The organism is Shewanella sp. 1180_01, from assembly GCF_052850535.1.
Map to the genome: position 1 here is coordinate 1 of NZ_VXCT01000041.1, position 44,504 is coordinate 44,504.

The window sequence follows — 44,504 nt, forward strand, 5'->3', positions numbered from 1 at the left end:
CTCATTCAAAAAAAGGCACTCCGAGGAATGCCTTTAAAATGAACTGTTTTGTTAATTTTGTGTGAGTGTTAACGTGTCCATATCCAATTTTCAATTTCTATTGGGTCGACACCATTCGCTTTAATGTAGTTGCGGTGGTCAACTAGTCTTTGCAGCATGTCAGTGGTTATAGAAACGTGCATAGTTTCATCAATAACGCCCTGTTGGAACAGTTTGTAAGCCATATCAATCACTAGGTGATAACGTGATGTGCCGTTACGAACGCCCATATCGAATGGAGTGGTTGTTGAACCTTCTTCTTCATAGCCTTTAATTCTGAAGCGACGGCTGCCTTTGTAATCAAATATTAACTTTTTAATCGTATTTGGGTAACCATGGTAGTTGAATACCACGCCTTTATCTTGGGTAAATATTTCGTCCATTAACCAAGGTTTTTCTTTAAATTTGCGGCTTCCTAAGCCATCACTGCTTAATTCGGTGACGCTAACGAAGCGAATTTTGACTCTTGGAAGGAGTTCTCTGATCAATACTAATGAGGCCATGCACTCTTGAGTGACGTAATCACCACAACCTGCCAGCACAATATCTGGATTCTCATCAGAGGCGAAATCCCACACCATCACGCCATCTTTTGCTTGTTTACGCGCTTCTTCCAAGCTCAACCATTGTGGTAATTCTTTCTTACCAGCAACAAGAATATTGAGTTTGTCGCGGTCGGCGTAAGCCCGTTCGGTATAAACCAAGGTGCTGTTAGCATCTGCTGGTAAATAAGCAGAGATAATTTTTGGATGCTTCTCTAGCATAGCCCCAAGGAAAGACGGGTTTTGATGCGAGTAGCCATTATGGTCTTGGCGTTCAAGCAGCGAAGATAATACGACGTTACATGAAGGCAGCGGCTTACGGAAATGCACACCTTGGCTTGCATAAACGTATTTACAGTATTGGTCAGCCATCGATGAGATCACTTGTGAGAATGATTCATACGTTGGGAACATGCCGTGGCGGCCTGTTACTGTGTAGCCGTGCAACATACCAAAGAGCAAGTTTTCAGAGAGGAGCTCAATCACTCGTCCTTCGCGGGACATGTCTTCATCCCAGCTCTCAATTGGCCATTGCCATGCACGATCGGTTTCTTCAAATACGGCTTGTAGTTGATTTGAATAGGTTTCGTCAGGGCTGAAAATACGTAGATTGCGTTGATCGCGGTTTAGCTTGAATGCATCACGCATCCATTCACCCATTTTCAACATTGAATAACCACGGTGACCACGTGGTACTTCTGGGCCGTAGCTGAGTTTTTCGAGATCAGGGTTCGTTAACGCTCTAACCACTTCACCACCATAGGTGAGATGTTGACGACCACAGGCAAGTTGCTTAGGTGGAATTAATGAGCAAATGTCGGCATCAAAAATCAGCTCGCCTTTATCATTCATTTGGTAAAGTTCTTGGAAGTGGTAACTGGCAAGCCAATTGTCAAGTGCATCCAGATGACCTTTATCTGTGGCACATTTATTGACGATCACTTGGTGTGATTCGCAGTTACCTTCTAATTTCTTACCTTTATACTCACTGACACCCGTCCAACCTTTGGCGGTGCGCATTAAAATCACTGGCCATTTAGGCTTAACCACATCTTCGCCGCTACGGGCACGACGTTGGATATCATTGATCATGGCATAAGCGGTATCCATGGCATTCGTCATTTGCACATAGATATCTTCTTCTAATTCGTTATCAACGATAATAGGGAAGTAGCCAAGACCACGGAATTCAAGATCCAATTCTTCATGGCTCATGCGTCCCATACGGGTAGGGCCTGAAATTTTATAGCCATTGATATGCACAATCGGTAATACTGCACCACTTGTCGCAGGAGAGACTAGACGGTTTGCGTACCAAGATGCTGCTAATGGTCCGGTTTCTGCTTCACCGTCACCAATTAAGACAGTGGCGATCAGATCTGGATTATCGAGTACTGCACCCCAGCCAACAGAAAGTGAGTAGCCTAGTTCGCCACCTTCAAGAATTTGTCCTGGAGCTTCTGGGTTTGCATGTGAAGGATAGCCATAAGCGGCGGAAAACTTCTTACAAATATCTTCGATACCCGTTTCATTGTAGGGGATCGTTTCTGGATAGAAATGACTTAATGAACCTTCCATGAATAAGTTAGCTTGTACTGCAGGGAAACCGTGACCTGGACCAACTAAATAGATGAACGAGCGGTTATGTTTCACTATCAATCGGTTAATGTTGGCATAAACAAAGTTAATGCCGGGGCAGGTACCCCAGTGGCCAAGTAAACGTGGTTTGATATCAGTATGGGCAAGTGGACGTTTATGTAAGACGTTTTGTTTGAGATAAATCTGCGAGGTCGCAAGAAAGTTAGTCGCTCTGACATATTTTTTCAGAGCATTGATTTCATGTATTTGTGTCATATAAAGCCTCACTAAAACAAACAAGAGATGATTGAAGTTTCTATGCGGATACTATATTTGTAGTTTTATTACAAAAATGTGCCCTACATCCAAATTTTAAAAGTTGTTTTTGCTGTTAAAAGCAATGGGGCAACTTATCTATTTTGTTAATGTAGCTTTAACAGTGGCTTAGCTTATGTTGTGAGACGTGATGTTGATGGCGTTTAACTGTGCAAACGCGAGCTTGATCACATGAGCAATTTCGAATACTGTGCTATTTTGCTGCGTTGAATTCGGTAGCCGTGATGTTGTAAATTCACGGAAGGATAATTTGAAAAAATAAATCTACCGAAATTCTTACCTTTAACTTGGAAGGATTCATTCACCACAGATGTTGTACTTCTAATTGCCATTCAATTAGAGGAGCATTTGCTACGGGAAGAAGTAAAATAATATGTTAGAAACCATAGTTAATTTTTTGAATGCGCTACTTTGGGGTAAGTTGTTAGTATATGGACTGGTAGGAGCTGGTCTTTATTTCACCATAAGACTTGCCTTTATCCAGTTAACCCACTTTAAACATTCCATCAAAGTCATGACCATGAGTCGCCAAGGTTGCGATAGCGGACTTTCATCATTTCAAGTCTTTTGTACCAGTATGGCGGCCCGTGTCGGTGCCGGTAATATGGCCGGTGTTGCAGTCGCTATTGGTGCTGCAGGTCCTGGTGCGGTATTTTGGATGTGGCTTATCGCTATCTTAGGTATGGCTACCGCTATGGTTGAATCAACCTTAGCGCAGGTTTACAAAGTGCGAGATCATAACGGTCAGTTCCGCGGCGGTCCTTCCTATTATATGGAAAAAGGCTTGGGTCAGCGATGGATGGGCATTTTGTTTGCTGTCTTTCTGATCATTGCCTTTGGTCTGGTATTCAACGCGGTACAAGCGAATACTATTACCGGAGCGATGGAGCGAGTATTTGGGTTTAATCCTACTTATGTCGGGATTGGACTCGTGATTGCCAGTGGATTTGTGATTGTCGGTGGTCTGCGTAAAGTCGCACGAGTCTCTGAATTTATCGTCCCTATCATGGCATTAGCCTATATTCTCGTTGCCTTCATTATCGTTATTTTCAACCTAGATCAACTGCCTGCAATTATTAGCTTAATTGTGAAGAGTGCTTTTGGTTGGCAAGAGGCAGCTGCCGGTGGTGTCGCTTATACTGTCGCGCAAGCTATGCAAGCGGGTATTGCACGCGGACTCTTTTCGAACGAAGCGGGTATGGGGAGCGCGGCGAATGTTGCGGCAAGTGCATCGCCTAATCCGAACCATCCGGCATCCCAAGGTTTTGTCCAGATGATGGGGGTATTTGCGGATACTATCGTTATCTGTACTGCAACGGCTGCAATTATCCTGCTATCAGGGGATGTGGGTTCGAGTGACGATGGTATTCGTTTAACCATCAATGCCATGTCATCCCATGTCGGAGACTGGGGCGGTGCGTTTATTGCAGTGGCGATTTTTTTGTTCTGCTTTACATCCATCATAGCCAATTACTCTTACGCTGAAACAAACGTAATGTTTTTAATGGGTAATAGCACCAAAGCACTGCCTTTATTCCGTTTGTGTGTATTGGGCATGGTAATGTTTGGTGCCGTGGCTAAGATAAGTCTAGTGTGGAACTTAGCCGACGTTTCTATGGGATTGATGGCGACAGTGAACATTATTGCGCTCTTACTGTTGTCAGGTTTGGCCATTCGCGTCATCAATGATTATCGCGAACAGGTTAAAGAGGGTAAGACACCAGAGTTTGACCGCAGTAAGTTCCCTGAATTAATGGATCAACTCGATGATGACATTTGGCAAGATGCCAGTCTCAAGCCAGTTAAAAAGCCTTAGTTAACCCAAATTATCGACGACAAGTATTACTGATTGTCGTAATCGAAAAGACCACGCCGTTAAAGCGTGGTTTTTTTATGTTCGTTCAGTATCATAGCCATGTCTTTTTGTTTCTGTTGGGAGTTTTTGATGTTGATATTGGTTTCGCCGGCGAAGACCTTAGATTTTGAACAGCCGCCACTGACGCAGGTGTATTCACAGCCTGATTTCTTAACTCATAGTCAGGAGTTGATCCAAGTTTGTCGGCAATTAACTCCTTCAGATATCGCGACTTTGATGAAGGTGAGCGATAAAATTGCGGGCTTAAATGCGGCGCGTTTCGGCCAGTGGCAGCCAGACTTTAGTTTAGATGATGCTAAACAGGCCATTTTTGCCTTCAGAGGGGATGTGTACACAGGTTTTGATGCTGATTCCTTATCTGAGGATGAAATCACCCAGACTCAGTCGCAACTGCGTATTCTATCGGGTCTTTATGGTTTGCTCAGGCCGCTTGATTTAATCATGCCTTACCGTTTAGAAATGGGAACGGCGCTTTCGAATCCCAAAGGTAAGAATTTATATGAATTTTGGGGTGATACCTTAACGCAAGCGGTAAATGAAGCGCTTGCAGAAAGTGGTAGCGATATTATTATCAATCTTGCTTCTAATGAGTATTTCAAAGCGATAAATCCTAAAAAACTGCAAGGGCAATTAATTTCACCCGTATTTAAAGATTGTAAAAATGGTCAATATAAAGTGATCAGTTTTTTTGCTAAGCGTGCTAGGGGCATGATGGCGAGATATATCATCACCAATAAAGTGAATACGTTAGCTGAGTTAAGAGCATTTAATCTCGCGGGTTATTACTATAGTGAAGAGCAAAGTTCACCGACAAATCCAACATTTTTACGTGCAGAGCAATAGCGAAATATCGATAAGATGTTAATTGATAGAGAACAGCTTATGCTGTTCTCTCTATTATTTTGTCGATTATCTATTTTTCAGACTGAATGACTAAAGGTGTTAATGTCGCGGTTGAATTTGCCATGATATAAGCAAATTGTGCGTAGGCGGCGACGTTTTGAGCCAATGCGGCGGGGTCAATTTTATCTAAGGTATCATTCGGTGTGTGATGGTAATCGAAGTAATCGTGACCATCTTGCCTTAATGATGCAACTGGTACGCCTAGGGCTGGCAGCATAGACACGTCAGGCCCGCCAGAAGCTTGGTTGCTGCCGAGTGCGACACCATTGAATGACATAGGGCTGAGTGCTTGCTGTACCTCTGCAAATGCGCTCTCATTAACCTTAGTATCGATTTGATAAATTCGGCCCGCCCCAAAATCGGATTCCGCAGCTATGTAGTGCAATGGTAATTCCGCCTTGTGAGCTTCAGCATAGGCTTTACCGCCCACAAGCCCTATTTCTTCAGCGGCATATAGCACCACTCTGACAGTACGAGCGGGTTTTACTGGAAGATCTTGAATGTGCTTGGCTGCAGCCGTCACTATCGCGACACCCGCCCCATCATCAATTGCACCTGTACCTTCATCCCAAGAATCTAAATGAGCGCCAATGAGCACGATTTCATTGGACTTACTGCTGCCAGTTACTTCGGCAATGACATTGTAAGATGTATTAAAGCCGGCGTTTTTTGGTGACATCTGCAACTCAAGTAGAGCATCAGGATTGCGTTTTAGTAATGCATCGACCAAATCGGCATCAGGGTTTGACATGGCTGCCGCAGGGATCTTAGGCACGTCATCTTGGTAGCGCATAACACCTGTATGGGCCATGCGGTCATGATCTGTGCCAATAGAGCGGATCACGATAGCAACTGCGCCTTTTTGCGCTGCTGCGACGGCACCTTTTGAGCGGCCGCCAACGCTTTTGCCATAGCCTTCACCAGTAATGTGGCGCTCGGTTTTTTGGTCAATAAACGCAATCTTACCTTGCACGTCTTCAGGCTTGGCTTGTTGTAGTGCCTCTAGGCTATCAAAACGTTCGATTTTAGCTTGTATACCGCCTGCTGGTGTCGCAATGCTGCCACCAAGCGCAGTAATGACCAGCGGCTGCTCGACAGGGAAGGTTATTTTAGCTTTGGCTTCACCGCGTTCCCAAATGGGTACTTGTACTGGTTCTTTATAAACGCGGTCAAATCCAAGGCTGGTCAGTTTATTTATCGCCCAGTTAACGGCGATGATATCTTTTGGGCTTCCAGCTAGTCTTGGACCTACTTCAACCGTGAGAGATTCGACTATGTCATAACCTAATTGTGAAGCTAATGCTGTCTGTTGTAATTTAATGACTTCACTTGTCGGAGCTGTTTCTACTTGAGTTTGGCACGCACTTAAACTCCCGATTAAAAGACTCGAGAGAAGTGTTGTTTGATAGGGCTTCATTAGATTTCCTTTATTTTTATTAAGCATGTCCCATTTTTAAAAACAATCTAGCAAAAAGTGTGCTTTATGTCCCGACTATATCCGTAAGGCGACGCTATATTAGCGCAGGGGTTAGTTTTAGGAGAGAAAGTGCGTAATGAATATTGAATTAATGCAGGAGCGAGCCGATCATGCGGTAGTGCTATTAAAGGCACTTGCGAACGAACGCCGTTTATTTATTCTTTGTTATTTATTGAATGAAGGAGAAATGTGCGTTGGCGAAATGAATAAAAAATTAGGCTTAAGTCAATCGGCACTATCACAACATCTTGCTTGGTTACGCAAAGATAATTTAGTAACCACACGCAAAGAAGCGCAAACGGTATTTTATTCACTCAAGAGTGATGAAGTTCGGGAGATGATCCACTTATTGAATAACATTTATTGTCATTAATAGTGTTTTTCAGATATAAAAAAACCGGCAATTGCCGGTTTTTTTCATTTGCTATTTTGTAGATTAAGCAGCGATTGCTTTGATCTTAGCGTTCAAACGTGCCTTTTGACGAGCGGCTTTATTCTTGTGAATAAGACCTTTAGTCGCCATACGGTCAACGATTGGTTGTGCAACAGCAAAAGCTTCTGCTGCTGTTTTGTGATCGCCTGCTTTAATTGCAGCGATTACTTTTTTAACGTATGTACGTAACATTGAGCGACGGCTGGCGTTATGCTGACGACGCTTTTCAGATTGAAGCGCGCGCTTCTTTGCAGACTTGCTATTAGCCAAGGTGCAACTCCTAAAAACTGGATTTGATACTTTTAAAGGCCGAGGAATATGCCTGCATTTAGTCACTTTGTCAATGACTATGATTGAATATTCATCATAAAGATAAATTAATCCAACCTGCCTTGGCTATCTTCGACCCAACTCGTGTAATATGTGGCGCAATTCTAGCAGCTATTACCGCAGTGTGACAGAGCCTGAATCGATTTTTTGAGATGTATCACCTAATCAATTCGATATGGGTCTGGGGGACGTTTGAGTAGAAAATTATTAAAATCTGGTCTGATTGTTAGTGCTATGACATTGATATCCCGTGTGTTAGGTCTTGTTCGGGACGTCGTCGTTGCTAACTTGATGGGGGCCGGGACAAGTGCCGATGTGTTTTTCTTCGCCAATAAAATTCCTAACTTTTTACGTCGTTTGTTTGCAGAAGGGGCTTTTGCACAAGCCTTTGTGCCTGTTTTAACTGAGTATCAAGAGAAACACACCGCGGAAGAAACCCGTGACCTGTTGAGTAAAGTCGCAGGCACATTAGGTTTGTTAGTGACGATTGTGACGCTTGTGGGCGTGGTAGCTTCGCCCGTGTTATCAGCCTTATTTGGCGGTGGTTGGTTTATTGCTTGGCTCAATAATGAGCCCGATGGCGCTAAATTTGAACTCGCTACCGTTGTGCTTAAGATTACTTTCCCTTACCTGTGGTTTATTACCTTTACCGCACTGGCTGGATCGATTTTAAACACCCGAGGCCGATTTGCGGTTTCGGCGTTTACCCCTGTATTCCTCAATGTGGCGATTATTACCGCGGCCATATTTTATGCGCCAACATCGACTCAACCCGAAATCACCCTTGCTTGGGGCGTTTTTTGTGGCGGATTAATCCAGTTCTTATTTCAAATTCCTTTTTTGTTGCGTGAAAAAGCGCTCGTTAAACCCTCGTGGGGTTGGCATCACCCTGGAGTAGTGAAAATCAGAACCTTGATGATCCCGGCGCTATTTGGCGTATCGGTTTCACAGATTAACCTGTTATTTGATACCTTTATCGCCAGTTTTTTGATGACGGGCTCGATAAGCTGGCTCTACTATGCCGACCGTTTATTGGAGTTTCCCCTAGGATTGTTTGGGATCGCGATTGGTACTGTGATTTTACCTGCGTTGTCACGAAACCATGTCAATGCTGAAGGTGCGGGGTTTGGCTTGACGATGGATTGGGGGGTTAAAGCGATTCTGCTGCTAGGTCTTCCTGCCATGATGGGTTTGATCGTGCTCGCCAAACCTATGCTGATGGTGTTATTTATGCGCGGCGCTTTTTCGATGCATGATGTTGAAATGGCTTCTTATAGTTTGATGGCTTACGGTAGCGGTTTACTCAGTTTTATGCTGATTAAAGTACTCGCTCCAGGTTATTACTCCCGCCAAGATACCAAAACTCCTGTGCGTTATGGCATTATCGCCATGATCACCAACATGGGCTTTAACTTATTGTTTGCTATTCCTTTTGGGTATGTTGGATTAGCGATTGCGACTTCAATGTCAGCATTGCTCAACGCCACTTTACTTTATCGAGGATTGCATTTAGCCGGCGTTTATCGCGTTTCTAGGCCGACTATGGTGTTTTTTGCTAAAGCCGTGGTCTCTACCGCCTTGATGGTGGTAGTCTTGTATTACTTTTTACCTTCGCAACAAATTTGGTTAGATTGGCATTTGTTCGAGCGTGCAAAAGCCTTGATAGGCTTGATTTTAGCGGGGGCAGTCAGTTACTTGTTGGGACTGCTTTTGCTCGGAATTCGTCCTTGGTCAATTAAACGGGGAGTTTGATTGCTGATTCTCATCGCTAGCTGTTATATAATCAGCCGATTTGCGCTTGGCAGTTGTCTAAAGTTATGGAATTAATCCGCGGTATACATAACATTTTGTCATCCCACCACGGGTGTGTATTGACTATAGGTAATTTTGACGGCGTCCATCGTGGTCATGCACAAGTGATTGCGAACTTAGTGCAGAAGGCTAAGCAGTTATCGCTGCCATCTACGTTGATGACGTTTGAACCTCAGCCGCAGGAATTATTTAGCGGCGACAATGCGCCGGCTCGTTTAAGTTTATTACGTGATAAAGTCATGTTGCTCGATGAACTTGGGGTTGAACGGTTAGTGTGTGTTAACTTTAATCGCACTTTTGCCAATCAACCTGCTGAGCATTTTATTGAAGAATTGTTGGTCCGCAAACTCGGTGTTAAATACCTAGTGGTCGGCGATGATTTTTGTTTTGGTCAGGGCCGTAAAGGCAATTTTGAGATGCTTGTGCAGGCAGGTATTCAATATGGCTTTACTGTGGTCAGCACCCAAAGTTTTATGCTGGGTTCGCAAAGAGTGAGCTCAACCGCCGTGCGTGAACAATTGGCTAAGGGTAATCTTGAGCAAGCAAGACGCTTGCTCGGTCATCCTTTTACCTTGAGTGGTCGTGTCGCGCATGGGCAAAAAATTGGCCGCACCATTGGTTTTCCCACAGCCAATATCGCCTTAAAGCGCAATGTTGTACCTGTACGCGGTGTGTTTGCGGTCAAATGTTATTGGGATAACAGCGATATTTATGAGGGCGTAGCCAATATTGGGTTCCGTCCGACAGTGAACGGTCAAGTGTGTCAGCTTGAGGTGCATCTTTTTGATTTTGAAGGTGACATTTACGGCAAACATGTTGAGGTCGAGTTGGTGGCTAAACTCCGTGATGAGCAACCTTTTGACTCATTGGATGCGCTTAAGCAACAGATTTTAAATGATGCAAATGAAGCCAGAGCTTTATTTGGTAATGATGCAGGCTGAAATTTATCAGTTTAATTAACGGTATAGGATCAATGAGCGACTATAAATTTACTTTGAATTTGCCGGAAACAGAGTTTCCGATGCGTGGTAATTTGGCAAATCGCGAGCCAGAGATGTTAGAGCGCTGGACAAAAGACGGTTTGTATCAGCAGATCCGTGATAGCCGAATTGGCCGTACTCCCTTCATTTTGCATGACGGCCCACCGTATGCAAATGGCAGTATTCATATTGGTCACTCAGTTAATAAAATCCTCAAGGACATTATTATTAAGTCAAAAACCATGTCTGGTTTTGACGCACCGTATGTGCCAGGTTGGGATTGCCACGGTTTGCCTATCGAGCTGAAAGTTGAGCAAAAAGTGGGTAAACCAGGTCAAAAAATCTCTGCGGCAGAATTCCGCGAAGAATGCCGTAAATACGCCGCCGAGCAAGTTAACGGTCAACGTGAAGACTTTATTCGTTTAGGCGTATTGGGCGACTGGCAAAATCCGTACCTGACGATGGATTTTTCAACCGAAGCTAATATCGTGCGTTCTTTATCGAAAGTGATTGAGAGTGGTCACTTACATAAAGGCGTTAAGCCAGTGCATTGGTGTACTGATTGCGGTTCTGCCTTAGCTGAAGCTGAAGTGGAATACGAAGACAAAACATCACCTGCTATTGATGTAGCATTTGTGGCCGCCGATAGTAAAGCCGTTGCGGCTAAGTTTGGGGTAAGCGATTACTCACATCCTGTTTCTATGGTGATTTGGACTACCACGCCATGGACTCTGCCTGCGAACCGTGCCTTGTCTTTAAGCCCTGAGTTAGATTACAGCTTAGTTGAATTCGAAAAAGACGGTGTTACGCAAGCGCTTATTTTAGCAGAAGTATTAGTCGAGTCTTGCCTGACTCGCTATAACGTAGAAAGCCATACAGTGCTTGGCTCTGCCAAAGGCGCAGCGTTTGAGCTTGTCCGCTTTAATCACCCGTTCTTAGATTTTGATGTTCCGGCAATTTTAGGCGATCACGTCACGACTGATGCAGGTACCGGTATCGTTCATACTGCCCCTGGTCACGGTCAAGACGACTTTGTGGTTGGTCAAAAGTACGGTTTAGAAGTGGCAAACCCTGTTGGCGATAACGGTGTATACAAGCCAGATACTGAGTATTTTGCTGGCCAACATGTCTTTAAAGCCAACGATAACGTTGTTGCTTTACTGAGAGAAAAGAGCGCCTTGCTGAATCACGTGGCTTACCGTCATAGCTATCCACATTGCTGGCGCCACAAAACACCGATTATCTTCCGTGCGACGCCGCAGTGGTTTATCTCTATGGATAACCATGGCCTGCGTACGCAAGCATTGAAAGAAATCGAACAGACTCAGTGGATCCCTGATTGGGGCCAAAGTCGTATTGAAAAAATGGTTGAAAACCGCCCTGACTGGTGTATCTCACGCCAACGTACTTGGGGTGTGCCTATCACGCTGTTTGTGAATCGTGAAACTGAAGAGTTGCACCCTGATAGCGTGTCGCTAATGGAACGTGTAGCCAGCCGTATTGAACAACAAGGCATTCAAGCTTGGTGGGATCTCGATGCCGCTGAATTATTGGGTGACGAAGCTGAGCAATACCGCAAAGTAACCGATACCTTAGACGTTTGGTTTGACTCAGGTTCAACCTTCTCGTCAGTGGTAGCGGCTCGTCCTGAATTCCACGGACACGGCGTTGATTTATATCTTGAAGGTAGCGACCAACATCGCGGCTGGTTTATGTCATCTTTGATGATTTCAACCGCTATGAATGGCAAAGCACCCTATAAGCAAGTACTGACTCACGGTTTTACCGTCGATGGTAAAGGCCGCAAGATGTCAAAATCTATCGGTAACGTGATTGCGCCACAAACGGTAACCAACAAATTAGGCGCCGATATTCTGCGTTTATGGGTTGCGGCAACAGATTACAGTGGTGAGATGACGGTTTCTGACGAAATCTTAAATCGCAGCGCCGATGCCTATCGTCGTATTCGTAACACAGCCCGTTTCCTATTAGCCAACTTAAACGGTTTCGAGCCTGCTAAGGATTTAGTCGCTGTTGAAGATATGGTCGCGTTAGATCGTTGGGTTGTGCGCCGCGCTGCTGCATTGCAACAGGAAATTATTGAAGCCTATGAGCAATATAACTTCCATATTGTGACTCAAAAACTAATGCAGTTCTGCTCGGTTGAGTTAGGCAGTTTCTATCTGGATATCATCAAAGATCGCCAATACACGGCTAAGCAAGAAGGTCATGCGCGTCGCAGCTGTCAATCGGCGCTGTATTTGATCTCTGAGGCCATGGTGCGTTGGATTGCGCCAATTCTAAGCTTCACAGCGGACGAAGTGTGGCAACTATTGCCTGGCGAGCGTGATGCCTATGTCTTTACTCAAGAATGGTACCAAGGCTTAAAATCAGTCACCTTAACGACGGATTTGAGCGACGACTATTGGCAGCAACTGCTAACTGTGCGTAACGAAGTCAATAAAGTGATTGAACAAGCTCGCCGTGATAAACGTATTGGTGGTTCATTAGAAGCGGAAGTGACCTTGTTTGCTGATGCAGCGTTGACTGAACAATTAACCCATATCGGCGATGAGCTAAGATTTGTGTTATTGACCTCTGAAGCCAAAGTCTTGCCTTTAGCGGATGCGACATCAGAAGCGGTTGAAACTGAGCTGGCGTCACTGAAATTACTGGTTGCTTCAAGTACTGCTGAGAAGTGTGAGCGTTGTTGGCACCACAGAGAAGAGGTTGGCACCATTGATGCCCATCCAACACTCTGTACTCGCTGCGTAACAAACATTGAAGGTGACGGCGAAGTTCGTCTGTTTGCGTAAAGGATCTGTATGCCATTAACTTGGAAAGACAGTGGCTTACGTTGGTATTGGGTAGCTGTATTGGTGTTTTTCGCCGATCAGCTATCTAAACAATGGGTCTTAGCCAATTTTGATTTGCATGAATCGCTGAATTTATTGCCTTTCTTTAATTTCACTTATGTACGTAACTACGGGGCCGCCTTTAGTTTTTTAAGTGACGCCGGTGGTTGGCAGCGTTGGTTATTTACGATTGTTGCGGTTGGATTCAGTACTTTATTAACAGTGTGGTTGCGTAAGCAATCTGCTTCTTTGTTGAAACTGAATCTGGCTTACACCTTAGTGATTGGTGGTGCTCTCGGCAATTTGGTCGACAGATTAATGCACGGTTTTGTGGTTGATTTTATCGATTTCTTTTGGGCTAAGAGCCATTATCCAGCTTTCAATATCGCCGATTCGGCGATTTGTATTGGTGCTGCGTTGATTATTTGGGATGCATTTTTAAGCGGTAAATCTGAAACAGATAGCACCGAAGGGGTTAAGAAGTGACTGTGACGCGATCTTTACTATGCCATATGAATATTGTGCTTTCTGATGGTTCAACCGCAGACAGCACTAAAGCTTCGGGTAAACCAGCTCGATTAAATGTGGGTGATGGTACGTTAAGTCCTGCATTTGAGGCACAATTGGCAACACTTGCTGAAGGCGATAAGCACAGTTTTACCCTTGAAGCGATTGATGCCTTTGGTGAATCGAATCCTGATGCTATTCACTATCTAGACAGAAGCCGTTTTCCGGCAGACATGAGTTTAGAAGCTGGCGTGATTGTCAGTTTTGCAGGCCCTGGTGGCAGTGAAATCCCGGGTATTGTCCGTGATGTCGCGGGTGATTCCATCACAGTCGATCTGAATCATCCTCTGGCAGGGCACAAGATCACTTTTGAACTGGACGTAGTAAAGGTACTTTAAGATGAAACTCGATCCTACCAGCCCAAGTTTGAATATTATGCTCGCAAACCCACGCGGTTTTTGTGCGGGTGTTGATCGTGCTATCAGTATTGTCGAACGGGCGTTGGAATTGTTTTCACCGCCTATCTATGTTCGCCATGAAGTCGTACATAATCGCTATGTCGTGCAGAATCTGAAGGATCGCGGTGCGGTTTTTGTCGAAGAGTTAGATCAAGTGCCGGATAACAACATTGTTATCTTCAGTGCTCATGGTGTATCCCAAGCGGTGAGACAAGAAGCAAAGACGCGAGGCTTGAGAGTTTTTGATGCGACTTGTCCCTTAGTCACTAAAGTGCACCTTCAAGTGACGCGTGCAAGCCGTAAAGGTATTGAATGTATCTTGATTGGGCATGAAGGGCACCCTGAAGTCGAAGGGACTATGGGTCAATACGATAATCCTAACGGCGGCGTTTATCTGATTGAATCGCCTGCTGATGTGGATGCGCTAGAAGTGCGCGACCCTAACAATCTCTGCTTCGTGACCCAAACAACCTTATCTGTCGATGATACGTTAGACATTATTGCCGCGTTACAAAAAAGGTTTCCTTCAATTGAAGGACCCCGTAAAGACGATATTTGTTATGCAACACAGAATCGTCAAGATGCGGTGCGTAATCTGTCTGCAGATGTGGATTTGTTGATTGTTGTTGGTTCAAAAAACAGCTCTAACTCTAATCGGTTACGCGAGCTCGCATTGAAGACCGGAACTCAGTCTTATCTGGTGGATACTGCTGACGATGTTGAATCAAGCTGGTTCGATAATGTTTCGCGTGTTGCTGTTACCGCAGGCGCTTCTGCACCTGAGGTCTTAGTTCAACAAGTTGTCCAAGCGATTGCAAAACTCGCCCCTAGCGTGGTAACTGAGGTCGAAGGCCGTAAGGAAGACACTGTCTTTGCGGTGCCTGCCGAACTGCGCTAAAGCTATGTGATGTTAAGTTATTTATAAAAGAGAGGCGATAAGCCTCTTTTTTATTGCTTCAAATTCATTCAAGGCATAATGATGTCAATGCTTATATGCTATTGTTACTGGCTACTTACATTTTACTCATCTATTATTAACTGTTGGTAATTTTTTGTCGTAAGACTAAGATTTTTAAAGGTTAAATGGCTGAAAAGCTTGTCAAAAATATGGCTAAATTCGAACGATTGACACAAAAAGACTTTCAACGAGGCTTCTCATTAATTGAGGTGCTTGTTGCATTGGTGATCTTAGTCATTGGCTTAATTGGTATTTTTAATCTGCATATCGTTGCAAAGCGTGGCAGCTTCGAGTCATTTCAGCAAACCCAAGCCTCTTATTATATCGATGATATTATTAATCGAATGAGATTAAATCGAGGGCAGCTAGCGAATTATGTTGGCACCTATAAAGGTAATTTAACTGCTCCGGAGAAGATTTGTGATGTTGGGGTCGGGCATGATGTAAATGACGTATGCTCAGATGTTCAGACTTCAGCTTCTGATTTGTATCAGTGGGAGCAGTTGTTTCTTGGTGCTTCAGAACAAGTTGGTGGTCATAATGTTGGCGGGTTAGATCTACCAACCGCTTGTATCAAGGCATCTTTAGCTGGAGAGGTTACAGTTGTCATGAGTTGGCGAGGTATTCGAGCACTGAGTGACGGTGCAGCCAAAGCCAATTCATTCGTACAATCTTGTGGTACGAGTAGCGATCGTCGACGAGTTTTGACTATTACGACAATAATCCTTTAGGTGGGGTTGATTAAGTGAAGTTAATGCGTAAAGGCTTATCAAATCATGCTGGTTTCTCATTGGTCGAGTTAATGGTAGCCATGATCATTGGGTTATTTTTAACTCTGGGTGTATTTACCATGTTTAGTATGTCCTCCTCTAATGTCACCACTACGAGTCAATTTAATCAGTTGCAAGAAAATGGGCGTATCGCCTTAGCACTTATGGAAAGGGATATTAGCCAGTTAGGTTTCATGGGGGATATTACTGGCACAGAGTTGGTTAGAGGTGTAAATACTACATTGTTGGCTGCCATTATCCCTACTGGAGATGATTGTATTGGTGGTGGGATTAATAATGCATCGTTTCCTAATACAACCTCAAGCCATTTTCGTAAGCTATGGGGTTATGAAGCGGGTGTTGGAACAGAAAGCTTAGCGTGTTTAACTAATGTAGTTAAGAATACCGATGTAATACAAATCAAGCGTTTATCAGGCCCGCCTACGACTAATCCCAATGATGTTAATCGATACTATATTGGTGCAACGGCAAATCAAGCAATCATTTTTAGTGGTTCGCAATCCACACCTACATTGGACAATGGAAGATTTTGGGAATATGTCCATCATGTTTATTACATTCAAAATGATGGTTCGATACCGGTACTTCGTAGACGTTTATTATTAAATGGTGGAATGAATACCTCTGGTAGTTATGAGCAGTTGGTGGAGGGTATTGAAAATATGCGGATATTGTATGGTTTTGATAATGATGGTAATGATACAGCTGATATATTTATGCCAGCACAAAATGTCACTTCACTAATGTGGGATAACGAACAGTTTCAACGTTTAGTAGCTATTCGAATATTTCTTTTAGTACGTTCGACAGATGAAGATTCAAGTTATACCAATGACACGAAATATGTATTAGGTGACAAAAAAATTGCTGCAACTCAAGATCATTTTCGACGAAAAGTAGTCTCGACAACAATAGTTCTCGAGAATCCTGTATTAATTAGACAGTAACTGGGTTAGTTAATGAAAAAGCAGAAAGGGATAGTGTTATTTTTTTCTTTGATCGTACTTATACTCATGACTGTTATCGGGGTAGCTTTGGCTGTGAATTCGACTCAGTCAATGCGAATGTCAGGCGCTGGGTCTGATCGCATTGGAGCGATGGCCTCAGCGATAGGTGCTCAAGATAAAGTAATCGTTTCTCAGCAAGGTAAAATCATGGCAAATATGTCAGCTGTTACTACAGTTGAAGATGCGGCTTTTGGTGTAATTAATACTTTTACCCCGATGGTTTCTGGTGATGTTACTTGTCAACGTAGTTCAAAAGCGAGCTCTTCAAGTTTAATTATGTGTCGTCGTGTTGAAGTGAGTAGTGAAGCAAAGTTTGGCCGAGATGACATGGGGCGGTTGACCGTCGTTGCTGGTATCGAGCAAGAAGTATTAACCGGGAGTTAATTATGTGGGCTAAAAAAATTACCGTCTCTATATTGTTTTGTTTGGTCATTCTTTCTGGGTTGAGCTTTGCGGACGATACCGAATTATATGTTTTCGAATCTACAGCACGTTCAGGTTCTCGTCCGCAAGTGTTAATTATTTTTGATACGTCAGGAAGTATGGGAACTAATGAGTATACAGATACTTTTTATCAAAGGGGCGATGTAATCACTGATAGCACAAAACTCTATTTTAGTCGCAGTAGCTCGGATGTTCCTGAGAGTAGTAGTCAACGTTTTTTCATAAACTCACTAAATGGTTGTGCTACGTCATTAGAATATTTAAAAGATTATGGCATGTTTACAGGCTTTCTACGTGAGTATAGTTTTTCTGGCCAAACGGGGAGTTGGGAGGATTTGCCTGTTGAAGGCACAAATATCCATCTTATCGACTGCTTTGAAGACATAGATTCTAAGAATATTAAAAATGCAAAAGGACAACCAACCGGATTTCCTATCGACGGCGAAGGTACTCAAGCATCTCCGGTGCCTTATGCCGTTCTAAATGCTAGCTCGACCCAAGAGCAAATTAATGTAGCAATAGATAAATCTAAGTTAACGGGTCTAGGTACAGGTCAGCCTGTTACCATTTACACCGAAAAATATATTAATTGGTATCATTCTACTAAAGCAAAAAAATATTACACTCGAATGGCAATCGCGCAACGGGTTGTGGGAGATACCATAGTTACAACTCCTGGAGTTGATTTTGGTATTGCCGTCTTTAACCGAAATAATGATGGTTCAGGTAGTGATTCAAATAATGGAGGTCGCATTATAAATGGAATAAAGCGAACTGATGAAACAACAAAGTCAACTTTACTTGATATCGTTCCGGATTTAGTCGCTGGGGGGAATACTCCATTGTGTGAAACACTCTATGAAGCTTATCGTTATTATTCTGGTGGTAATGTTTTGTATGGTTATGAAAATAGAGACCCAAAATTAAGTCCTAGTCGTGATACTTCTATTGAGAAAGATGGGAAATATAAATCACCACTATCATTGCAGAAGTGCCAGAACAAAGCTTATGTAGTATATATGACGGATGGCGAACCTACATCTGATACTGCAGCAGATGGTTATGTAAAAAACTTGCCTGGTATTAGCAGTTCTAATCGATATGAAAATAGTTATTTGGCAGCCCTTGCTGGGTGGATGAATAAAAATGATGTTAATAGTGAGATAGAAGACGTTCAAACAATCAGTACTTATACTATTGGTTTTAGCTCTGGCGCTAATGATGCTGAGCCTTTATTGAAAGAAACTGCCGCTCGAGGCGGTGGACAATACTTCGCTGCAAAAAATGCTATGCAACTACAAGCGGCACTTCAAAAGGTGTTTTCAAATATTCTTGAGGTGAATGCAAGCTTTACTTCACCATCGATCGCCAGTAATAACTTTGATCGTACTCAAACCTTCGATGCAGTTTATTACGCAATGTTTTTACCAAATAAGGGGCCTCGTTGGCAGGGGAATCTTAAAAAATTTACCGTCACAGGAAATGGTGACATAGTTGATAAAAATGGCGATAAGGCTATTGGTCTAGATGGAAACATTAAGTCTTCTGCTTGTTCAATTTGGACCGATGATGCAATTTGTGCGTCAACTAGTGCGGGGGGGGATGGTAATGATGTTGGCTTAGGTGGCGCTGCACAGGTGTTAAGAAGTACTAGTAGGCGTAAACTTTATGGCAATTTTGGTTCTGGTTTAACGGATTTTACGAAAACTAATGCTGAAAATAAAGCTGGTGGTGAAACCGCTCTGGCTAATTATATTGGCGTTGATAAGGGGCAACTGACTAAGCTATTTGATTGGGCTAAAGGGGCAGATGTAGATGATGATGATGGTGATAACAGTGTAACAGACAAACGTAAGGATATTTTAGGTGATCCGTTACATTCTAAACCACTCGCTATTAATTTTGGTACTAAGACATCTCCTGATATCCGTATTTTAATGGGGACCAATCATGGTTTCTTACATATGTTTAAAGATGAGGGAACTGCTGTTAATGAAAGTTGGGCTTTTATGCCTTATGAGCTCTTACCAAATTTAAGAGAATTAAGAGCCAACGTTCCAACCGGTGTGCATTCTGTATACGGGTTAGACAGTCCACCCGTTGCTTATGTTAAGACCGGTTCTACATCGATTGAAAAGGCATGGGTATTTGTCGGTATGAGACGGGGCGGTAAGTCATACTATGCTCTGGATATTACGGCTCCTGACTCGCCTAAGTTTATGTGGAAGATAGATGCTGCGTCCTTAGGTATATCTGAAATGGGGCAAAGCTGGTCGGAACCGGTAATCACAACGATTCCAGGCTGGCCATCAGGAAATACTAGCCCTTCAAGTGCTAAGCCTGTATTGATATTTGGTGCTGGTTATACCCCAACAACAAAAGATGGTAGTGGAGTGGGTGAGACTGATACTGAAGGGCGTGGAGTGTTTATCGTTGATGCTGAAACTGGAACTTTAGTTCATTTCTTCGGACCAAGCTCTGGAGGGAATAGTACACTTATGCCAGGCATTACAGACAGTATTCCTAATTCAGTTGCTGTGTTAGATTCTAATGGAGACAGGCTAACGGATAGGATTTATGCTACGGATACTGGTGCTAATATTTGGCGAATTGACTTACCGAGTGCAAATCCAAAAGACTCTGTAAGGCCTTGGACAGCCTTTAAATTCGCCGACTTAGGTGGAACTACCGTCGCAACAGATAGACGTTTTTTTGCTGAGCCTGTAGTAGCCCAAACATCATTTAGTAATTTAACTGAGGTTTCAGTTACCGAAAATGGCCAAACAAAAGTAACTAAAACTTATCAGAGTATTCCATATGATGCTGTTGTTATTGGTAGTGGACATAGACCTATACCAACAGATAAGTGGCGCTCAGATATGTTTTTTACATTGCAAGATCGCAATGTAGTAACCAAATCATTTAATGGGACAAAGGGTAACGAAATTCCAAATGCTTTGGTCTTAAATGATTTATATAATGTATCTTCACCACTTCCTGAAACTGAAGTTGACAACATTGCTTTTGGTAAGAAACGTGGTTGGTATTATAAATTTGGAAGTATTGGTGAGAAGAGTTTAGCTGGTGCGACAATTATTCAAGGAAGGGTATTTTTTACTTCATATGTGCCTGGTGATAACTCAGCAGAGAATCAATGTTTAGTCTCTGGATTAGGGCGACTTTATGGCTTTGACCTGCATAAAGGGACTCGCGCCTACAAATCAATCAATAATAAAGATTATCTTGAAATGGGGGAGCGAGTTCCGGATACTCCACAACTTGTTATTCCACCTAATGGAGCAAGTGAAAGCTATATGTATCTTATTGGAATTGGTGCAGCTGGTGACAAAATGGAAAAGATCGATGGCGATGACGGTTGTAAAGATGGAGATGAAAAATGTGTTGGTGGCGGCTTAGGAGTTAATAGAATTTATTATCACATTGATGAGTAACTTAAGTATGAAGCAAAGTGAAGGTTTTACGTTAATTGAGCTAATGATTGTAGTGGTTATCATAGGTATCTTAGCATCTATTGCCTATCCATCTTATACTGCGTATCTTGTTAAAGGAGCTCGCGGAGATGGAATCGCTGCAGTTATGCGTATTGTTAATCTTCAAGAGCAGTTTTATCTCGATAATCGTGAATATACTGCTGATATGGTTAAGTTGGGTTTAAAAGTGGACCCTTTTGTGGTTGAAAATCAACTTTATAAAGTGGATTCATCCGTAAGCTCTGGAGCGTTTACCGTAACTGCAACCGCTCAAGGTATTCAAGCATCTCGAGACGCGCCATGCGTGACAATATCCATGAATTCAATTGGTGAAAAAACACCTAAGGAATGTTGGAAATGAAGAATTTAACGAGTGTTGTCGTTGTTGGATTGAGTTTTGTTACTGCTCATGCAATTGCTGGTTCTTTAGATGAAACCTATAAATGTTATATTGATACCTCTAGAGGAGAGCAGATTGCTTATTTTAGTTGGCTAAAGGAGGAAGCGGACCTTAGAGCTGCAAGCCTTATATCTACAGAGGTAGGTATTCTCGATAATCAATCAGTCTATGTTAGAAATGTAATTGAGTGCATCCCTGACAATCGAGATTTTAAATCACTAATCGCAAGAGGACTTGATAGAAAGCACTTAAAATAAATCGTTAATTGCAGTTGGCTGTCGTTGCTAAGGATTGTACTCGACCAGATGAACTTATTTGTATACCTTTTGACTGAGTACTTGTTTTACTACCTGGGCAGTAAATTATTTTTCCTGTACCTAATGAACCAACGATTAGGCCTTCAGCATTAAAACTAATTGAGGATTTATCATATTCAACATAATCTTTATCATTAAAACCATCAACTACTTTGATGACTTTATCGGTTCTACCATTTGTTGAATCAAGAGTGCCAAGAGTACCATTATCAATGAAGACCTTAAATCCTTTGCTCCAATCATTGCCACAGCTAGAACCTGATAGAGGGCATATACTAACTGTATTGCCATAGCTTACTGCTTGATTGCGAGCAAATGATATTGCCTCTTGTATACTTTCAATTTCAGTATTTGCTCGGATACCTTCGTAGAGTGATATCATTGATGGTACACCAATAGTCAGTAATATTGCTGCAACTGCGATAGTGACCATCAATTCCACTAATGTAAAGCCCAGCTTTTTTTTACACATATCATCATCCTCGCTTATTCTTTGCAAAGTATAAGCGAGAACGTTGCTAGTTTCAGCATAAATAGATAAGTCATTTTACAATCAATCTTTTGACTTTTATGACTATAACTTTTAGAAAGATATGTTGTTTGCGATATTTTTAAAAGGTTAGTCTAATTTAATCATTTTCCTGTTATTCGATTATGAGCAATTTATATTACTGTTTTTTGATAGACGTACACGTCCAGCTTGATTAACAATAACAGCTCTAGAATAAGGGCTTGTGGCTGATGAGGGACAATATTTGAGTGTTCCATTTGTACCAGATGCCAGCCCGTCAGGTTGAAACCGGATTGCCGTACGATTGTATTTAACTATGTCTTTTGAATCAAAAGCATTTGTTATATAAAGTTTTTTATCGCTGTCATCTAGTTGGCTATTACTGTTAGTATCAATAAAAACAGTTAGCCCAGCTTGCCAGTTTTGCTCACATTTCTGGTCGATAACAGCACAAACGGTTACCTTTCTATTAAGAGTAATTGCTTGGTTACGTGCAAATTGTAGCGTTTGTTGGATAATTCGTATGCTGCTATCAGCTCTATATTGGGTATAAACATCAGTTAAGGATGGCACTCCTCCAGTAATCAAGATGGTTAAGACGGCAAGTGAAATGAGAAGTTCTATCAGGCTAAAGCCCTTTTGATGAGTGTTCATAACAAATCCCTGTTATTTTGCGCTTGCATCCCGCGAGCGAGTTTTGGCTAGAATGTAAGTATAAAGTCTAGCGCTATAGTTATAGTGCTTTTTTTAGACTTTTATGTGCTAAAAGCGATTTTGTAGAAACTGTGTTTTATGAGTAAAGTACTACATTCACTTCAATGTTGACCTAACCCCGTGTAAGCTAGTGTTATTCTGTTTGTTTATGTTATTGCAAGGGATGAGGAATTTTTAATGAAAAAAGTTGAAGCCATTATTAAGCCATTTAAATTAGACGACGTAAGAGAATCCCTTGCTGAGATTGGCATTACAGGTATGACGGTTTCTGAGGTCAAGGGTTTTGGTCGTCAGAAAGGGCATACAGAGCTCTATCGTGGCGCTGAATACATGGTGGATTTTCTGCCAAAAGTGAAAATAGAGTTAGTGATCCAGGATGATCTGCTCGACCAAGCTATTGATGTGATAGTTGATACCGCGCGCACAGGAAAGATAGGCGACGGTAAAATTTTTGTTACTGATGTCGAGCGAGTGATTCGTATCCGTACCGGTGAGGAAAATGAAGAAGCGGTATAGTGATTCAAATGAATTTTATTTAACTAAAAGGGCCTATTTGGCCCTTTTAGTTTTTAACGCTAAATTAATTTTTAGAATCTGACTTTGTTGGATGAATAAACTGCTTAATTTGTTTTTGTTGGAGTTTAAAATTGCAGTTTTCTAAATCTGTATTGCGATACGCTAGATGCTGTAGCCGCTAAAGTAGTTTTCTCTTAATGAAATCGTGGTATAAGGTACAAAGCGTGGTCCTGTATATTTATCAGTGAGTGAGGATGTTATGACCGGTAAAAGAATTGTTATTGTCGGTGGCGGTGCGGGAGGGTTAGCCTTAGCATCAAAACTTGGGCGAAAACTGGGTCATAAGCAAGGGTTCGACATTTGTTTAGTCGACAGAAGTCCTATTCACATCTGGAAACCCAAATTACATGAAGTTGCTGTTGGGGTCATTGATCAATCTCTCGATGGTTTACTTTACCGCGATCACGGCCTAAAAAATGGTTATCGCTATGTCCGCGGTGAGATTGAAGGCTGCGATCCATCGGGCAAAACGATCCAATTGGCACCTGTTTACAGTGACGATGGTGAATTATTACTTGCAGATCGTGCTCTGTCTTATGATTATCTTGTGCTGGCATTAGGCAGTGTATCGAATACCTTTAATACCAAGGGCGCCGAAGAAAACTGCATATTTCTTGATAGTTTAGAAAATGCTGAACGATTTCATCATAAGTTACTTGATGCCTTGCTGCAGTTAAATGAATCTCAAGGTAAATTGAGCATTGGTATTGTGGGCGCGGGTGCGACGGGTGTTGAACTTGCCGCCGAGCTGCATCATGTTATCGAGTCAGTAAAAGAATACGGTTATCTAAACATTTCTAAGCATCATCTCGATGTGCATCTTATTGAAGCCTCTCCAAAAATTTTACCCCAGTTACCTGAGAAGGTGAGTGCACGTGCGCAGTCCGTATTGGATAAAATAGGGATTAAACTGCATTTAGGTGTACAGGTAAAAGAAGTCACGGCGCAAGGTTTTGTCACGCCCGATGACGATGTTATCGAAGCCAGTTTAAAGGTGTGGGCTGCCGGCGTTAAAGGGCCTGCGGTATGCGCAAAATTTACCTCGTTGCCGATCACGCCACGTAATCAAATTGATGTCGATGCGTGCATGAGAGTTAAAGGACAAGAGGATATTTATGCGATTGGTGATTGCGCGGCGCTCATTTTAGAGAATGGTAAAGCTGTACCGCCACGGGCTCAATCAGCCGATCAAATGGCTGATAGATTGTATAAGAACATTGTTAATCGTTTGCAAGACAAAGCTGAGTTGCCGTTTGTGTATAAAGATTACGGCTCGTTAGTATCGTTAAGCCGTTTTTCTGCGGTGGGCAATTTGATGGGTAATTTGCGCTCTGGTGACTTTTTTATCGAAGGGCATGTAGCACGCTTGATGTACGTGTCCTTGTATCAACGACATTTAGGCAGTTTATATGGTTGGTTTTCGGCATTAATCTATCGACTCGCACAAAAGCTACTGCGCTGGCACAGGCCTAAATTAAAACTGCATTAAGCTACTGGCTTTGTAGAACAAAAAACGCACTCAATCGAGTGCGTTTTTGTCTTTCAACATTACTTATTTGTACGGCACCGCGGAAGAGTCGCGGATTACAGGCTCTGGTGTAAACACTTTAAATTGCTCAATTTTTTGCTCACGGCGACTAGCTATTAACAGCTCAGTGGCTATTTGGGCAATTTTCTCATTGGGCTGATGTACTGTGGTCAGTTTAGGCCAGGTTTGACGTGAGAATGGGCTATCTTCGAAACCGACAATCGATAAGTCTGCAGGGATATCTAAACCCGCTAAACGAGCCGCAAAAAGTGCTCCAGCGGCAATTTCATCATTACAAGCCACAATCGCAGTCGGACGATGTTTTAGTTTAATAAGCTTATTCGCACCGTCAACACCAGACTCAAATGAGTACTTCCCTTCAATTATGTAGTTTTCATTCAGTTTTAGGCCATTTATTGTTAATGCTTGTTTAAAACCAAGTAACCGTTCTTTAGTGGATTCATGGTGTAAATCCCCACTTAAAAACGCAATATGCTTGTGGCCTAAGTCAATCAGATGCTGGGTGATTTCAACTGCACCAAATTTATCGTTGACTAAAATAGTCAATCCATTCTGATCGTTGCCTTTTTCGCCTGCAATAATGCGCACATAGTTAGCATCAATCTCAGTAAGCGCTTTGAGTACTTTCGGATCTTCTGACAAGGGAGGCGTCAGCACTAACCCCGCTAGCCTAGAATATTTGACTAGTGCTGTAAGCTCATCACAAATGGTCTCTGATTTGGCATTGCAAGGGTGGATGACAAGTTCATAGCCCTTGTCTTTACAGGCTGCCAAGATCCCATTTTGCATATCAATAATGTAGTAAGCGTTTGGATTATCGTAAATAAAACCAATAGCATAGGATTTAGTACCCGCGAGGTTTCTCGCCGCTAAATTCGGTTGGTAGTTAAGTGCTTTTATCGCCTCGTTTACTTTGTCAACTGTGGCCTGCTTCACTGAAGGTTCGTTATTGGTGACACGGGATACTGTCTTGATAGACACTCCAGCATATTTAGCTACGTCGTTAATAGTGACTTTCATTGATGTAAAAACTCTTTATCTAAGGCCGCGAAGGGTTAACTGTTCTATGAACGTAAATTCTTTACTAGCAATTTACAAGCTTACATTTTTTATCAGTATTTTCTTACTTATACGTCTTATAGTGCGAGCTTTTGATGTGCTTAGCAATCCTGAATTGTTACAAATTGGCGTTAATTTATCGTTGTTGCAATTATGCTGGGAGTTGTAAATTTACGTCATAATATTAAAGCTCATGTTTTATAATGATTTTTGATAAAATGTATGATTCAAAATTCTGCTTTATGACATTTTTTTGCTTCCATCGTTATTTTGTTGTGGCAAGGCTGTTAATTATTGTGTAATGTTTGCACTAGACATGACAGCGTTGTCATTCCGCAGGGAATGGTTATGAATACTAAAACGATAATAAAGTTATGGAAGGGAAACGAGATGCGACCATCAATCTTTAAGAAAACTGTACTAGCAACAAATATTGCTGTCCTACTCGGCAGTGCTGTATCCATCAGCGCTGTCGCTGCAGATGCCGCGGCAACCACCGCTGCGCCTGAAAATATTGAAAAAATTGAAGTTCGCGGTATTCGCGCTTCAAATAAGGCCAATATCAATGAAAAACGATTTTCTAACGCAGTAGTGGATGCTGTTACTGCGGAAGATATTGGTAAATTTCCTGATTCTGATGTCGGCCAAGCTCTCGGTCGCGTCCCAGGCGTAACTGTGGGTCGTACATTTGGTCAAGGTAGTTCAGTTTCTATCCGTGGTACAGATCCTTTAATGACTCTGACCACCTTAAATGGCCAGAACGTAGCGTCTACTGGTTGGTACGATCAAATGAACGTCGACCGTTCGTTCAACTATTCTATGTTACCTTCTGAACTGATTGGTGGCATGGAAGTGTACAAGTCCACTCAAGCCAACCTTGTTGAAGGTGGTATCGGCGGTACTGTTATCGTTAAAACCCGTAAGCCTCTAGATATGGATGCTAATTCTGTATTTGTTTCTGCAAAGGGCGAATATGGAACTGTAAATGAAGATGTAGCACCTGAATTATCAGGTTTGTATAGCTGGAAAAATGATGACGAGACATTTGGTGTTTTAGTTGCGGGTTCATATATTGACCGTGAGTATTTACGGACTGGTACTGAAGCGGATTTAGATTGGGGTGGACGTTCTTCTGTTCAGCCATCTAGTTTCTTGCAGCAGCAAGAGCGAACTGCGCTAGATGCAACACTACAATTCAGACCAACGGATAATTTAGAATTAGGTGCGCACGTACTATCACTGAAACTCGGTGCTGATAGTATTGGCGCTAACATGTATATTGAAACTGATACAAACTGGGCTGGCGCCCCTAAAGATGGCACCGCTGGACCCGGTAATACAACTAATCCTTCAGCATGTAAACAATTCAATGCTGCTGGTGTTTGTACGTTAAGTGTCACACCTGAAAATGCGCCATCAGATGTGTTCTTCCAAAACTGGGCGCGTAAAGGTGAGATGACGTCAGATACCTTTGAGTTGAACGCTGACTATAAAGGTGATGGTTTCGCAATTTCAGGTGTTGCAGGAAAGACAAAAGCTGAAGGTGGTACTCAAATGAGTGCTAACTTTGGTTATGGTTGGTGGGGTGATAAATTTGGTCAAGTTAAGTGGGCTGGCACTGTAGATGCTACAGGTAAACAGGTAGATATTAATGGTCGTGATATGGGCTTTACCCAAGACCAATTAGATACAACTGTGAGTACATCAACTTGGACGGGGATTAAAGGACCTAACTCTGACGAAGAAACTTATTTTCAGTTAGATGTTGATTTTGACCTTGACCTAGGTGTTATCAATAAGTTCGAAACAGGTGTTCGTTACACACAACATGAGTTTGAGAAAAGCGAATACCGCGCCATCTATGATCCAACCAAAACAAATGAATTTAAAACTTCAGACCTTTACAGTGGCACAATGAAGTTAGGTTATGACGGTTGGACGATTCCTAAAGCTGACCTAGACGCTATGATTAATGCCACAGAGTCTCTGGTTGATCAATTTGCCTACAGCCGCTCAGCCTATGGTTTAATCGAAGAAGACAACCTATCTATGTATGGTATGTTCTCGTTTGATGGTGAAGGTTTCCGCGGTAACTTTGGTTTACGTTATATCCAGACTGATGTCACTTCGAGCGGTCATGTGATTGATAACTCACCAGCGGATATCTTAGCTGTTAACCAAGGTTGGAGTGAAGAGCTTCATAGCGTTAAAGACAGCTATAGTGATGTCTTACCGAGCTTCAACATTTCATTCGATTTAGCGCAGGATTTGATCTTACGTATGTCAGCAGGACAAGCTATTACCCGTCCTAACTACGATAATTTGTTCCTAGCAACTTTAACCGGATTCCCAGATGATCGTAAAGGGAATGAAGCTTTAACGAAAGGAACCCCAGGCCTAAAGCCGATGAAGTCCTCGCAGGCTGATTTGAGTCTTGAATATTACTATGGTGATGGCAATCTTGTTTCTGCTACATACTTTATAAAAGACATAAGTAATTTTATTGTCGCTTCGTCAGAGTTTAATCAATCCATTGGTATCATAAATAATGATTTAGAGGTGCCAGCTGATAGTTGGACCGTTAATACCTATGAAAATGCCGGTGGTGGTGAGATCGATGGTGTCGAACTGCAGTTAAACCATGCATTTGATAACGGTTTCGGTGTTAATGCGAACTATACATATGCAGATGGTAGTGCACCTTCAGAAGTTTATACTGACAACATAGGTATGTTTACTGAGTCATCAAAGCATAGTGCTAACTTAGTCGGCTACTGGGAGAATGATGATTTCTCAGCACGTGCCGCTTATAACTGGCGTTCTGAGTACATGGTTCGTGAATATGGTAAGTATTACGGCAACCGTATGCATGATGCCTTTGGTACACTCGATGTGACTTTAGGTTGGAATGTGACAGAAGCTATTGCATTACGTCTTGAAATTGTTAACTTAACAGCTGAAGATGACGTTCAATATGGTGCTGCCGGCGTAGGTACCGAAGTTAAGCCTGCGCTTCAAGATGATTTCCCTGCTTGGTCATTTAAAGGCGAAACTACATATAAACTTGGTGCTAGCTTTGTATTCTAACACTTTGTTGTAATTCAAAAGCCCAGTCTTGACTGGGCTTTTTTATAGGTAAACAAACACTATGAAAATCAAACGTATTGCAATTATAGGGGGCGGAACAGCTGGATGGTTAGCTGCAAATCACCTTGGGGCTGAGTTGTGCCATGATCCTGAAATAGAGATTACTTTGATTGAGTCGTTAGATGTGCCAACAATCGGTGTAGGTGAAGGAAGTGTTCCATATCTAGCGAAGGGATTGAAGCGGTTTGGCATTTCCGAAGCAGAGCTATTGCTGACTTGCGATGCGACTTTTAAGCAAGGAATCAAGTTTGTTAATTGGCTCGATAAAAATGTGCATGGAGACAACCATTACTATCATGCTTTCGATGCCCCTTACCCTGCAGGTATTGATGTCTCAAGTTACTGGGTTTCTCACGCGAGTCAACGTCCATTTGATGATGTTGGCATTCAGGCAAGGATTTGTGACTTAGGTTTATCCCCTAAGCGTAAAGGCTCGGGAGACTATGATGGGGCCTTATCTTATGCCTATCATTTTAATGCATTAAAGTTTGCAGGCTTATTAGCAAAGAACGCACAAAAAAAGTTTAATGTTAAGCATCAATTTGCCACTATTGTAGGAGTTGAACAGGATCAATTTGGACTGATTTCACATTTAATTACTGCTGATAATTCATCGTTAGCTTTTGATTTTTATGTGGATTGCAGTGGTTTTTCTTCGATCCTAATTGATAAAGTACTGAAAGTTCCTTTTGAAAGTAAATCAAGCGAGTTACTGACGGATACTGTTTTGGTGCAGCAAGTGCCTCTGAATGTAAGAGAAAATATCAATCCCTATACAACCGCGACGGCCCATAAGGCTGGTTGGATATGGGATATTCCACTCACTACGCGTCGCGGAACTGGCTTTGTGTACTCAAGTCGGCACATGAGTGATGAGGAGGCTTTAACGTTATATGCTGATTACTTACAAGTCGATAAAGTTCAATTCAAGCCGCGGAAAATTCCGATGGAGATTGGTTATAGGAAGAAGTTTTGGCATAAAAACTGTGTTGCTTTAGGATTGGCCCAAGGCTTTGTTGAGCCACTTGAGGCGACATCTATATTAGTTTCCGATTTTTCTGCTGAACTGTTAGCTCGTCATTTCCCTCGAACTATAGAGGATATTAGCGTCTCTACTTCATATTATAATAGTGTTATTACGTATGTTTGGGAGCGTGTTGTTGACTTCATTAAGTTGCACTATTGTATTTCTGACCGGAAAGATTCATCATTTTGGTTAGAGAATCAAAAAGAGGATACTATTTCATTTGAGTTAAAACAGCGCTTAGCTAGATTCAAATTACGTCCTCCGCATCAGTCTGACTTTTTTAGTCGTTTTGATTTATTTGATCATAAGAATTTTTTGTATGTTTTATATGGAATGAAATTTAAAACAAATCATTCAGTTTTATCTCAGCAAGAAATGAAACATTGTGAGACACTTTTCTCTGATAATGACCTCTTAGTTGGGCGAGCTGAAACCTTACTCTTAAATCATAGAGAATGGTTGGAAGGATTAATGCGCGCTGTTGAAGGTAAGACGCTTAAGTAGATAGTCATGAGGATATTAAATGTTAGTGCCTGTATTTGAACAAGCTATTTGTGTGTTTGATTTCGACGAATATGATAGTTTTGATGGTAAACACGAAACATACAGTACACTTGAAACGCTGTTTTCACTTCCTGATGTGATCAATGAAGGGAACGTTCCTGATGCGAAAGGAGGACGGGCATTATCAACTGCACATCTTTACAAAACCCATCCAATTCCACAATTATTAAACTTCAAAACTAACCCTTTAGGGGATTGGATTCTGAGACGTATATTTGAATCCGCTATTTTATTGGGGTTCCATAATACTCGTGATGTAAAGAAGCTTAAGTATCACCGAACTTGGGCGAATAGGATGGCGTATAATTGTGATGCAATTGCCCATAGGCATGCTAATAATGACTGGACGATTCCTCATCTAGTTGCAATATATTATACCGATGTACCAGATGAAAGTGCCGACTTGGTTTTTATTAATGATAGAGATAACAGTATTATGCGAGGGAATCATTGTTACGAATATCCGGCTGAGAAACAATATCTTGTCAAATCAAAAACAGGTCGACTTGTGTGCCATGACGCAAAATTTTTACATGGAACAACGGTACACAAGAGCCACTTACCACGTACATGCTTAGTTATTGAAGTTGGCTTTCCACCATTAAATAAATAGCGACTGAATCAAGATTTATTCTAGTGCATTATTTGAGCGAGTAGTATTTAAACTAAGAGTACTTAATTAAATTCTATCTTCAAGGCTTTGTGCGTTTTATGAGTTTTATAGTCTATTTTAACTTACAGCATAACAACTCCCGTCAAAATTATCCAAATGGAGAAAAAAAGTTTTAATACTTTTACTGGGAGATATAGCGCTAATTTACGAGCGAGTAATCCTCCGATAACGGCACCTGGGCCTGCGAATAACACTAACTCAAAGAGGGCATGGCTATTTGTTGAAAAAATATGAATAGGGCTTGCCGACCAAACTGTAATTGCAGAGACAATGACGCCGGTGGCGATCGCCATTTTGGCGCATAGTCCCCGTAACATCAGATAAATGACGACTAATTCACCGACGCCTACCGATAACCAAGCTGTGATAATGCCGCCGAAATAGCCAATGAGAGCGAGCCAAAGAAAATCGACTGGCCTTATAGCACGAGTTATTGGCGTGCTACTTTTGCTACTAATAACGATGGCGATACCGAGTACAATCGAGAAGATGCTGAAACTTGTGTGTAGCGAAGAGGGGAAGTTGAGCTGTAGTAATTGGCTACTCCAGAAACCTAAGACAGAAAAGAAGGCGGCAAGTAATGCTGCTTTCACAAAACCAGACCATGCGGCATCTTCTCGGTGACGCTTTTTATAATGCAGTGACCATGAAATCGCGCCTGCTGTCATACCAAAGCATTGGATCATAAATGAAGTCGCAACACTTTGAGACTCACTAAAGTTGAGGCTCGAAAAAACGGGAATAAAGATGACTCCACCGCCAGCTCCCGTCGAACTGGCAAATATCGCTCCTGTAATACCCAGAAAAATAAAGCGGCCATATTCTTGGATAAGATCAAATGGCGAATGAAAATGGCTCGCCCAAAATAACCAAGCTCCACAAAGTAGCAATATCAAACTGAGGTTTCGGTAGTGCCGAGTTAAGCGCGGAGCAGATTGGGTATTACTGGGCACTAATGTGTTAAGGGGACTCATCGATAGCTACCGTGATCTTTGTCATGTTATCGCCATGTTACCAATGAAAGACAACGTTGTCACATAAGCTTGAGTAAATAAATTAAACATTTAAGCCATTGAATAATAATGACTAGGTATGTCTATTCATAAAAAATAACAATAATTGTCAAAAAAATGTAGAAATCCTGTTCTTTCTTGTGTACTTTAATAATGACAACGCTGTCATCCGCTTGTGTGATACGTTGTTTGTAAGGTCTGCATGAGAGGATGAGGTCTCCTTTTCATGTGTTTGGCAGGAGTATTGCTGTCGGGCGGCGATACGTTTGTCTTTGATATTTTGATAGTCTCTCCCCAGAAACTAGCGTGGGCTGGGTACTGTAAGCAGTGCCCAGCCATTTTTTTAGGGTATTTTTACAATATGACTTCAATGCCTACCTCAGCATTTGAACGTTAGCGGCATAGATAAATAAAACTCACTGGTAAAAACCAGATAATAAAAAGAGGCTGCAATTTATGGCGATTCATTTAACGGCTGCGATGCGCGTCATTGCGACGGGCATGACGAGTGTCATTCGTTATGTTTTTACACTAACGAGCACACTTATCACTAAACGAGCAGCTTGCTGGTCACTGTTTATCATGGCTCTGACGGGGCTTTCAGCCTCATCCTTCGCTGTGTTTGCAGCCGATATTGCCTCAAGTCATTTTGCAGCTAATTCAAATTTAAATTCAAATTCAAACTCTAATTCTGGTTCCTCTGACGCCATTAAGTCTGACGTTTCTCACATTCAGGCGCCGATTTCAAAAACAATCGTCACCACCATACAGCAGACTTGGCAGCTAAATTTGCTTAAGGAAGCACTGCGCCGTTCGGATAGCGGCTATAAAGTGCAGCAAATGTCGACTCAAATGAATCAAAAACGCAAGGTCGAAGAAGCACTGGCTGGAACAGTCGATGTGTTTTGGAGTATGACCTCAAAAGAATTAGAAGAAACTGTGCTACCCGTGCGCATTCCATTGTTTAAAGGATTACTCGGTAATCGACTGCTGATTATCCGCAAAGCGGATGAAACGCGATTTGCAAATGTGAAAACCATGGCGGATTTTAGGCAGTTAAAGGCGGGGCAAAATCGTTATTGGCCCGATGCCACTATTTTAGGGGCCAATGGATTACCCGTCGTGACGAGTTATCAGTACACCAATTTATACCCCATGTTAGAAGGTGGGCGTTTTGATTATCTTGCCCTCGGCGCTCAGGAAATTGGTGAAGAACTTGCAAGTCATCCCGATCCCGCACTAAAGGTTGATAGCCATATTCTGCTGCAATATCGCTCGCCAGCTTATTTCTTTGTGTCCCCTAAGCGCCCCGAACTCGCGGCGGCCATTTTAGCCGGGCTTGAAAGTATGGTCAGCGACGGCTCTTTTGATGAGATGTTCAATCGCGAGCTAAAAATTGAGCAACTATACCGTGAGGCTAAGTTTGAACAACGGGTCATTATCCGCCTCGATACGCCTGATTTAAGCCCGTTAACGCCAATAGAACGCAAAGAATTATGGTTAGATCTCTTTAGTATGCAAGGTGCAACATAATGAAAACATTAGCCTTAAAAGTACAGATTGGGTTAGCGGCAGCGATTTTTATGATAGTCAGCGTTTTGTTCGGTGCATCTTACTGGTTGGCGAGCGATAAATTGGCCGCCAGTGAAACTAAGTTTGAAGACAATACCGTCGCCAATTTGCAAGTCACTATGGCGCAACCCATCTTCACCTACGATTATGAACAAATCCAAGCCGTGTTGTCTGTGATGCTTAAATCTGCACAGATTTATCATATCGTCGTGAGCGACCATCGCGGTAAAGTGTTAGCCGAGAGTCAACAGGCTCAAACGGTGGCCGATGAGTATTTGGTAAAACGTGAAATTCACTTTGCTGACCAAGGCAATCCGACGGGCCAATTGGCCATTCAGTTTTCTATGTTGCCCATTCGCGCTCAGTTGTCAGATTTACTCTTAGGTTATTTCTTGCAGGCGCTGTTAATTCTCGGTGGCAGTTTAATTGTTATCTTTATCATTCTTAAACGTTTAGTGATTAATCCACTGGAGAATGTTGTCCGCGCTATGGAAGAAATTGCCAGCGGTGAAGGTGATTTATGCCACAGATTACCCGTCGAGAGTCAGGATGAGATTGGTCAGCTTGCCAAGGCATTTAATGGTTTTGTAGAGCAAATCCACGGCACTATTTCCAAAGTGCACGAAACCTCAGGGCAATTACTGGGCGATGCCAAAGCGCTGGGGTCGCTGTCGCAAACCAACAATGATCGCGTGCAAACCCAACTAAAAGAAACCGAGGCCGCTGTGACGGCTGTAACTCAGTTGAGCGCCAGTGCTAACGAAGTTGCCATTAATGCCAAGCGCACCGCGGATGCGGCGAGTCAGGCTGATAAAGCGGTCGATGACAGTCAGCGGCAGTTTGATTCGGGATTAGACATTACCCGCAAGCTGGCATCTGAATTAGCCCGCTCGGCATTGTCCGTCTCACAGTTACAGCAAGAAACCCAAAAGATTGATGAAGTGGTTGTGGTGATCAACAGTATTGCCGAGCAAACCAACTTACTGGCGCTTAATGCTGCCATTGAAGCGGCAAGGGCAGGTGAACAAGGGCGCGGTTTTGCTGTGGTGGCCGACGAAGTGCGCACGTTGGCGAGCCGAACTCAACAAGCCACAGGTGAAATACAGAAAATGATCCAGCAGGTTCAGAGCCGAGTGGCAGAAACGGTCACTGTGATGCAAGCGAGCCAAGCCCTCTCGACTCAGGGCGTGAACCGCTCGGAAGAAATTAAGTTAGTACTCACTAAAGTGACTGATTTAGTCTCAAATATCAGTAATATGAACATCGAAGTTTCCCATGCGGCGCAGGAGCAAACCTGCGTCACCGAAGCGATTTCTCGTACGTTAAATGATCTTGCCAATGTCTCTGGTTCAGCCTCACTCGATAGCGAGCACTTAGCGCACTCGAGCGAGCGACTGTTTCACCAAGGGGAAAGACTGCGGACGTTAGTAACTTCCTTCAGATTGTAGCCATTTCTGGAGCTAGATAAGGATAATCATGAATAAAACACTCTCAGCAAGCGCCATTTTACTGGCTTTAGGATTAGCGGCCTGTACCGAGGCGCCTGTGACGCCTTCCGCAGCGTCAGCCGATAAGGCTGTGGCTCAAACACAGCAAGCTCAGGACGCATTAACTCAAGCGCAGTTACAACAACTCGGGGATTCGTTAGTCGTAACTTACCGTGTCGTGACCAATGTGCCAGACGATAAGTGCCTAAAAGATAAAGCCGATGGTCGCTGTTTTGTCGCTCAAATTGATTTCGTGCCCGGTATGGATTTAGCCAGCCAGGATTGGGAGATTTATTTAAGCCAAATGCGCCCAGTGCAATCGGTTGAAAGCGGTGAATTGACGATAACGCACGTTAAAGGTGATTTACATCGTATTACGCCAACGGCCGCTTTTAAGGGATTTATTAAGGGTGAGAAAAAGCAACTGACGTTCCGTGGTGAGCCGTGGCAATTGGCTGAAACCGACGCTATGCCAAACTATTACCTCGCAGCAAACGGATTAGAACCCGTCATTATCGCCAGCACTCAGGTAGGGAAAGATGCCGAAACGGGTTTAGAGACGCGTCCGTATGTTGAAGGGTTTACGAATTTTAAAACCCAATATCAACGCACTGAAACGGATAAACTCGCGCCAGCCGATGCCGCGCAATTATTTAAAGACAATCAAAGCGTGAGTGAAGATGCCGCCTTGGCTGTGGATACCATTATCCCAACGCCACAAAAGGTGAAGATCCATTCAACTGATACACCAGTATCCCTTGCTGGTGGTATTAAGCTCGAATATCAGCAAGATAACCCAGAGCAAAAGAGTCAAGTTGCGGCGGCGGTGGCACGTTTAGCTCGCCTGGGGGTGGCTGAATCTGCGAGTGGCATTACGGTGAAGTTTGCCCGCCAAAAAGGGAATGAGGGCAGTTATCGCTTAGATATTCAGCCAACTGAAATTGTGATCGCTGCCAATGATGCGGCGGGCTTCTCTTACGGTTTGTCATCATTAGCAAGCCTCGTGGATGTGAATTCGCTGAAAGTGAATGCAATGACCATTGAAGACAGCCCACGTTATCCGTTCCGTGGTATGCACATTGATGTGGCACGTAATTTCCACAGCAAACAATTGTTGCTGGATTTGCTCGACCAAATGGCGGCTTATAAGCTCAATAAACTGCATTTACACATGGCTGACGATGAAGGTTGGCGACTCGAAATCGACGGTCTACCAGAGCTGACCGACATCGGCAGTAAACGTTGCCATGATTTAGATGAAAATACCTGCCTATTACCGCAGTTAGGCAGTGGACCGTTTGGCGATACTAGCGTCAATGGCTACTACACCAAACAAGACTATATCGACATAGTGAAATATGCCGAGGCGCGTCAAATTCAAGTGATCCCATCGATGGATATGCCGGGTCATAGCCGCGCCGCGATTAAAGCGATGGATGCGCGTTTTCGTCGATTACAGGCTGAAGACGTAGAGCTTAAAAACACGGGCAAAGTGCAGGTTGTCCCTGTGCAGGAAACGGCAAATCAAGCTAGCACAGCGGTAAAAGCGTTAGATGCGGGCGAGCGTCAATTGCAAGCTGAAGGGCAAACCACTGCAGCTGAGCAATATTTGTTATCCGATGCAAACGACAAAACGGTTTATTCTTCAGTGCAATATTACGACGACAACACGCTTAACGTGTGTATGGAGTCGACCTATCAGTTTGTCGATAAGGTAATTGATGAAATTGCCAAGTTACACCAAGCCGCGGGTCAACCATTGACGCGTTACCACATTGGTGCCGATGAAACGGCGGGAGCTTGGAAACAATCTCCCCAGTGTTTAGCATTTGTCGCCAATAACGATAAAGGCGTTAAGTCGATAGATGACCTAGGCGCTTATTTTATCGAGCGAATTTCGACTATGTTAGCGGCCAAAGGCATTGAAGCTGCAGGATGGAGCGATGGCATGAGCCATGTTCGCCCTGAGAATATGCCCGCTAAAGTGCAGTCTAATATTTGGGATGTGATTGCCCATAAAGGCTATGAGCGCGCCAATCAGCAGGCGAATCTTGGTTGGGAAACCGTGCTCTCTAATCCTGAGGTGCTGTACTTTGACTTCCCCTACGAGGCCGATCCCAAGGAGCATGGTTATTACTGGGCGAGTCGTGCGACCAACAGCCATAAAGTCTTTAGCTTTATGCCTGATAACTTAGCCGCCAATGCCGAGCAATGGACCGATATTGAAAATCAGCCGTTCGAAGCGGACGACAGAATAAAACTCGATGAGGCGGGTAACAAAGTCTCGGGTCCAAGGGAGAAAGGCAAACCTTTTACTGGCTTGCAAGGGCAGATTTGGAGTGAGTCGATTCGCAGTGACGATACGATTGAATATATGGTGTTCCCGCGTTTGTTGATGCTGGCCGAGCGTGCTTGGCATCAAGCCGCGTGGGAAGTACCTTATCAATATCAAGGCGCTGTATATAATCAAAGCTCGGGTGCTTTTACTTTAGCCATGCGTGATGCACAGGCAAAGGATTGGCAACAACTCGCGAATACCTTAGGCCATAAAGAGTTTATTAAGCTAGATAAAGCGGGGATTGATTATCGCGTACCGACGGTCGGTGCTGAGATCCGTGAGGGCAAGCTGTTTGCCAATATCGCCTATCCCGGGCTCAAGCTTGAATACCGAAGCCTAAATGGCCAATGGCAAGCTTATCAAGCGGGACAGGCGGTTACTGCACCGATTGAGATCCGCGCCATTGCTGCCGATGGTATTCGTAAAGGCAGAAGTTTAATCGTTAACTAAATTGGTTTTTATATCTTGCTGTATTTTAAAAATAAAATACAGCCTTTTTGTTTTTCTGTGTCAGTGATTTCCTAAATTTGATTTTAGATCATAAATCACTTAAAAAAGTAAATGACAACGCTGTCATTTTTACTGTAACATTGAGTTAACTAAAGTTGAGCGCTGTATTAACGGCAAATAATAAGCAACGGTAGCGCTGCATTGATAGGTGAAGAGGGGTGTCATGGGGTTAGTCCAGACAAAAGATCAACAACTGTTTATAGGTGTAGATGGCGGCGGCAGTAAATGTCGAGCCACCATCTACTGCGCAGACGGTACCGTTTTAGGGACAGGTGTTGCTGGGCGTGCAAATCCACTGCATGGTCTCACGCAAACATTTGAATCCATTGAAGCATCGACTCGCCTGGCGTTGCTGGATGCGGGCATGAACGAGAGCGATAGTCACTTGCTGGTGGCGGGTCTTGGTCTTGCTGGCGTAAATGTCCCTAGGTTATATCAAGACGTGATCAACTGGCAGCATCCTTTTGCGGCCATGTATGTCACCACAGATCTGCATACGGCTTGTATTGGTGCCCACCGTGGTGCCGATGGCGCTGTGATCATCACGGGCACAGGTTCTTGCGGTTATGCCCATGTTGGTGATACCAGCTTGAGTATTGGCGGTTATGGTTTTGCATTAGGTGATAAGGGCAGCGGTGCTTGGCTGGGATTAAAAGCCGCCGAACACGTGTTGTTAGCACTCGATGGCTTTGCAGTACCAACCCGATTAACCGACATGCTGCTGAGCTACTTTAAGGCCACCGATGCGCTCGGTATTGTCGAAAATCTAGCTGGTAAATCATCAAGTTGCTACGCCGCATTAGCCAGAAGTGTGCTCGATTGCGCCAGTGAAGGTGACGCGGTCGCGACGGCGATAGTGCAAGAGGGCGCAGATTATATTAGCGACATGGCGCGTAAGCTATTTAGCCTAAATCCGGTGCGTTTTTCGATGATCGGTGGCCTTGCAGAGCCTTTACAAGCCTGGCTCGGTGCCGATGTGGTTGCCAAAATTTCAGAAACCTTAGCCCCACCCGAACTCGGTGCTATGTATTTCGCCCAGCAAGAATTTAATAAATAAGTCGTTTTCAGTGTATAGCCACTGAAGTTGAACCCCATCGAATGTGAAGGTAAAAAACATGACAAACACTATTATGGAGCAAGAAGCTCGCACCGCACCGCAAAAAATCGCTGGTCAGTTAGACGCTAACGCTGAAATCATGCAGCAGTTAGGTGAAAAGCTGCGCGCCTTCGATCCCCGTTTTGTAATGATCGTTGGTCGTGGTTCATCGGATCATGCGGGTGTGTTCGCTAAGTACTTATTTGAAATCGAAGCGGGCGTACCGACGTTTGCCGCCGCCCCTTCAGTGGCGAGTGTCTATGGTAAGACCTTGAAACTCCAAGGCGGTTTAGTGATTGTGATTTCACAATCTGGCCGCAGCCCTGATATTTTGGCGCAGGCGCGTATGGCAAAAAATGCCGGCGCTTTTTGTGTTGCCTTAGTGAATGATGAAACCGCACCGATTAAAGATATCGTCGATGTTGTTGTACCTTTACGCGCCGGCGAAGAAAAAGCGGTTGCCGCGACTAAGAGTTACCTCGCGACCTTGTCGGCGATTTTACAACTCGCCGCCGCTTGGACTCAAAGCGAATCGCTCGCTAGCGCCGTAGCGTCTTTACCCCAAGCGCTGCAAACGGCGGTGGACGCTGAGCCACAACTCACACCAGAATCCGTTGCAGACGTGAAGAACTTAGTCGTACTTGGCCGTGGTTTAGGTTATGCGGTATCTAAGGAAATCGCGCTTAAGTTAAAAGAAGTGTGTTCAATCCATGCCGAAGCATTCAGCAGCGCCGAGTTCCTCCACGGTCCTGTGACTTTAGTTGAGAAAAAACTCACTATTGTCGATGTGTGCATTGGTGATGAATCCTACGCTAGCCACATCGAACAGATTGAAAATGTGAGCCAACGCGGCGCCGATTTAGTGCATCTGAATCAAACCTCGACCGATATTCACCCCCGTGTGGCGCCGTTAGCCTTATTACAACGTTTCTATATCGACGTGGCTGCGGTTGCGATTGCCCGCGGTATCGACCCTGACCAACCGGCTGGCCTTAAAAAAGTGACGCAAACGCTCTAAGCTGCCGAAATTAAAGACTTAAGTCACTCGTGTTATTTATTGAAAGAGGTTTGCGATGAAAATCACCCTGATCGCCGAGCGTATTTTTGATGGTGAATATTTCCATCAAGATGTGCCAGTGACTGTTGAAGACGGGCACATTCTGGCGTTTGATACGGTTGTTGGCGCGAAGGAAATCCGCCAAGCCGGAACGCTGGTGCCAGGTTTTATCGATGTGCAAGTGAACGGTGGCGGCGGGGCGTTATTCAATGCCGAACCGAGTGTTAATTGTATTGAGATTATCGGCCGTGCCCATGCGCGTTTTGGCACTACCGGATTTTTACCTACGCTTATCACAGATGATGTCAGCGTGATGGCCAATGCGGCCGATGCAGTGGCCGAGGCTTTAGTCAAAGGTAGCGCAGGCGTTTTAGGGGTGCATTTTGAAGGGCCACATTTATCTGTGCCTAAAAAAGGTGTACATCCGCAGGGCTTTATTCGCGACATAACCGATGCTGAACTCGCGGTATTTTGTCGTCAAGATCTGGGGATTAAAGTCGTCACGCTTGCGCCTGAGAATGTGTCGCCAGAGGTGATCCGCACGTTTGTCGCTTCGGGCGTGAAGGTGTGTTTGGGCCATTCTAATGCCGACTACGACACTGTAGTTGCAGCATTAGCGGCAGGCGCGACGGGCTTTACCCATCTTTATAATGCGATGTCACCATTGGGCTCCCGTGAGCCGGGCATGGTTGGCGCGGCGATTGAGAGTGAAACCGCGTGGTGTGGTTTGATTGTCGATGGTCACCATGTGCACCCAGCGGCGGCAAAGGTTGCACTAAGGGCAAAAGTGAGGGGCAAGATGATGTTAGTCACCGATGCTATGCCACCTGTCGGTATGGACGATGAGACGAGCTTCGAGCTCTTTGGTACAAAAGTGCTGAGAGTAGGCGACAGATTAAATGCCGTGACCGGTGAGCTGGCGGGCTGTGTGCTCGATATGGCGACAGCGGTCAATAATACCGTCAACTTGTTGGGTTTACCTTTGGCGGAAGCCTTAAGAATGGCGGCGCTTTATCCCGCGCAGTTCCTCGGGATTGACCATAAGGCTGGCCGTTTAGCACTGGGACATAGGGCTGACTTTGTCTTGCTCGATGCGCAGAACAAAGTGCAGGCAAACTACATTGCTGGAAATGCAGTTTATGTTCGCCCTTAGTGTGCGTTGAGTGAGCAAAGCGTTAACCTTGGCCCTTGTCGTATTTTGATGACAGGGGCTAAGTTTTTTTATTGTACAGCATTAGTTTGGCTCAACTTTACTAAAAGCTTTTAATAACAATAATAAAGGATGATGGCATGGGGACGACACAGACAAATGCAATTGCGCCAGTAAAGGTGAATAAACCTAGGTTGATGTCGCTGGATGCACTGCGCGGTTTCGATATGTTTTGGATTTTGGGCGGTGAGGCTCTGTTTGGTGGCTTGCTTATTCTAACGGGCTGGGCAGGTTGGCAATGGGGGGATGAACAGATGCACCATAGCCAATGGCACGGCTTTCGGTTTTACGATTTGATTTTTCCGCTGTTTATTTTCCTCTCTGGTGTGGCCTTAGGTTTATCTCCCAAACGTTTAGATAAATTACCCCTGAGTGAGCGGTTACCTGTGTATCGGCATGGGATTAAACGACTCTTCTTATTGCTGCTACTGGGCATTTTATACAATCACGGTTGGGGTACGGGCGCGCCTGCCGATCCTGAAAAAATTCGCTATGCCAGTGTGTTAGGCCGTATCGCCTTTGCATGGTTCTTTGCCGCATTATTGGTGTGGCATACGAGTCTACGAACCCAAATTATCGTCGCCTTGGGTATTTTGCTTGGTTATGGCGCAATGCAACTTTGGTTACCTTTCCCTGGTGGACAGGCAGGCGTGCTCTCGCTAACGGAATCCATTAATGCCTATGTCGATTCGATGTTATTACCCGGCGTGAGCTATCAGGGACGTACACCCGATCCTGAAGGTTTATTGTCGACTATCCCCGCCATAGTCAATGCGTTAGCGGGGGTGTTTGTCGGCCACTTTATTGTTAAATCCCACCCTAAAGGTGAGTGGGCTAAAGTGGGATTGCTCGCCGCTGCGGGTGGCATTTGCTTAGCCTTAGGTTGGTTGTTGGATCTTGTCATTCCGGTCAATAAAGAGCTGTGGACCAGTTCATTTGTGCTGGTGACGTCGGGCTGGAGCATGATTCTGCTGGCAGTGTTCTATGCCTTAGTCGATGTGCTTAAGTGGCAAAAAGCCGCCTTTTTCTTCGTGGTGATAGGCACCAACGCCATCATCATTTATTTAGCGTCGAGCTTAGTGGATTGGAAATATATCGCCCAAAGCGTGTTTGGCGGCTTAGTGCAGGCCTTGCCTGAAAGCGCTCAAACGTTAGCTGCGGTTGTCAGCTTGCTTGCTGTGCAGTGGCTGGTTTTATATTGGATGTATCGCCGCAATATTTTTGTCAGGATTTAGTCAGTTCGCTTAATCGCTTGAAATAAGCCGCACACACTCAGTGTCTGCGGCTTTTTTTACATTATTTTATGGATGTGAGTTACAACTTAGCTATCGGCCAATTGATGATTACGAGGGAATATTCGCGAGAATTTATTAAATGACAGCGTTGTCTTTTTGTGTTATTTGTTTTAACATCACTGAAACAATGGTGCGTTTGGATGATAACATTAGCCATTGCGGACGAGTCGCGATACGGATATTCGGGAACTTAGGCATTAATGTAAACCCCGTTATCACCTCAATAATTAATTACTATAAGAAGCAGGTTTATGGAAATGACACTCGATAAAAGCCAGCAAAAAAGCAGCTTTCTCCCCATGGCCATAGTGGCCGCTCTCTTTTTCATCCTGGGATTCGCCACTTGGTTGAATGGGTCTTTGATGCCATATTTGAAACAAATATTGCAACTCAATCCCTTTCAAGCGTCGTTGATCCTGTTTTCTTTTTATATCGCAGTGACCTTTACTGCCTTGCCATCCGCCTGGCTTATTCGCAAAGTCGGTTATAAGAATGGCATGGCGATCGGCATGGGCGTGATGATGCTGGCGGGTTTACTGTTTATCCCCGCCGCGGAAACCCAAATATTTGCCTTGTTCCTATTGGCCCAATTAGTGATGGGCACAGGCCAAACCCTATTACAAACTGCGGTTAACCCTTATGTGGTGCGTTTAGGCCCTGAAGAATCCGCCGCTGCCCGTGTGAGCGTGATGGGCATTTTGAACAAAGGTGCGGGCGTGATTGCGCCTGTGGTGTTCTCTGCACTGATTTTAGACAGCTTTAAAGACCGTATAGGTACTGAGCTGACTCAAATTCAAATTGAAGAAATGGCTGATGGTCTAGTATTCCCTTATTTAGGCATGGCGATTTTTATCGGCATTTTGGCGTTAGCGGTGAAGAAGTCGCCATTACCAGAATTATCTAATGAAGATGAAGCCGTTGAAAATACCGATAAAGGCCAACTTAAAGCGGCGCTGTCTCACCCTAACTTAGCTTTTGGCGTGCTAGCGCTGTTTTTTTATGTGGCGGTGGAAGTGATAGCCGGTGACACTATCGGCACTTTTGCGTTATCACTCGGGGTTGAACATTACGGGGTGATGACCTCCTATACCATGGTGTGTATGGTGCTAGGTTACACGCTTGGTATTCTGTTAATTCCTCGCTTTATTTCACAGCATAAGGCTTTGATGGTGTCGGCCATTTTAGGTTTATTACTGACATGCGGTATTTTGTTCGGCGACAATAACTCCTACGCTATCGCGAATGTTGTGTTAGTGCCTTTTGGTGGTGTCGCGCTACCTGACACCCTGTTGATGATTGCCTTCCTTGGTTTAGCCAATGCGATCGTTTGGCCTGCAGTATGGCCGCTAGCTTTGTCTGGGATGGGCAAATTGACCAGTACGGGTTCTGCGCTTCTCATTATGGGGATTGCTGGTGGCGCCTTTGGTCCAGTGTCTTGGGGCTTAATGAGCTCGGCGACAGATATGGGCATGCAGGGCGGTTATATTGTGATGTTGCCCTGTTATCTGTTCATCCTGTTCTACGCGGTGAAAGGCCATAAGATGCGTAGTTGGTAGACAAGTCAGCTTGAAT

Annotated in this window: 35 protein-coding genes; 28 read left to right on the plus strand and 7 right to left on the minus strand. The window is 43.7% G+C overall.

What is annotated here, in order from left to right; translation table 11 throughout:
- Positions 1–68: 68 nt before the first annotated feature.
- Positions 69–2,435 carry a phosphoketolase family protein gene (locus FW758_RS17695; RefSeq protein WP_006084971.1) on the minus strand — a complete coding sequence of 789 codons (2,367 nt, stop codon included), beginning with the start codon at positions 2,433–2,435 and terminating at the stop codon, positions 69–71.
- Between the two features lie 433 nt (positions 2,436–2,868).
- On the opposite strand from FW758_RS17695, the gene FW758_RS17700 reads away from it, so the two are divergent.
- Positions 2,869–4,311, plus strand: coding sequence for an alanine/glycine:cation symporter family protein (locus FW758_RS17700; protein ID WP_446446081.1), 1,443 nt, complete (start codon positions 2,869–2,871; stop codon positions 4,309–4,311).
- A 129-nt stretch (positions 4,312–4,440) separates the two neighbouring features.
- On the plus strand, positions 4,441–5,214 hold the full coding sequence (yaaA, locus tag FW758_RS17705; RefSeq protein WP_446446082.1) for a peroxide stress protein YaaA: 774 nt from the start codon (positions 4,441–4,443) through the stop codon (positions 5,212–5,214).
- Between the two features lie 70 nt (positions 5,215–5,284).
- Here yaaA and FW758_RS17710 read toward each other — a convergent pair whose 3' ends face one another.
- Positions 5,285–6,691 carry a M28 family metallopeptidase gene (locus FW758_RS17710; RefSeq protein ID WP_006084974.1) on the minus strand — a complete coding sequence of 469 codons (1,407 nt, stop codon included), beginning with the start codon at positions 6,689–6,691 and terminating at the stop codon, positions 5,285–5,287.
- A gap of 136 nt (positions 6,692–6,827) precedes the next feature.
- Here FW758_RS17710 and FW758_RS17715 point away from each other — a divergent pair, with 136 nt between their 5' ends.
- Entirely contained in the window at positions 6,828–7,124 is a 297-nt protein-coding gene (locus tag FW758_RS17715) for an ArsR/SmtB family transcription factor (protein ID WP_006084975.1), read from the plus strand.
- 63 nt (positions 7,125–7,187) lie between these two features.
- On the opposite strand, the gene rpsT is transcribed toward FW758_RS17715, so the two are convergent.
- Positions 7,188–7,454, minus strand: coding sequence for a 30S ribosomal protein S20 (gene rpsT / locus FW758_RS17720; protein ID WP_006080633.1), 267 nt, complete (start codon positions 7,452–7,454; stop codon positions 7,188–7,190).
- Positions 7,455–7,706: 252 nt separating this feature from the next.
- Here rpsT and murJ point away from each other — a divergent pair, with 252 nt between their 5' ends.
- The 12 genes from murJ to FW758_RS17780 all read left to right on the plus strand — a co-directional run bounded on the left by murJ (position 7,707) and on the right by FW758_RS17780 (position 21,474).
- A complete protein-coding gene (gene murJ, locus FW758_RS17725; protein ID WP_012196768.1) occupies positions 7,707–9,266 on the plus strand; it encodes a murein biosynthesis integral membrane protein MurJ in 1,560 nt (519 codons plus the stop codon).
- Positions 9,267–9,331: 65 nt separating this feature from the next.
- Positions 9,332–10,267 carry a bifunctional riboflavin kinase/FAD synthetase gene (ribF, locus tag FW758_RS17730; protein ID WP_006084977.1) on the plus strand — a complete coding sequence of 312 codons (936 nt, stop codon included), beginning with the start codon at positions 9,332–9,334 and terminating at the stop codon, positions 10,265–10,267.
- 32 nt (positions 10,268–10,299) lie between these two features.
- Positions 10,300–13,122 (plus strand): isoleucine--tRNA ligase, encoded by a 2,823-nt coding sequence (ileS, locus tag FW758_RS17735; protein ID WP_446446083.1) that lies wholly within the window; start codon positions 10,300–10,302, stop codon positions 13,120–13,122.
- A 9-nt stretch (positions 13,123–13,131) separates the two neighbouring features.
- Positions 13,132–13,647, plus strand: coding sequence for a signal peptidase II (lspA, locus tag FW758_RS17740; protein ID WP_446446084.1), 516 nt, complete (start codon positions 13,132–13,134; stop codon positions 13,645–13,647).
- Complete coding sequence (gene fkpB, locus FW758_RS17745; RefSeq protein WP_006080638.1) at positions 13,644–14,066, plus strand: FKBP-type peptidyl-prolyl cis-trans isomerase; 423 nt, start codon at positions 13,644–13,646, stop codon at positions 14,064–14,066. The genes lspA and fkpB overlap by 4 nt, the downstream gene beginning before the upstream one ends.
- A gap of 28 nt (positions 14,067–14,094) precedes the next feature.
- Positions 14,095–15,024: a 4-hydroxy-3-methylbut-2-enyl diphosphate reductase gene (ispH, locus tag FW758_RS17750; protein WP_172481247.1), complete on the plus strand. Its 930-nt coding sequence runs from the start codon at positions 14,095–14,097 to the stop codon at positions 15,022–15,024.
- A gap of 185 nt (positions 15,025–15,209) precedes the next feature.
- Positions 15,210–15,815, plus strand: coding sequence for a type IV pilus modification protein PilV (pilV, locus tag FW758_RS17755; protein ID WP_199908792.1), 606 nt, complete (start codon positions 15,210–15,212; stop codon positions 15,813–15,815).
- A 23-nt stretch (positions 15,816–15,838) separates the two neighbouring features.
- Positions 15,839–16,822, plus strand: a complete 984-nt coding sequence (locus FW758_RS17760; protein WP_432362642.1) for a PilW family protein — start codon at positions 15,839–15,841, stop codon at positions 16,820–16,822.
- Positions 16,823–16,834: 12 nt separating this feature from the next.
- On the plus strand, positions 16,835–17,266 hold the full coding sequence (locus tag FW758_RS17765) for a pilus assembly PilX family protein (protein ID WP_311891141.1): 432 nt from the start codon (positions 16,835–16,837) through the stop codon (positions 17,264–17,266).
- Between the two features lie 2 nt (positions 17,267–17,268).
- The gene (locus tag FW758_RS17770) at positions 17,269–20,778 is read left to right on the plus strand and encodes a pilus assembly protein (RefSeq protein ID WP_446446085.1); all 3,510 of its coding nucleotides are present in this window, start codon (positions 17,269–17,271) and stop codon (positions 20,776–20,778) included.
- A gap of 7 nt (positions 20,779–20,785) precedes the next feature.
- Positions 20,786–21,178, plus strand: coding sequence for a type IV pilin protein (locus FW758_RS17775; protein ID WP_432361935.1), 393 nt, complete (start codon positions 20,786–20,788; stop codon positions 21,176–21,178).
- Entirely contained in the window at positions 21,175–21,474 is a 300-nt protein-coding gene (locus tag FW758_RS17780) for a TapY2 family type IVa secretion system protein (protein WP_107946755.1), read from the plus strand. Before FW758_RS17775 ends, FW758_RS17780 begins: the two co-directional genes overlap by 4 nt.
- Positions 21,475–21,478: 4 nt before the next feature.
- On the opposite strand, the gene FW758_RS17785 is transcribed toward FW758_RS17780, so the two are convergent.
- Positions 21,479–22,006 carry a GspH/FimT family pseudopilin gene (locus FW758_RS17785; protein ID WP_446446086.1) on the minus strand — a complete coding sequence of 176 codons (528 nt, stop codon included), beginning with the start codon at positions 22,004–22,006 and terminating at the stop codon, positions 21,479–21,481.
- A 180-nt stretch (positions 22,007–22,186) separates the two neighbouring features.
- Positions 22,187–22,699, minus strand: coding sequence for a GspH/FimT family pseudopilin (locus FW758_RS17790; RefSeq protein WP_446446087.1), 513 nt, complete (start codon positions 22,697–22,699; stop codon positions 22,187–22,189).
- 237 nt (positions 22,700–22,936) lie between these two features.
- Between FW758_RS17790 and glnB the strand changes: the two genes are divergently transcribed.
- Positions 22,937–23,275 carry a nitrogen regulatory protein P-II gene (glnB, locus tag FW758_RS17795; RefSeq protein ID WP_006080649.1) on the plus strand — a complete coding sequence of 113 codons (339 nt, stop codon included), beginning with the start codon at positions 22,937–22,939 and terminating at the stop codon, positions 23,273–23,275.
- Between the two features lie 259 nt (positions 23,276–23,534).
- Complete coding sequence (locus tag FW758_RS17800) at positions 23,535–24,824, plus strand: NAD(P)/FAD-dependent oxidoreductase (RefSeq protein WP_446446088.1); 1,290 nt, start codon at positions 23,535–23,537, stop codon at positions 24,822–24,824.
- A 63-nt stretch (positions 24,825–24,887) separates the two neighbouring features.
- On the opposite strand, the gene FW758_RS17805 is transcribed toward FW758_RS17800, so the two are convergent.
- The gene (locus FW758_RS17805) at positions 24,888–25,904 is read right to left on the minus strand and encodes a LacI family DNA-binding transcriptional regulator (protein ID WP_446446089.1); all 1,017 of its coding nucleotides are present in this window, start codon (positions 25,902–25,904) and stop codon (positions 24,888–24,890) included.
- A 429-nt stretch (positions 25,905–26,333) separates the two neighbouring features.
- On the opposite strand from FW758_RS17805, the gene FW758_RS17810 reads away from it, so the two are divergent.
- From FW758_RS17810 to FW758_RS17820, 3 genes are all read left to right on the plus strand, one after another.
- The gene (locus FW758_RS17810; protein WP_347099131.1) at positions 26,334–29,030 is read left to right on the plus strand and encodes a TonB-dependent receptor; all 2,697 of its coding nucleotides are present in this window, start codon (positions 26,334–26,336) and stop codon (positions 29,028–29,030) included.
- Positions 29,031–29,091: 61 nt separating this feature from the next.
- The gene (locus FW758_RS17815; RefSeq protein WP_446446090.1) at positions 29,092–30,621 is read left to right on the plus strand and encodes a tryptophan halogenase family protein; all 1,530 of its coding nucleotides are present in this window, start codon (positions 29,092–29,094) and stop codon (positions 30,619–30,621) included.
- A gap of 19 nt (positions 30,622–30,640) precedes the next feature.
- A complete protein-coding gene (locus tag FW758_RS17820; RefSeq protein ID WP_446446091.1) occupies positions 30,641–31,294 on the plus strand; it encodes a putative 2OG-Fe(II) oxygenase in 654 nt (217 codons plus the stop codon).
- A gap of 122 nt (positions 31,295–31,416) precedes the next feature.
- On the opposite strand, the gene FW758_RS17825 is transcribed toward FW758_RS17820, so the two are convergent.
- Complete coding sequence (locus tag FW758_RS17825) at positions 31,417–32,328, minus strand: sulfite exporter TauE/SafE family protein (protein WP_446446092.1); 912 nt, start codon at positions 32,326–32,328, stop codon at positions 31,417–31,419.
- 495 nt (positions 32,329–32,823) lie between these two features.
- Between FW758_RS17825 and FW758_RS17830 the strand changes: the two genes are divergently transcribed.
- The 8 genes from FW758_RS17830 to nagP all read left to right on the plus strand — a co-directional run bounded on the left by FW758_RS17830 (position 32,824) and on the right by nagP (position 44,488).
- The gene (locus FW758_RS17830) at positions 32,824–33,900 is read left to right on the plus strand and encodes a substrate-binding periplasmic protein (protein ID WP_446446093.1); all 1,077 of its coding nucleotides are present in this window, start codon (positions 32,824–32,826) and stop codon (positions 33,898–33,900) included.
- Entirely contained in the window at positions 33,900–35,387 is a 1,488-nt protein-coding gene (locus tag FW758_RS17835; RefSeq protein ID WP_446446094.1) for a methyl-accepting chemotaxis protein, read from the plus strand. The genes FW758_RS17830 and FW758_RS17835 overlap by 1 nt, the downstream gene beginning before the upstream one ends.
- 28 nt (positions 35,388–35,415) lie before the next feature.
- On the plus strand, positions 35,416–38,214 hold the full coding sequence (locus tag FW758_RS17840) for a family 20 glycosylhydrolase (protein ID WP_446446095.1): 2,799 nt from the start codon (positions 35,416–35,418) through the stop codon (positions 38,212–38,214).
- Positions 38,215–38,437: 223 nt separating this feature from the next.
- Positions 38,438–39,331: an N-acetylglucosamine kinase gene (nagK, locus tag FW758_RS17845; RefSeq protein ID WP_446446096.1), complete on the plus strand. Its 894-nt coding sequence runs from the start codon at positions 38,438–38,440 to the stop codon at positions 39,329–39,331.
- A gap of 58 nt (positions 39,332–39,389) precedes the next feature.
- Positions 39,390–40,388: a glucosamine-6-phosphate deaminase NagB-II gene (nagB-II, locus tag FW758_RS17850; protein ID WP_446446097.1), complete on the plus strand. Its 999-nt coding sequence runs from the start codon at positions 39,390–39,392 to the stop codon at positions 40,386–40,388.
- Between the two features lie 55 nt (positions 40,389–40,443).
- The gene (gene nagA, locus FW758_RS17855; protein ID WP_446446098.1) at positions 40,444–41,580 is read left to right on the plus strand and encodes an N-acetylglucosamine-6-phosphate deacetylase; all 1,137 of its coding nucleotides are present in this window, start codon (positions 40,444–40,446) and stop codon (positions 41,578–41,580) included.
- A 137-nt stretch (positions 41,581–41,717) separates the two neighbouring features.
- Positions 41,718–42,872, plus strand: coding sequence for a transmembrane glucosamine N-acetyltransferase NagX (gene nagX, locus FW758_RS17860; RefSeq protein WP_446446099.1), 1,155 nt, complete (start codon positions 41,718–41,720; stop codon positions 42,870–42,872).
- Positions 42,873–43,189: 317 nt separating this feature from the next.
- The gene (nagP, locus tag FW758_RS17865; RefSeq protein ID WP_259513245.1) at positions 43,190–44,488 is read left to right on the plus strand and encodes an N-acetylglucosamine MFS transporter NagP; all 1,299 of its coding nucleotides are present in this window, start codon (positions 43,190–43,192) and stop codon (positions 44,486–44,488) included.
- Positions 44,489–44,504 lie beyond the last annotated feature (16 nt).

What these genes read in the sequence shown, in the direction of transcription:
- FW758_RS17695 (WP_006084971.1), bottom strand. Translation starts at nt 2,435, where the DNA reads ATGACACAAATACATGAAATCAATGCTCTGAAAAAATATGTCAGAGCG.
- FW758_RS17700 (WP_446446081.1), top strand. Translation starts at nt 2,869, where the DNA reads ATGTTAGAAACCATAGTTAATTTTTTGAATGCGCTACTTTGGGGTAAG.
- yaaA (WP_446446082.1), top strand. Translation starts at nt 4,441, where the DNA reads ATGTTGATATTGGTTTCGCCGGCGAAGACCTTAGATTTTGAACAGCCG.
- FW758_RS17710 (WP_006084974.1), bottom strand. Translation starts at nt 6,691, where the DNA reads ATGAAGCCCTATCAAACAACACTTCTCTCGAGTCTTTTAATCGGGAGT.
- FW758_RS17715 (WP_006084975.1), top strand. Translation starts at nt 6,828, where the DNA reads ATGAATATTGAATTAATGCAGGAGCGAGCCGATCATGCGGTAGTGCTA.
- ribF (WP_006084977.1), top strand. Translation starts at nt 9,332, where the DNA reads ATGGAATTAATCCGCGGTATACATAACATTTTGTCATCCCACCACGGG.
- ileS (WP_446446083.1), top strand. Translation starts at nt 10,300, where the DNA reads ATGAGCGACTATAAATTTACTTTGAATTTGCCGGAAACAGAGTTTCCG.
- lspA (WP_446446084.1), top strand. Translation starts at nt 13,132, where the DNA reads ATGCCATTAACTTGGAAAGACAGTGGCTTACGTTGGTATTGGGTAGCT.
- pilV (WP_199908792.1), top strand. Translation starts at nt 15,210, where the DNA reads ATGGCTGAAAAGCTTGTCAAAAATATGGCTAAATTCGAACGATTGACA.
- FW758_RS17760 (WP_432362642.1), top strand. Translation starts at nt 15,839, where the DNA reads ATGCGTAAAGGCTTATCAAATCATGCTGGTTTCTCATTGGTCGAGTTA.
- FW758_RS17765 (WP_311891141.1), top strand. Translation starts at nt 16,835, where the DNA reads ATGAAAAAGCAGAAAGGGATAGTGTTATTTTTTTCTTTGATCGTACTT.
- FW758_RS17770 (WP_446446085.1), top strand. Translation starts at nt 17,269, where the DNA reads ATGTGGGCTAAAAAAATTACCGTCTCTATATTGTTTTGTTTGGTCATT.
- FW758_RS17775 (WP_432361935.1), top strand. Translation starts at nt 20,786, where the DNA reads ATGAAGCAAAGTGAAGGTTTTACGTTAATTGAGCTAATGATTGTAGTG.
- FW758_RS17780 (WP_107946755.1), top strand. Translation starts at nt 21,175, where the DNA reads ATGAAGAATTTAACGAGTGTTGTCGTTGTTGGATTGAGTTTTGTTACT.
- FW758_RS17785 (WP_446446086.1), bottom strand. Translation starts at nt 22,006, where the DNA reads ATGTGTAAAAAAAAGCTGGGCTTTACATTAGTGGAATTGATGGTCACT.
- FW758_RS17790 (WP_446446087.1), bottom strand. Translation starts at nt 22,699, where the DNA reads ATGAACACTCATCAAAAGGGCTTTAGCCTGATAGAACTTCTCATTTCA.
- glnB (WP_006080649.1), top strand. Translation starts at nt 22,937, where the DNA reads ATGAAAAAAGTTGAAGCCATTATTAAGCCATTTAAATTAGACGACGTA.
- FW758_RS17800 (WP_446446088.1), top strand. Translation starts at nt 23,535, where the DNA reads ATGACCGGTAAAAGAATTGTTATTGTCGGTGGCGGTGCGGGAGGGTTA.
- FW758_RS17805 (WP_446446089.1), bottom strand. Translation starts at nt 25,904, where the DNA reads ATGAAAGTCACTATTAACGACGTAGCTAAATATGCTGGAGTGTCTATC.
- FW758_RS17810 (WP_347099131.1), top strand. Translation starts at nt 26,334, where the DNA reads ATGCGACCATCAATCTTTAAGAAAACTGTACTAGCAACAAATATTGCT.
- FW758_RS17815 (WP_446446090.1), top strand. Translation starts at nt 29,092, where the DNA reads ATGAAAATCAAACGTATTGCAATTATAGGGGGCGGAACAGCTGGATGG.
- FW758_RS17820 (WP_446446091.1), top strand. Translation starts at nt 30,641, where the DNA reads ATGTTAGTGCCTGTATTTGAACAAGCTATTTGTGTGTTTGATTTCGAC.
- FW758_RS17825 (WP_446446092.1), bottom strand. Translation starts at nt 32,328, where the DNA reads ATGAGTCCCCTTAACACATTAGTGCCCAGTAATACCCAATCTGCTCCG.
- FW758_RS17830 (WP_446446093.1), top strand. Translation starts at nt 32,824, where the DNA reads ATGGCGATTCATTTAACGGCTGCGATGCGCGTCATTGCGACGGGCATG.
- FW758_RS17835 (WP_446446094.1), top strand. Translation starts at nt 33,900, where the DNA reads ATGAAAACATTAGCCTTAAAAGTACAGATTGGGTTAGCGGCAGCGATT.
- FW758_RS17840 (WP_446446095.1), top strand. Translation starts at nt 35,416, where the DNA reads ATGAATAAAACACTCTCAGCAAGCGCCATTTTACTGGCTTTAGGATTA.
- nagK (WP_446446096.1), top strand. Translation starts at nt 38,438, where the DNA reads ATGGGGTTAGTCCAGACAAAAGATCAACAACTGTTTATAGGTGTAGAT.
- nagB-II (WP_446446097.1), top strand. Translation starts at nt 39,390, where the DNA reads ATGACAAACACTATTATGGAGCAAGAAGCTCGCACCGCACCGCAAAAA.
- nagA (WP_446446098.1), top strand. Translation starts at nt 40,444, where the DNA reads ATGAAAATCACCCTGATCGCCGAGCGTATTTTTGATGGTGAATATTTC.
- nagX (WP_446446099.1), top strand. Translation starts at nt 41,718, where the DNA reads ATGGGGACGACACAGACAAATGCAATTGCGCCAGTAAAGGTGAATAAA.
- nagP (WP_259513245.1), top strand. Translation starts at nt 43,190, where the DNA reads ATGACACTCGATAAAAGCCAGCAAAAAAGCAGCTTTCTCCCCATGGCC.